Source organism: Agromyces sp. NBRC 114283, assembly GCF_030268405.1.
Taxonomy (GTDB): domain Bacteria; phylum Actinomycetota; class Actinomycetes; order Actinomycetales; family Microbacteriaceae; genus Agromyces; species Agromyces mediolanus.
In genome coordinates, this window is the sequence record NZ_BSQP01000001.1 from 3,630,827 (window position 1) to 3,687,777 (window position 56,951).

The 56,951-nt window shown below is 73.5% G+C and carries 45 protein-coding genes and 2 tRNA genes (2 of these 47 running past the window's edge); 18 read left to right on the top strand and 29 right to left on the bottom strand.

Annotated features, from left to right (window positions below):
* From QSJ60_RS17395 to QSJ60_RS17420, 6 genes are all read right to left on the bottom strand, one after another.
* On the bottom strand, positions 1 to 159 hold the 5' end (the start) of the coding sequence (locus tag QSJ60_RS17395) for a hypothetical protein (protein WP_230768147.1). The gene continues 987 nt to the left of window position 1, outside the view; only the first 159 of its 1,146 coding nucleotides appear in the window; the start codon lies at positions 157 to 159; its stop codon lies off the left edge, out of view.
* 143 nt (positions 160 to 302) lie between these two features.
* Positions 303 to 1,457 (bottom strand): ABC transporter ATP-binding protein, encoded by a 1,155-nt coding sequence (locus tag QSJ60_RS17400; RefSeq protein WP_285464836.1) that lies wholly within the window; start codon positions 1,455 to 1,457, stop codon positions 303 to 305.
* Positions 1,458 to 1,464: 7 nt separating this feature from the next.
* On the bottom strand, positions 1,465 to 2,316 hold the full coding sequence (locus QSJ60_RS17405) for a DUF427 domain-containing protein (protein WP_285464838.1): 852 nt from the start codon (positions 2,314 to 2,316) through the stop codon (positions 1,465 to 1,467).
* Positions 2,313 to 2,843: an ester cyclase gene (locus QSJ60_RS17410; RefSeq protein ID WP_230768153.1), complete on the bottom strand. Its 531-nt coding sequence runs from the start codon at positions 2,841 to 2,843 to the stop codon at positions 2,313 to 2,315. Before QSJ60_RS17410 ends, QSJ60_RS17405 begins: the two co-directional genes overlap by 4 nt.
* A gap of 99 nt (positions 2,844 to 2,942) precedes the next feature.
* Positions 2,943 to 4,550, bottom strand: coding sequence for an LVIVD repeat-containing protein (locus tag QSJ60_RS17415; RefSeq protein WP_285464841.1), 1,608 nt, complete (start codon positions 4,548 to 4,550; stop codon positions 2,943 to 2,945).
* A gap of 120 nt (positions 4,551 to 4,670) precedes the next feature.
* The gene (locus QSJ60_RS17420) at positions 4,671 to 5,636 is read right to left on the bottom strand and encodes a LysR substrate-binding domain-containing protein (RefSeq protein WP_189085592.1); all 966 of its coding nucleotides are present in this window, start codon (positions 5,634 to 5,636) and stop codon (positions 4,671 to 4,673) included.
* Positions 5,637 to 5,718: 82 nt separating this feature from the next.
* Between QSJ60_RS17420 and QSJ60_RS17425 the strand changes: the two genes are divergently transcribed.
* From QSJ60_RS17425 to QSJ60_RS17470, 10 genes are all read left to right on the top strand, one after another.
* Positions 5,719 to 7,230 (top strand): 2-hydroxymuconic semialdehyde dehydrogenase, encoded by a 1,512-nt coding sequence (locus tag QSJ60_RS17425; protein WP_285464843.1) that lies wholly within the window; start codon positions 5,719 to 5,721, stop codon positions 7,228 to 7,230.
* Positions 7,227 to 8,039 (top strand): 2-keto-4-pentenoate hydratase, encoded by an 813-nt coding sequence (locus QSJ60_RS17430; RefSeq protein WP_285464844.1) that lies wholly within the window; start codon positions 7,227 to 7,229, stop codon positions 8,037 to 8,039. Before QSJ60_RS17425 ends, QSJ60_RS17430 begins: the two co-directional genes overlap by 4 nt.
* Positions 8,036 to 9,028: an acetaldehyde dehydrogenase (acetylating) gene (locus tag QSJ60_RS17435; protein WP_230768165.1), complete on the top strand. Its 993-nt coding sequence runs from the start codon at positions 8,036 to 8,038 to the stop codon at positions 9,026 to 9,028. The genes QSJ60_RS17430 and QSJ60_RS17435 overlap by 4 nt, the downstream gene beginning before the upstream one ends.
* Positions 9,025 to 10,074, top strand: coding sequence for a 4-hydroxy-2-oxovalerate aldolase (dmpG, locus tag QSJ60_RS17440; protein ID WP_230768167.1), 1,050 nt, complete (start codon positions 9,025 to 9,027; stop codon positions 10,072 to 10,074). Before QSJ60_RS17435 ends, dmpG begins: the two co-directional genes overlap by 4 nt.
* Positions 10,071 to 10,874, top strand: a complete 804-nt coding sequence (locus QSJ60_RS17445) for a 2-keto-4-pentenoate hydratase (protein ID WP_285464847.1) — start codon at positions 10,071 to 10,073, stop codon at positions 10,872 to 10,874. The genes dmpG and QSJ60_RS17445 overlap by 4 nt, the downstream gene beginning before the upstream one ends.
* The gene (locus tag QSJ60_RS17450) at positions 10,871 to 11,332 is read left to right on the top strand and encodes a RidA family protein (protein WP_285464849.1); all 462 of its coding nucleotides are present in this window, start codon (positions 10,871 to 10,873) and stop codon (positions 11,330 to 11,332) included. Before QSJ60_RS17445 ends, QSJ60_RS17450 begins: the two co-directional genes overlap by 4 nt.
* A complete protein-coding gene (locus QSJ60_RS17455; protein ID WP_189085585.1) occupies positions 11,329 to 11,853 on the top strand; it encodes a 3-hydroxyanthranilate 3,4-dioxygenase in 525 nt (174 codons plus the stop codon). Before QSJ60_RS17450 ends, QSJ60_RS17455 begins: the two co-directional genes overlap by 4 nt.
* A gap of 5 nt (positions 11,854 to 11,858) precedes the next feature.
* Positions 11,859 to 12,851: an amidohydrolase family protein gene (locus QSJ60_RS17460; RefSeq protein ID WP_285464851.1), complete on the top strand. Its 993-nt coding sequence runs from the start codon at positions 11,859 to 11,861 to the stop codon at positions 12,849 to 12,851.
* A 51-nt stretch (positions 12,852 to 12,902) separates the two neighbouring features.
* Complete coding sequence (gene kynU, locus QSJ60_RS17465) at positions 12,903 to 14,183, top strand: kynureninase (RefSeq protein WP_285464853.1); 1,281 nt, start codon at positions 12,903 to 12,905, stop codon at positions 14,181 to 14,183.
* A 109-nt stretch (positions 14,184 to 14,292) separates the two neighbouring features.
* Positions 14,293 to 15,855, top strand: coding sequence for a PucR family transcriptional regulator (locus QSJ60_RS17470; protein WP_285464855.1), 1,563 nt, complete (start codon positions 14,293 to 14,295; stop codon positions 15,853 to 15,855).
* 19 nt (positions 15,856 to 15,874) lie between these two features.
* Here QSJ60_RS17470 and QSJ60_RS17475 read toward each other — a convergent pair whose 3' ends face one another.
* Together QSJ60_RS17475 and QSJ60_RS17480 are read right to left on the bottom strand one after the other, a co-directional pair.
* Positions 15,875 to 17,242, bottom strand: a complete 1,368-nt coding sequence (locus tag QSJ60_RS17475) for a GH1 family beta-glucosidase (RefSeq protein ID WP_285464857.1) — start codon at positions 17,240 to 17,242, stop codon at positions 15,875 to 15,877.
* Positions 17,243 to 17,440: 198 nt separating this feature from the next.
* Complete coding sequence (locus tag QSJ60_RS17480; protein ID WP_285464859.1) at positions 17,441 to 24,448, bottom strand: DUF5979 domain-containing protein; 7,008 nt, start codon at positions 24,446 to 24,448, stop codon at positions 17,441 to 17,443.
* 114 nt (positions 24,449 to 24,562) lie between these two features.
* Between QSJ60_RS17480 and QSJ60_RS17485 the strand changes: the two genes are divergently transcribed.
* Positions 24,563 to 25,324 carry an SGNH/GDSL hydrolase family protein gene (locus tag QSJ60_RS17485; protein WP_189085581.1) on the top strand — a complete coding sequence of 254 codons (762 nt, stop codon included), beginning with the start codon at positions 24,563 to 24,565 and terminating at the stop codon, positions 25,322 to 25,324.
* 15 nt (positions 25,325 to 25,339) lie between these two features.
* On the opposite strand, the gene QSJ60_RS17490 is transcribed toward QSJ60_RS17485, so the two are convergent.
* The 5 genes from QSJ60_RS17490 to QSJ60_RS17510 form a co-directional block, all read right to left on the bottom strand.
* The gene (locus QSJ60_RS17490) at positions 25,340 to 26,248 is read right to left on the bottom strand and encodes a hypothetical protein (RefSeq protein ID WP_285464863.1); all 909 of its coding nucleotides are present in this window, start codon (positions 26,246 to 26,248) and stop codon (positions 25,340 to 25,342) included.
* Positions 26,249 to 26,327: 79 nt separating this feature from the next.
* Positions 26,328 to 26,819 carry an FBP domain-containing protein gene (locus tag QSJ60_RS17495; protein ID WP_189085580.1) on the bottom strand — a complete coding sequence of 164 codons (492 nt, stop codon included), beginning with the start codon at positions 26,817 to 26,819 and terminating at the stop codon, positions 26,328 to 26,330.
* Positions 26,820 to 26,886: 67 nt separating this feature from the next.
* Entirely contained in the window at positions 26,887 to 28,215 is a 1,329-nt protein-coding gene (locus tag QSJ60_RS17500) for an aminotransferase class V-fold PLP-dependent enzyme (RefSeq protein ID WP_285464865.1), read from the bottom strand.
* 101 nt (positions 28,216 to 28,316) lie between these two features.
* On the bottom strand, positions 28,317 to 29,708 hold the full coding sequence (locus tag QSJ60_RS17505) for an NtaA/DmoA family FMN-dependent monooxygenase (RefSeq protein ID WP_285464866.1): 1,392 nt from the start codon (positions 29,706 to 29,708) through the stop codon (positions 28,317 to 28,319).
* A 403-nt stretch (positions 29,709 to 30,111) separates the two neighbouring features.
* Positions 30,112 to 32,064: a DEAD/DEAH box helicase gene (locus QSJ60_RS17510; protein WP_285464867.1), complete on the bottom strand. Its 1,953-nt coding sequence runs from the start codon at positions 32,062 to 32,064 to the stop codon at positions 30,112 to 30,114.
* A gap of 89 nt (positions 32,065 to 32,153) precedes the next feature.
* Here QSJ60_RS17510 and QSJ60_RS17515 point away from each other — a divergent pair, with 89 nt between their 5' ends.
* A complete protein-coding gene (locus QSJ60_RS17515; protein WP_285464869.1) occupies positions 32,154 to 33,143 on the top strand; it encodes an endonuclease/exonuclease/phosphatase family protein in 990 nt (329 codons plus the stop codon).
* Positions 33,144 to 33,210: 67 nt separating this feature from the next.
* Complete coding sequence (locus QSJ60_RS17520; protein ID WP_285464871.1) at positions 33,211 to 34,758, top strand: glycosyltransferase; 1,548 nt, start codon at positions 33,211 to 33,213, stop codon at positions 34,756 to 34,758.
* A 29-nt stretch (positions 34,759 to 34,787) separates the two neighbouring features.
* On the opposite strand, the gene QSJ60_RS17525 is transcribed toward QSJ60_RS17520, so the two are convergent.
* Entirely contained in the window at positions 34,788 to 34,964 is a 177-nt protein-coding gene (locus tag QSJ60_RS17525; RefSeq protein WP_285464873.1) for a hypothetical protein, read from the bottom strand.
* 17 nt (positions 34,965 to 34,981) lie between these two features.
* Positions 34,982 to 35,743, bottom strand: coding sequence for a hypothetical protein (locus tag QSJ60_RS17530; RefSeq protein WP_285464875.1), 762 nt, complete (start codon positions 35,741 to 35,743; stop codon positions 34,982 to 34,984).
* 387 nt (positions 35,744 to 36,130) lie between these two features.
* On the opposite strand from QSJ60_RS17530, the gene QSJ60_RS17535 reads away from it, so the two are divergent.
* On the top strand, positions 36,131 to 36,694 hold the full coding sequence (locus QSJ60_RS17535; RefSeq protein WP_285464877.1) for a GIY-YIG nuclease family protein: 564 nt from the start codon (positions 36,131 to 36,133) through the stop codon (positions 36,692 to 36,694).
* 23 nt (positions 36,695 to 36,717) lie between these two features.
* Here QSJ60_RS17535 and QSJ60_RS17540 read toward each other — a convergent pair whose 3' ends face one another.
* Positions 36,718 to 36,864, bottom strand: coding sequence for a hypothetical protein (locus tag QSJ60_RS17540; RefSeq protein ID WP_285464879.1), 147 nt, complete (start codon positions 36,862 to 36,864; stop codon positions 36,718 to 36,720).
* Positions 36,865 to 37,215: 351 nt separating this feature from the next.
* On the opposite strand from QSJ60_RS17540, the gene QSJ60_RS17545 reads away from it, so the two are divergent.
* Positions 37,216 to 38,043: a hypothetical protein gene (locus QSJ60_RS17545; protein WP_285464881.1), complete on the top strand. Its 828-nt coding sequence runs from the start codon at positions 37,216 to 37,218 to the stop codon at positions 38,041 to 38,043.
* Positions 38,044 to 38,117: 74 nt separating this feature from the next.
* Here QSJ60_RS17545 and QSJ60_RS17550 read toward each other — a convergent pair.
* Positions 38,118 to 38,191: transfer RNA gene (locus QSJ60_RS17550), tRNA-Met, on the bottom strand.
* A 30-nt stretch (positions 38,192 to 38,221) separates the two neighbouring features.
* Positions 38,222 to 38,293: transfer RNA gene (locus QSJ60_RS17555), tRNA-Thr, on the bottom strand.
* A gap of 111 nt (positions 38,294 to 38,404) precedes the next feature.
* Between QSJ60_RS17555 and QSJ60_RS17560 the strand changes: the two genes are divergently transcribed.
* Complete coding sequence (locus QSJ60_RS17560) at positions 38,405 to 40,165, top strand: glycoside hydrolase family 13 protein (protein ID WP_285464883.1); 1,761 nt, start codon at positions 38,405 to 38,407, stop codon at positions 40,163 to 40,165.
* A 101-nt stretch (positions 40,166 to 40,266) separates the two neighbouring features.
* Here QSJ60_RS17560 and QSJ60_RS17565 read toward each other — a convergent pair whose 3' ends face one another.
* The 11 genes from QSJ60_RS17565 to QSJ60_RS17615 form a co-directional block, all read right to left on the bottom strand.
* Positions 40,267 to 41,439 carry a M23 family metallopeptidase gene (locus QSJ60_RS17565; protein ID WP_285464884.1) on the bottom strand — a complete coding sequence of 391 codons (1,173 nt, stop codon included), beginning with the start codon at positions 41,437 to 41,439 and terminating at the stop codon, positions 40,267 to 40,269.
* Between the two features lie 233 nt (positions 41,440 to 41,672).
* Complete coding sequence (locus QSJ60_RS17570) at positions 41,673 to 42,497, bottom strand: inositol monophosphatase family protein (RefSeq protein WP_285464885.1); 825 nt, start codon at positions 42,495 to 42,497, stop codon at positions 41,673 to 41,675.
* A gap of 23 nt (positions 42,498 to 42,520) precedes the next feature.
* Positions 42,521 to 43,543 carry a LacI family DNA-binding transcriptional regulator gene (locus QSJ60_RS17575; protein WP_285464886.1) on the bottom strand — a complete coding sequence of 341 codons (1,023 nt, stop codon included), beginning with the start codon at positions 43,541 to 43,543 and terminating at the stop codon, positions 42,521 to 42,523.
* Positions 43,544 to 43,562: 19 nt separating this feature from the next.
* Positions 43,563 to 44,636: a C45 family autoproteolytic acyltransferase/hydrolase gene (locus QSJ60_RS17580; RefSeq protein ID WP_230768785.1), complete on the bottom strand. Its 1,074-nt coding sequence runs from the start codon at positions 44,634 to 44,636 to the stop codon at positions 43,563 to 43,565.
* Positions 44,637 to 44,694: 58 nt separating this feature from the next.
* The gene (locus QSJ60_RS17585; protein ID WP_285464888.1) at positions 44,695 to 45,834 is read right to left on the bottom strand and encodes a P1 family peptidase; all 1,140 of its coding nucleotides are present in this window, start codon (positions 45,832 to 45,834) and stop codon (positions 44,695 to 44,697) included.
* Positions 45,831 to 46,871: a P1 family peptidase gene (locus QSJ60_RS17590; protein WP_230768783.1), complete on the bottom strand. Its 1,041-nt coding sequence runs from the start codon at positions 46,869 to 46,871 to the stop codon at positions 45,831 to 45,833. The genes QSJ60_RS17585 and QSJ60_RS17590 overlap by 4 nt, the downstream gene beginning before the upstream one ends.
* A complete protein-coding gene (locus QSJ60_RS17595) occupies positions 46,868 to 47,632 on the bottom strand; it encodes an ATP-binding cassette domain-containing protein (RefSeq protein ID WP_285464891.1) in 765 nt (254 codons plus the stop codon). Before QSJ60_RS17595 ends, QSJ60_RS17590 begins: the two co-directional genes overlap by 4 nt.
* Positions 47,629 to 48,489, bottom strand: coding sequence for an ABC transporter ATP-binding protein (locus QSJ60_RS17600; protein WP_285464893.1), 861 nt, complete (start codon positions 48,487 to 48,489; stop codon positions 47,629 to 47,631). Before QSJ60_RS17600 ends, QSJ60_RS17595 begins: the two co-directional genes overlap by 4 nt.
* Positions 48,486 to 49,370, bottom strand: coding sequence for an ABC transporter permease (locus tag QSJ60_RS17605; protein ID WP_285464895.1), 885 nt, complete (start codon positions 49,368 to 49,370; stop codon positions 48,486 to 48,488). Before QSJ60_RS17605 ends, QSJ60_RS17600 begins: the two co-directional genes overlap by 4 nt.
* The gene (locus QSJ60_RS17610) at positions 49,367 to 50,338 is read right to left on the bottom strand and encodes an ABC transporter permease (protein ID WP_189085559.1); all 972 of its coding nucleotides are present in this window, start codon (positions 50,336 to 50,338) and stop codon (positions 49,367 to 49,369) included. Before QSJ60_RS17610 ends, QSJ60_RS17605 begins: the two co-directional genes overlap by 4 nt.
* 7 nt (positions 50,339 to 50,345) lie before the next feature.
* Positions 50,346 to 51,974, bottom strand: coding sequence for an ABC transporter substrate-binding protein (locus QSJ60_RS17615; RefSeq protein WP_285464898.1), 1,629 nt, complete (start codon positions 51,972 to 51,974; stop codon positions 50,346 to 50,348).
* Between the two features lie 303 nt (positions 51,975 to 52,277).
* Here QSJ60_RS17615 and QSJ60_RS17620 point away from each other — a divergent pair, with 303 nt between their 5' ends.
* Both QSJ60_RS17620 and QSJ60_RS17625 read left to right on the top strand, forming a co-directional pair.
* Positions 52,278 to 54,119, top strand: coding sequence for an MOSC domain-containing protein (locus tag QSJ60_RS17620; protein ID WP_285464899.1), 1,842 nt, complete (start codon positions 52,278 to 52,280; stop codon positions 54,117 to 54,119).
* A gap of 61 nt (positions 54,120 to 54,180) precedes the next feature.
* On the top strand, positions 54,181 to 56,951 hold the 5' portion of the coding sequence (locus QSJ60_RS17625; RefSeq protein WP_285464901.1) for an aminotransferase. The gene runs 217 nt beyond the window's last position; 2,771 of the gene's 2,988 nt are visible here — the first part of the coding sequence; its start codon is at positions 54,181 to 54,183; its stop codon lies off the right edge, out of view.

Here is a 56,951-nt window from a genome sequence, read left to right on the forward strand (position 1 = left end):
GAAGTTCTCGCAGCGCGTGATCGCGCCGAGCTCGACGGCCTCGCAGGGCGCGATGTCCGCGCCCTCGCCGGCTGCCGCGGTCGGCGCGGCCTCGCCGCTGCTGGTGGCGCAGGAGCTCAGCAGCAGCATGCCTGCTGCCGCGACTGCGACGTATCCCATCCGTGTGCGCATGATCCTCATGTCCTCTCTGACCTGGATCGGGGGTTCTGGTTCAGTGGTGCTGGTCGTGCGGTCGTGCAGGTGGTGCCTTGGTCGTGCGGTGGTGCGTTCTGGGGGCCGGGGCCGGGCGGATGCCGCGCCGCTCAGCCGACGGGATCGTCGACGAGCACGCGGCAGGCGTGCGGGGCGAGCTCGAGGAAGACCTCGGCGCCCTCCCGGGGCGACGCCATGGGGGCGCCGCGCGCGGTGAGCCGGCCGACCGTGGTGCCGCCCTGCAGGACCTCGGCCTCGTACTCGACGATCTCGCCGAGGAACTCGACGCGGACGACCCGGGCCGGCAGCACGTTCGGCCGGTCCGCCGGCGCGGTCTCGTGCCAGCGGATGCTCTCGGGCCGGAAGGTGATCGTGACCTCCTCGCCGCGGACGACGCCGCCCGGGCAGGGCGTCATCATCCGCGTGCCGAAGGCCTCGACCACGGCGTCGCCGTGCTCGTCGCGGTCGCGGACGACCGCGGGGATCATGTTCACCCGGCCGACGAAGTCCGCCACGAAGCGGTCGGCCGGGCGGTCGTAGAGCTCGCGCGGCGAGGCCTCCTGCACGATCCGCCCGCCGTTCATGACGGCGACGCGATCGGACATCGAGAGCGCCTCGGACTGGTCGTGCGTGACGTAGAGGGCGCTGATGCCGAGGCTGCGCTGCAGGCTCCGCAGCTCGGTGCGCATCGTGTCGCGCAGCTTCGCGTCGAGGTTCGACAGCGGCTCGTCGAGGAGCAGCAGGCGGGGCCGGTGCGCGAGCGCACGGGCGAGCGCGAGCCGCTGCTGCTGGCCGCCGGACAGGGCCGTCGCCGGCCGCTCGGCGAGGTGGTCGAGCTGCACGAGCTCGAGCGCCTCCATCGCGCGCTTCCTGGCCTGCGCCTTGGGCAGCCGGCCGCCCGAGACCTGGAGCGGGAAGACCGCGTTCTGGAACACGGTCATGTGCGGCCAGATCGCGTAGTTCTGGAAGACCATGCCGACGTCGCGCTTGTTCGGCGGCACGTGGCGGTCGCCCGTCGACAGCACGTCGCCGTCGAGGCGGATGCTGCCGCCGTTGCTGGTCTCGAGGCCGGCGACGCAGCGGAGCGTGGTCGTCTTGCCGCAGCCGGAGGGGCCGAGCAGGGAGTAGAAGGTGCCGGGCTCGATCGTGAAGTCGACGCCCTTCACGACGGGCACCTCGGCGCCGTCGAGCTCGTAGTGCTTCTGCAGGTTCTCGACGACGAGGAGTCCCCCGCCGTTCTGCGCGTCCGTGGTCTGGGTGGTCATCCGGGTCTCAGCTCTCCGTGGGGGCGACGGTGCGCACGGCCCTGGCCTTCGACCAGGCGGTGCGCGGCCGCTCCTGCTCGACGCCGTCGACGATGACGGCGTCCACCTGCTCGTCGTAGAAGCAGACGAGGTTCTCGATCTTCGGGCACTCGGCGATGGGGTGGCGGTACGACCAGGCGAGGTCCTTCACGAGCTGGTCGCCGATCTGCACCGACCAGTACTCGGCGTCGCCCTTGTACGGGCAGGTCGAGCGGGTCGTGGACGGCACGAGCAGCTCGGAGCGCACATCGGCCCAGGGCAGGTAGTACCGGGTGGGCAGGCGCGTCTCGAAGAGCAGCCTCGGGCGGCGCGACTCGGCGACGACCTCGCCGAGCAGGACGATCTGCACGTGGCGGGAGGAGTTCAGCACGTCGACCCGGTGGTACGGGTCGCGCGGGTGCTTGTAGACCTCGTCGTCCTCCTCGAACCAGCGGTCCATCTTCGCCCAGTAGAACGCGACCATGCCGCGCAGCGGCTCGGCCGCGGGCGAGGTCGGCGCCTCGTGGATCCACGCGCCGTCGGCGACCCGCTTCGTGCCGGTGTCGACGTCGAGGTAGCGGGCGACGCCCTTGATCGGCGTGTCCTTCGTGCGGCCGGACGGGCTCAGCAGGTCCATCCGCACGTCCTCGACCGGGAAGTAGTAGACGGGCATGTGCTTCGACTCGTGCAGCAGCGCGACCCGCCGGCTGCGCGCGACGACCACGCCGCCGAGCACGACGGTCACCTGCCGGCCCGTCGGCTCGACGGAGAACTCGTGGTAGCTCGGGTCGAGCTCGCGCTCGATGAGCTTGTCCTCGATCTGGAAGTCGGAGACGGTCATCTCCCGGCCTCCACCGGTGCGGCGTCCTCGCGCTCGGCGTCGTACTTGTCGGTGTCGACGAAGCGCAGGATGCCGCCGTCCTGATCGAGCGGGACGACCTGGCGGTACATCTCGTAGTCGTCGCGCACGACGAAGTGCTCGCTGATCTTGAAGTCGCGGAAGCGCAGGATGTGCACCTGCGGCTGGCTCACCTCGACACCCGTCGCCGGGACGCCGTAGAGCGTGAGGCCCGTGTGCTTCGCGGTGAACACGCCCTCGAGGAAGACGAGGTCGCCGTCGGCCGCGACCTTGTCGATCACGAAGTTCGGGTCGGTGAACAGCTCGAGGAACGCCTTGCGCACGTAGTACGCGTTCTGGAAGCCGCGGTCCTTGCCGGGCTGCGAGGCGTGGTTCCAGTAGTCCTCGGTGTAGTACCGCTCGAAGTGCTCGCGGAACGAGGGGTCGTCGGGCGAGGTCTTGTGCGAGTCGAGGTCGTTGCCCCAGACCTCGAGGGCGATCTCCTTGTTGCGGGCTGCGACGTCGTCCATGACGCCCCTCCTTCGGATTTTGTATTCTGGATCCGATTTGCGATCGGAATGCTGGACAGCGAACCACCTCCGGGCCGAGCGGCCGCGGCGGCGCGCCGCTCAGGCGGGCGGCAGCCCCACCACCGGCTCGCCGAGCAGCGGCGTCGACACCGCGTAGATGCCGTGGTTCGCGAACAGCCAGATGAGGTTGCGGTCCCACTCGACGAACACGCCGTGCACGGGCGCCGCGAGGTCGTCGTCGTCCTTCAGGCCCATCGGCGGCACGAAGTAGGCGCCGACCTTCGGGTCCTCCGGGTCGCGCACGTCGAAGATCTGCAGGCCCGCGGCGTAGAAGGCGTAGGGGATCACGCCGCCGTGCGGCGTGCCCGTGTTCGTGAAGTAGCCCGAGCGCTTCGGCCCGAAGGAGCCGCGACGCTGCGCCCAGTCGGTGAACTTCGCCTCGGCGGGCGGCACCGGGCGGGGCAGGGTGCGCACGAGCCGCGGGTTCGTCGGGTCGCTGACGTCGATCTGGTAGATCTCCTTGGCCGGCTCGTAGCAGTCGGTGTTCATCGGGTAGCCCGAGACGTAGACGTAGCCGGTCTCCTCGACCTGCGTGGTGTCGACGTTGTCGCCCTCGGTGCCGGCGACGCTCGACGGGAGCTCGCACCAGCCGACGTGGTGGATGTTCGCCGGGTCGGAGACGTCGAGCACGAAGAAGCCCTGGCCGCCCTGCGCGGCGTAGCCGTACTTCCAGCCCGACTCGACCGAGCGGGGCAGGAAGATGCCCATGCGCGAGCCGAACCACGAGGTCTTGTTGTTCCAGCGCTCGTTGTTCGCGAGGTACTCGGAGTCGTCCTCCTCGCCGGCGCGCGTGCCCGGCACCCACCACGTGGAGAGCAACTCGGGCTGCGTCGGGTCGCTCACATCGTAGGCGGCGTGACCGGCGGCCCAGAGCGTGGTCTTGTAGGGCTGGTTGGTGAAGGTGTTGTCGGGCGCGGTCGCCACGAAGAGGTACTTCTCGCCGTAGTAGACCGGCAGGTCGAGGACGCCGTTGCCCTCCTGGATCTCGTCGGGCCCGTGGTTCGGGTCGGTCGAGGTCTCGTTGATGATGGTCCAGTCGCGCGGGCTCGGCCCGTGCATCTCGAAGGTGCGGAAGCCGCGCAGGCCCTCCCACTCCTTCAGCTGGCCCTCGACGGTGTCGTCGATCCACTTGTTGGCGACGCGGCCCTTGAGGAAGTAGCGGGGCGTCTCGCTCGCCTGGATCGCCAGGTACTTGCCGAGCCGCTGATTCCACTGCACGGTGGTCGCGCCGAACTGCGGGCGGGGGTCGCCCCAGCCCCACTGCTCCTCGTCGACGATCTTCAGGTTGCGCGGGTCGGTGATGTCGTAGAGCTTCCAGTGGTTGCCGCCGCCGTAGTGCAGCATGTAGCGGACGCCGTCCCAGTCGTAGATGCACTGCCAGGAGTGGCTCGTGTTCACGACGATCGGGTAGAACGCCTCCGCGGTGGCGTTGAGCGCGTAGGTCTCGGGGTCGCGGTAGTCGAGCTGGCCGGGCCAGTCGACGAACACGTCGCGCGGCACCGAGGGCGTGTGCGCCGGCGGCAGGAAGGTGCCGTCGGGCTGCATGCCCCAGCTGGCGGGGTCGGGATCGGCCGGTTCGCCCGGGACGCGCTGGAAATCCTCCGGGCGGTACTTCTTCGCGTCGGGAACGTAGGGAGAGCCGGCCATGTCGCCTCCAGAATCGGCTGGGAACTGCGGCGCCTCGATGCGCCGTCCCCTTCAGCGTCGCCAGCCCGAGCGATGCTGTCCAATATCCTTTCGGCTTCGAGCTATGACCGGGAGGGCATATCAGCCGCGCGGCCCGGCCTCGCCCCGCGCGAACGCCTCCTCGAGCTCGGCGAGCTTCGCGCCCTCCTCGCGGAGGTGCCCGAGCAGCGCGGCCGCGGCCGGCGACGGGGCGCGGTCCTTCGGCAGCGTGACGCCCACCGAGCGCCGAATGGAGCTCAGCGCCGTCGGCAGGATGCGCAGCTCCCGGTCGTCGACCGCGATGAACATCGGCAGCGCGGCGATGACGTCGGTCGAGACGAGGAGGTTGCGCAGCGTCAGCATAGAGGTGCACTCCACGCGGTCGGCCGGCAGCGGCAGCCCCTCCTGGAAGAACACCGCCTCTAGCTCGGCCCGGAGCGCGGTCTGCGCGACGGGGAAGATCCACGGGTAGGCGAGCAGCTCGGCGAGCGCGGTGCCGCGGCCGCCGTGCACCGGATGGCCCGCCCGCGCCACGAGCCGGATGGGCTCCTGGTGCAGCCGCTCCTGCTCGAGCCGCACGGGCACCGTCGGTGAGAGCCGGCCCACGGTGAGGTCGAGGTCGCCCGCGAGCAGCCACTGCTGCAGCGCGTCGGGCGTGCCCTCCCGCACGACGACGGTGAGCTTCGGGTGCTCGGCCTTGAGCCCGGCGATCGCGCGCGGCAGCAGCAGGTTCGAGCCGGCGAGGTGGGTGCCGACCGTCACGGTGCCGAGCTGGCCTGCGCGCAGCAGGCGCACCTCCTCGCCCGCGGCGCGGAGCTCGGCGAGCACCGAGCGCGCCCGTTCGATGAAGGCCTGCCCGTAGGGCGTCGGGGTGACGCCGCGCGGCAGCCGCTCGAACAGCGGGGCGGCGAGCACCTCCTCGACCTCGCGGAGGCCGCGGGTGACGACGGGCTGGGTGATGTGCAGCGACTCGGCCGCGCGGACGAGCGTGCCCTCGTCGGCGATGGCGGTGACGAGCACGAGATGCCGGATCTTCAGCCGGCCGTCCAGGAGTCGATCGGTGACCATGCGGGGAACTATAGCCGGATGGGCATGGCAGTGCAGCAAGAGAGTATTTGTCGGCATCCCTGGTCCTTCCTAGCCTGAGGCCATGCCAGCTCAGACGACGTCGCTGCCGACCGCCGCGACCCCCGAGGCGGGGCCCGCGCCGCGCACGATCCGCAACTTCATCGGCGGCGTGCCGGTCGACGGCGTGGCGGGCTTCGACAAGTTCGACCCGGTGGACGGCAGCCGCATCGCGCTCGTGCACGAGGCCGGCGCCGAGCAGGTCGACCGCGCGGTCGCCGCGGCGCGCGCCGCGCTCGACGGCCCCTGGGGGCGGATCTCGGTCGCCGAGCGCGCCCGCATCCTCCGCCGCGTCGCCGACGTCATCGACCGCCGCGCCGAGGAGCTCGTCGCGGCCGAGGTGGGCGACACCGGCAAGCCGGAGACCCTCGCCCGCGAGCTCGACGTCGCCCGGGCCGCCGCGAACTTCCGCTCCTTCGCCGACACCGTCTCGGCCGCGGGCCTCGACTCGTACCTCACCGAGCTGCCCGACGGCCGCAGCGCCCTGAACTACGCGGTGCGCAAGCCCCTCGGCGTCGTCGCCGTGATCGTGCCGTGGAACCTGCCGCTGCTGCTGCTCACCTGGAAGCTCGCCCCCGCCCTGGCGACCGGCAACGCCGTCGTCGTGAAGCCCTCGGAGGAGACGCCGTCCTCGGCCACGCTCCTCGCCGAGATCCTCGTCGAGGCGGGCGTCCCCGCGGGCGTCGTGAACGTCGTGCACGGCTTCGGCGCCGGCTCAGCGGGCGAGGCGCTGACGCGGCATCCCGGCATCGACGGCGTGACCTTCACCGGCGAGTCCTCGACGGGCTCGGCGATCATGCGGGCCGTCGCCCCGCGCGTGCGCCCGGTCTCCTTCGAGCTCGGCGGCAAGAACGCGGCGGTCGTCTTCGCCGACGCCGATCTCGACCACGCGATCGCGGGCCTCGCCCGCTCCACGTACCTGAACACCGGCCAGGTCTGCCTCTGCACCGAGCGCATCTACGTCGAGCGCTCCGTGTTCGACGAGGTGGCCGCGGGCCTCGCCGAGCAGTCCCGGCGACTGCGCCTGGGCCGCCCGGAGGACCCGGCGACGACGACCGGTCCGCTCATCTCGCAGGCGCACCGCGAGAAGGTGCGCTCCTACTTCGAGCTCGCCCTCGAGGAGGGCGCGACGGTGCTCGCCGGCGGCGGCGTCCCGTCGCTCGGCGCGGAGCTCGACGGCGGCGCGTGGATCGAGCCGACCCTCTGGACCGGGCTCGACAACTCGCACCGCACGGTGCGCGAGGAGATCTTCGGACCGGCGGCGGCGCTCATCCCCTTCGACACCGAGGAGCAGGCGATCGCGCTCGCGAACGACACCGACTACGGGCTCGCCGCCGTCACCTGGACGAGCGACCTCGCCCGCGGCCACCGGGTGGCGCAGCGCATGCGGGTCGGCATGTCCTGGGTGAACACCTGGTACCTGCGCGACCTCCGCAGCCCCTTCGGCGGCGTCGGCCTCTCCGGCATCGGCCGCGAGGGCGGCCACCACTCGCTCGAGTTCTACACCGAGCCGACGAACGTGTGCGTGCAGCTGTGAGCGCGACGGACGAGGCGATCCGCGCGGCCGACGCGCGGCTGCGCGAGGCGGCCGTGTCGCGCACGGCGTGCGCGCCCGTGCGCGAGCTCATCGGCGCGGAGGACCAGGATGCCGCGTACGCCGTGCAGTCCCTCGGCATCGAGCGGCGGATCGCGGAGGGGCGGCGCCTCGTCGGCCGCAAGATCGGCCTGACCTCGCCGGCCGTGCAGGCCCAGTTCGGCGTGCATGCCCCCGACTACGGCGTGCTGCTCGACGACATGGTCGTCGCCGACCGCGAGCCGATGCCGCTCGACCGCTTCCTGCAGCCGCGGGTCGAGGCCGAGGTCGCCTTCGTGCTCGGCCGCGACCTCGACTCCCCCACGACGCACGTCGGCGACGTGCTGCGGGCCACCGAGTTCGTGCTGCCCGCGATCGAGGTCGTCGACTCGCGCATCGCCGAGTGGAGCATCCGCATCGCCGACACCATCGCGGACAACGCCTCGAGCGGGGCGGTCGTGCTCGGCACGGTGCCGCGCAAGCTCGACGGGCTCGATCTCGCGGCGATGGGCATGCGGCTCGACACCGACGGCGACCCCGTCTCGACCGGCGCGGGCAGCGCCTGCCTTGGCAGCCCGGTGATCGCGGTGGCCTGGCTCGCGCGGGCGGTCGCCCGCCACGGCCGGCCGCTGCGCGCCGGCGAGATCGTGCTGTCCGGTGCGCTCGGCCCCATGGTCGCCGCGACGGCCGGTGTCTTCCACGCCCGCATCGACGGGCTCGGCGAGGTGCGCGCCGACTTCCTCGCACCCCTCGACGAGACGGAGGCGGCATGAGCGCAGACGGCAACGGGACCGACGGCGGGGCCGGCGGCACCGTCGGCATCGCCATCATCGGCTCCGGCAACATCGGCACCGATCTGATGATCAAGGTGAAGCGCCTGTCCGCCGAGCTGCACGTCGCGGCGATGGCGGGCATCGATCCCGACTCCGACGGCCTGGCCAGGGCGCGCCGCCTCGGCGTCGCGACCACCCACGAGGGCGTCGACGGGCTCGTGGCCCTGCCCGAGTTCGCCGACGTCGCGCTCGTCTTCGACGCGACCTCCGCCGGGGCGCACGTGCGCAACGACGAGGTGGTCCGCGCGCACGGGCGACTGATGGTCGATCTCACCCCCGCCGCGATCGGCCCGTACGTCGTGCCGGTCGTGAACCTCGAGCAGCAGCTCGCGGCGACGAACGTGAACCTCGTGACGTGCGGCGGCCAGGCCACCGTGCCGATGGTGGCCGCCGTCTCGCGGGTCGCGCCCGTCGCCTACGCCGAGATCGTGGCCTCGATCGCCTCGAAGTCGGCGGGCCCGGGCACCCGCGCGAACATCGACGAGTTCACGCAGACCACGGCCCGCGCGATCGAGCAGATCGGCGGCGCCGAACGCGGCAAGGCGATCATCGTGCTGAACCCGGCCGAGCCGCCCCTGATGATGCGGGACACGGTCTACTGCCTCGTCGACGGGGCCGACGGCCCGCTCGACGAGGACGCCGTGCGCCGCTCGGTCGAGGACATGGTCGCGGCCGTCTCCGGCTACGTCGGCGGCTACCGGTTGAAGCAGCGGGTGCAGTTCGACGCCGTCGACGAGGCCTACGTGCCCGCGCTCGACCGGCCCTTCCGCGGCACCCGGGTGACGATCCTCCTCGAGGTCGCCGGCGCCGGGCACTACCTGCCCGAGTACGCGGGCAACCTCGACATCATGACCTCGGCCGCCCTGCGCACCGCCGAGCGGCTCGTCGCCGAACGACGCAAGACCCAGCTGACGGAGGTGCCGGCATGACCGCGGACGCGCCCCGGGTCTACGTGCAGGACGTGACCCTCCGCGACGGCATGCACGCCGTCGCACACCGCTACACCGTCGAGGAGGTGCGCACGATCGCCGCGGCGCTCGAGGCCGCCGGCGTCGACGCCATCGAGGTCGCCCACGGCGACGGCCTCGGCGGCTCGAGCGTCGCCTACGGGCAGGGCGCGCACACCGACTGGGACTGGATCGAGGCGGCCGCCTCGGTGCTCGAGCGGGCGCGCCTGACGACGCTGATCCTGCCGGGCATCGGCACGATCGACGACCTCGCCCGGGCCCGCGACCTCGGCGTGCAGAGCGTGCGCGTCGCGACGCACTGCACCGAGGCCGACGTCGCGGCCCAGCACATCGGCTGGGCGCGCGAGCACGGCATGGACGTCTCGGGCTTCCTCATGATGAGCCACCTGAACGACCCGGCCGGCCTCGCCCGGCAGGCGAAGCTCATGGAGTCGTACGGGGCGCACTGCGTCTACGTCACCGACTCGGGCGGGCGGCTCACGATGGGCGACGTGGCCGAGCGGATCGACGCCTACCGCGAGGTGCTCGACCCCGCCACGGGCATCGGCATCCACGCGCACGAGAACCTCTCGCTGAGCGTCGCGAACAGCGTGACCGCCGTCGAGCACGGAGCCACCCGCGTCGACGCCTCCCTCGCGGGCATGGGCGCGGGCGCCGGCAACACGCCGATCGAGGCGTTCGTCGCGGTCGCCGACCTGCTCGGCTGGCAGCACGGCTGCGAGCTGTTCGCCCTGCAGGACGCCGCCGAGGAGCTCGTGCGGCCGCTGCAGCGCCGACCCGTCCGCGTCGACCGGGAGACCCTCGCCCTCGGCTACGCCGGCGTGTACTCGAGCTTCCTGCTGCACGCCGAACGCGCCGCCGAGCGGCACGGCCTCGACCCCCGCGACATCCTCGTCGAGCTCGGCCGCCGGCGCATGGTGGGCGGCCAGGAGGACATGATCGTCGACGTCGCCCTCGACCTCGCCGCCGCGCGCGACGCCGCTGCCGTGGCCGGAGGCGCGGCATGACCGCCGCGTCCGCCTTCGCCGCAGCGCTCGACCAGGCGCAGCGCACCGTCTCGCCGATCTCGCAGCTCGCCGGCGACGCGCCCATCGGCCTCGACCGCGCCTACGCCACCCAGCACGCCCTCATCGCCCGCCGGCTCGGCCGCGGCGAGCGTCCCGTCGGCGTGAAGCTCGGCTTCACGAGCCGCGCGAAGGCCGTGCAGATGGGCGTCGACGACGTCATCATCGGCACCCTGACCGATGCGATGCGGATCGAGGACGGCGGGGTCTTCGACCCGAGCCGCGCGATCCACGCCAGGGTCGAGCCGGAGCTCGCGTTCCTGCTCGGCGCCGAATTGGATGCCTCGGCCGACGGCGACCCGATGGCCGCCGTCGCGGGGCTCGCCCCGGCGCTCGAGCTCATCGACTCCCGCTTCCGCGACTTCCGCTTCAGCCTCGACGACGTCGTCGCCGACAACGCCTCGGCCGCCGGCTTCGTCACCGGGCCCTGGACCTCGCCCGAGGCGCTCGGCACGGGGCTCGACAACCGGGCGGTCGCGCTCGAGTTCGACGGCCGGCAGGTCGCGATCGGCTCCACCGGGGCCATCCTCGGCGATCCCCGGCGGGCGCTCGTCGCGGCGGCGAGACTCGCCGCCGCGCACGGCTTCGCGCTCCGCGCGGGCACCGTGCTGCTCGCCGGCGCCGCGACCGCGGCCGTGCCAGTGCCCGCTCGGGGACTCGTCGAGGCATCCGTCACCGGGCTCGGCCGGGTCTCGGTGCGCATCGGTACGACGACCCCCGCAGCGAAGGAGGAGACCGCATGACCGACGACGACCGGGGCATCCTGGCCGAGGGGCGCGCGGTGCCGCGCGGCCGCTTCCCGCACGCGCGGGTCGCCGGCGACTACGTGTTCGTCTCGGGCACCTCGAGCCGCCGCCCGGACAACACCATCGCGGGCGCCGACGCCGACGAGTTCGGGGCGACGCGCCTCGACATCGCGGTGCAGACCCGCGCCGTGATCGAGAATCTCCGTGCGGTGCTCGCGGCAGCCGGCTGCGAGCTCTCCGACCTCGTGCAGGCGACGAGCTACCTCGTCGACATGAACGACTTCGCCGCGTACAACGCGGTGTGGGCCGAGCACTTCGACGAGCAGGGGCCCGCGCGCACCACCGTCGCGGTGCACGCCCTGCCGCACCCGCACCTGCGCCTCGAGATCCAGGGGATCGCGTTGCGCCCGACCACCGACCGAAGCACGACCGCCACTCTCGAGGAGGAGAAATGAGCACCATCCCACCCGTCATCGATTTCGCCGCGTGGATCAAGGAGCACGAGCACCTGCTCCAGCCGCCGGTGAACAACAAGCAGGCCTGGGAGCCCATGGGGGACTTCATCGTCCAGGTCGTCGGCGGCCCGAACCAGCGCACCGACTTCCACTTCGACCCCTACGAGGAGTGGTTCTACCAGTACCGCGGCAACATGCACGTGAACATCCAGACGGAGGACGGCCCCAAGCGGATCGACATCCGCGAGGGCGAGATGTGGCTGCTGCCCGGCAACGTCTTCCACTCGCCGCAGCGCCCCGAGCCCGGCTCGATCGGCATCGTCATCGAGCGCATCCGCGAGGAGGGCACGCTCGAGAAGTTCGCGTGGTTCTGCCCGAACTGCAACACGAAGGTGCACGAGGTGGAGCTGCAGGTGCGCGACATCGTCGAGGACCTGCCGCCCGTCTTTCGCGAGTTCTACGAGAGCGAGGAGGGGCGCACCTGCCCGCAGTGCGGCACGGTCCACCCGGGCAAGGGCTGAGCCCCTTGGGAACCATCGACGTCCACACGCACTCCGTGCCGAGCGCCTGGCCCGACCTGCGGACGCAGGCCGGGCCGGGGGTCTGGCCGTCGCTGCGGGTCGACTCGGAGCGCGAGGCGATGATCCTGCTCGGGGACGTCGAGTTCCGTCGCGTGGGCGCCGAGGCCTGGGATGCCGAGACGAGGCTCGCGGACATGGACGCCGACGGCGTCGAGCTGCAGGTCGTCTCGCCGACGCCGGTCTTCTTCTCCTACGACAAGTCCGGTGACCAGGCCGCGAAGGTCGCCCGCATCTTCAACGAGCTGACGCTGGAGATCTGCGCGCCGGGCGGGGGACGGCTGATCCCGTTCGCCCAGGTGCCGCTGCAGGATCCGGATGCCGCGTGCGCCGAGGCCGACCGGGCGATCGCCTCGGGCCACGCGGGCGTCGAGATCGGCAACCACGTCGGCGACCGCGATCTCGACGACGCGGGCACCGTCACCTTCCTGCAGCACTGCGCCGAGCGGGGCATCCCCGTCTTCGTGCACCCGTGGGACATGCCGAGCTCGCCGCGCCTCGAGCGCTGGATGGCCCGCTGGCTCACCGGTATGCCCGCCGAGACGCACCTGTCGATCATCGCGATGATCCTCGGCGGCGTGTTCGACCGGGTGCCGCCGTCGCTGCGGATCGCGTTCGCCCACGGCGGCGGCTCCTTCGCCTTCTGGCTCGGCCGCTTCGAGAACGCCTGGCGGCAGCGCCCCGACCTCGTGGGAGTGAGCGAGCGGCCGCCCTCGGCCTACCTCGACCGCTTCAGCGTCGACTCCGTCGTGTTCGACCCGGCCGCGCTGCGGCTGCTCGTCGACACGCTCGGCGCCGAGCAGGTGATGGTCGGCAGCGACTACCCCTACCCGCTCGGCGAGCGGCCGGTCGGGGCGGTCGTCGACCGCGCCGACTTCCTCGATGAGGCGCAGAAGGCCGCCATCCGGCACGGCAACGCGCGCCGCTTCCTCGGCCGCTGATCCATCCATCCACCGACCCCGCACGTCCCACCGAGAGCTCCGGAGCAGCGCATGACCCTCGACACCCAGGCCCGTCAGCCGATCGACCGCAGCACCTGCTCGGCCCTCGACGCCGCCGACCCGCTCGCGCACTTCCGCGAGCGCTTCGTCCTGCCGGACGGGGTCGTCTACCTCGACGGCAACTCCCTCGGTGCGCTCCCCCGGGCGACGGCGTCCCACGTCGCCCGGGTGGTCACCGAGGAGTGGGGGCAGGGGCTCATCCGCAGCTGGAACGACGCGGGATGGTTCGAGAAGCCGCTCGTGCTCGGCGACCGGATCGCGCCGCTCATCGGCGGGGCGCCCGGCGAGGTGACGCTCGGCGACTCGACGTCGGCGAGCCTGTTCCAGGCCGTGGTCGCCGCGGCGCGGCTGCGACCGGGGCGACGGGCGATCGTCGCGGAGCGGGGCAACTTCCCGACCGATCTCTACGTGCTCGAGTCGGTGCAGGAGCTCCTCGGGGGCGACACGCCGCTCGAGCGCCGGCTGATCGCCGACGACGGTCCGACCCTCGCCGAGGTGCTCGACGAGGAGGTCGCGGTCGTCGTGCTCACGCACGTCGACTACCGCACGGGCCGGATGCACGACCTCGCCGAGGTGACCCGGCAGGTGCACGAGGCCGGCGCGATCGTCGTCTGGGACCTCTGCCACTCGGTCGGCGCGGTGCCCGTCGAGCTGAACGCCGCCGGTGCGGACTTCGCGGTCGGCTGCACCTACAAGTACCTGAACGGCGGGCCCGGCTCGCCCTCCTTCATCTGGGTCGCCGCACGGCACCAGGCCGAGGCGCGGCCCGCGCTGACCGGCTGGCACGGCCACGCCCGGCCGTTCGCCTTCGAGCTCGGCTACGCCCCGGCCGAGGGCATCGGCCGCTTCCGCGTCGGCACGCCGCAGCTGCTCGCGCTCGCGGGCCTCGAGGCGAGCCTCGACCTCTGGGCCGAGGTCGACCTCGAGGCGCTGCGGGAGAAGAGCCTGCGGCTCTCCGAGCTCTTCATCTCGCTCGTCGACGCCCGGCTCGGCGCCTGGGACGTCGAGGTCGTGACGCCCAGGCAGTCGGCCCGCCGCGGCAGCCAGGTGTCGCTGCGGATCGGGGCCGCCGACGGCTACGCCGTGATGCAGGCGCTCATCGACGGCGGCGTGATCGGCGACTTCCGCGCGCCCGACCTCGTCCGCTTCGGCTTCGCGCCGCTCTACGTCTCGCACGCCGACGTCTGCGACGCGGTCGACGCCCTCGAGGACGTGCTCACGAGCGAGCGCTGGCGGGAGTCGCGCTTCGCCCGGCGGGGCCTCGTCACGTAGGCCGGGAGCGCAGGGCCCGGCTGTACACTCGGGGCTGATCCGTTCGACACGGCGTACACCGCCGGACTCCCCCGGTCCCGTCGACGGACGAGCCCACCGAGGAGCCGCCGTGAAGCCCACCGTGCAGACCCTGCTCGACCGCCCCGAGCTGACGCTCCGCCTGCTCACCCCGGCGGACTCGCTGCCCGAGGGCGCGCTCGCCGCCCCGGTGACCTGGGCGCACAGCTCCGACCTCGTCGACCCCACCCCGTTCCTCGACGCGGGGCAGGTGCTGCTCACCACCGGCACCTGGCTCGGCGAGGAGGGCGAACCGCGGCCCGGCGGCGCCGCCGATGTCGGCGCGTACGTGACCCGGCTCCGCGAGACCGGCATCGCCGCGCTCGGCTTCGGCACGGAGGTCACCCGCGCGGGCACGCCCGCCGCTCTCGTGGAGGCGTGCCTGGCCTCCGGGCTGCCGCTCTTCGAGGTGCCCTACCGCACCCCGTTCATCGCGATCGCACGCACCGTCGCCGACCTCATCGCCGAGGACGCCTACGCCCGGCAGGCCTGGGCCCTGCAGGCGCAGCGCGCCATCTCGCTCGCCGCGCTCCGCCCCGACGGGCTCTCGGCGACGCTCGCCGAACTCTCCAAGCGGCTCGGCGCCTGGGTGGGCCTCATCGACTCGACGGGCGGCCTCGACCGCGAGTTTCCGCTCGGCGGACTCGGCCAGCCGGCGCTCGGCGAGGTCGTCGGCGAGGCGCGCACCATGCTCCGCCGCGGGCAGCGGGCGAGCCGGGCCGTCGAGGCCGGCGGCACGGTGGGCCGGCCGCAGCGGATGACGCTGCAGACCCTCGGCTCCGGCGGCGCCCTGCGCGGCGTGCTCGCGATCGGCGACTCCCCCGAGCTCGACCAGGCCGGCCGCGAGGTCGTCACCTCGGTGATCGCGCTCGCCGGGCTCGCGCTCGAGCAGAACCGCGACCTCGACCGCGCCCGCGGGCACCTGCGCTCCGGCCTGCTGCGCTCGCTGCTCGCGGGCGACGTCGGCCTCGCGGCCGACGTCGCGGGCGAGATGTGGGGGCCGCTGCCCGAGGCGCCGCTCCGGGTGCTCGTGACGAACGCGCCGGAGGACGGCATCGACCGCCTCGTCGAGCTCCTCGAGCTGCGGGTGGACGAGCGCGGCGGCCGGCTCTTCTTCGGCCGCGAGGCGGAGCACGTCGTCGTGCTCGCCGAGGAGCCCGACGCCGCCGAGCTCGCCGAGGAACTCGCCGCCGAGTTCGAGCTCGCCGTGGGCGTCAGCGATCCGAGTTCGCTCGCGCAGCTCGCCGACGCGCAGGAGGAGGCCGTGCGCGGCTACGAGCGCGCCCGCGAGGCGGGCTCGGGCGTCGCGTGGTTCGACGACATCAGCCGGCAGGGGGTGCTCGCGTTCCTCGCCCGCACCGACGCCCGCGCGGTCGCCCGCGCGACGCTCGCCCCGCTCACCGAGTACGACCGGGAGAACGGCACGACGCTCGTCGCGACGACGCGGACCTGGCTGGAGAACGGCGGCCAGTTCGACGCCACCGCGCAGGCGCTCGGCGTGCACCGGCACACCGTGCGCAGCCGGGTCGGGCTCGCCGAACGGCTGCTCGGTCGGGACCTGTCCGGCTTCCATGCGCGCGCCGACCTCTGGGCGGCGCTCCTCGCGGTCGAATAGGGGCGGCGGCGCTGCCGCGTCAGCCCGCGCGCTGCTCGGCGATCAGCCGGCGGTACCAGTCGAAGGAGTCCTTGCGGGTGCGCTCGCCGGTGTCGAGGTCGAGGTGCACGAGCCCGAAGCGCTGCGTGTAGCCGTCGGCCCACTCGAAGTTGTCGATGAGCGACCAGACGTCGTAGCCGCGCACGTCCACCCCGGCCTCGATCGCCCGGTGCACCGCGCGGAGGTGCCCGTCGAGGTAGGCGATGCGCTCGGCATCCGCGACCCGGCCGTCGACCACCTCGTCGGGGTAGGACGCCCCGTTCTCGGTGATCGCGAGCGGCGGCAGCGCGTCGCCGTAGGCGTCGCGCAGGCCGAGGAGGAGCCGTTCGAGCGCCTCCGGCACCACGGGCCAGCCGAAGCCGGTGACGGGGACGCCCGCGATCTCGACGGGCTCGAACGGCAGCCCGGCCTCGGCGAAGGGCGAGTCGGGCGCGGCCGCCGCCACCTGGGTGGGGTTGTAGAAGTTCACGCCGTAGAAGTCGAGCGGGGCCGACACGAGCTCGAGGTCGCCCTCCTCGACGCCGGGGAAGGCCTCGAGCCCGAGCGGCGCGAGATCGGGATAGCGGCCGAGCAACACGGGCTCGGCGAAGATGCGGTTGTAGATCGCGTCGAAGGCGCCGGCCGCGGCGAGGTCGCCTTCAGCTTCGGAGGCGGGTTCGACGAGGGTGTGGTTGTTCGTGATGCCGAGCTCGGCGCCGGGGCGCGCGGCGCGGATCGCCTGCACGGCGAGGCCGTGGCCGAGCAGCTGGTGGTGCACCGTGGGCAGCGCGCCGAGCATGAGCGTGCGGCCCGGCGCGAGCTCGCCGAGGGCGTAGCCCTGCAGGGTGGTCATGGCCGGTTCGTTCAGGGTGATCCAGCGGCCGACCCGGTCGCCGAGCGCGTCGACGACGAGCGCCGCGTACTCGGCGAAGCGCGCCGCGGTGTCGCGGGCGAGCCATCCGCCCCCGTCCTCGAGCGCCTGCGGCAGGTCCCAGTGGTAGAGCGTGACGAGCGGGCTGATGCCGGCTTCGGCGAGCGCGTCGACGACGCGCGCGTAGTGGTCGAGGCCGGCGGGGTTCGCGGGGCCGCGGCCGTCGGCCTGGATGCGGGGCCAGGAGGTCGAGAAGCGGTACTCGTCGACGCCGAGCTCGGCGAGGAGGGCGACGTCGTCGCGGAAGCGGCGGTAGCTGTCGGCGCTCGTGCTCGCGTCGCTGCCGTCGAGGATGCGGCCGGGTTCGGCGGCGAAGACGTCCCAGATGGAGGTGCCCCGGCCGTCGGCGTGCGGGGAGCCCTCAATCTGGAATGCGGCGGTCGCCGCGCCCCAGCGGAATCCGGCCGGGAACGCCGGCATCCTCGTCGTCTCGGCCATCGGCATCCTCGCCCTCCGGGTCATCGGGGCCTCATCGCCCCGAACTGGGTCATCTGACCCACTCCGTCCACCCTACGCATCCCCACCCCGAGTTGCCCGACTTTCATGAAAGTCGGGCAACTCCGGTACTGACCCAGGGTTGCCCGACTTTCATGAAAGTCGGGCAACCCTGGGTGAATGGGCGGAGCTGCGCGGCGGTCAGCGCTGGCGACGGCGGCGGATCAGCACGATCGCGAGCACCGCACCGCCGGCGAGCAGGATGCCTCCCGCGACGAGCGCGATCGGCAGCGGGTCGACGCCGGTGCGAGCCATCGGCGGCGCCGCGTCGAACTCGTTCACGACGTCGATCCGCACCACGTCGCCCGAGCCGACGATCACCGAGGCCGTGCGCGGGTCGTCCACGTGGGGGGTGAGCGTCGTGCGCGCCGCACCCGCGGCATCCGTCTCGACGAGCTCGCAGGCCGCGCCCGTCGGCAGCTCCTCGTACACCGTCGTGAGCGAGCTCGCCTTCGAGAGCGTGCGGGTCGCCCCGCCCGGGATCTCGATCTGCACGCCCTCGCCGCCGTCGTCGCGGACGCACGTCAGCTGCACGGTGAAGCTGCGGTCGGCGGCCGCGGCCGCCCCCGAGCCGGTGACGGTCTTCACGACCTCGATCAAGCCGAGCTCGAAGACGTTCGTCACGGTGAAGCTGCGCTCGACGCCGGGCTCGACGACGAAGGTCCCGCCGGGCTCGCCCTCCTCGTCGGTGATCCGCACCTCGTTCGCGCCGCCGGTGCCCGTCTCGCTGAGCTCGCACTCGGCGCGGGCGGGCAGCGGCTCGTAGTCCGCCTCGTAGCCGTTCGCCGCGTTCAGCACCCGCTCGGCACCGCCCGGGATATCGACCGGCACCAGCCCGCCCTCGAGCGGGAGCGTGCAGGCGAGCGAGACCGTGAACGGCCCCGCCCCGTAGCGCTCGGCCCCGTCACCTGTGCGCTCCTTCACGACGTGCAGCGAACCGGCGAGGAAGGTGTTCGTCACCGTCACCTCGACGGGCTCCTCGCCGCCCACCGTGAACGGGCCGTCGGGCGAGATCGCGACCTCGTCGGCGAGGCCCGGGTCGGGCTCGGTGACGGTGCAGGACGCGCCGGCGGCGATCCCGTCGACCTCGGTCGTCCACTCGCCCTCGGGCGTCGGCAGCACGAGGTCGCCGTCCCAGACGGTGCGGACGCCGGACTCGTCGGACAGCACGCACTCGAGGTGCAGCGTGAACGGCCCCTGCCCGAAGTCCTCGGCGCCGGGGCCGACGCTCGCCTTCTCGATGACGACGCCCGCCGTGTCGAAGACGTTGTCCGTCACGACCTGCACGGTCGGCACGCCCTCGTCGAGCGGGGTGAGACTGACGTCGACCCGTGGGCCCGGCCCGGTCTCGGGTGCGCCGTCGCCCACCGTCACCGTGAGCGTCGTGCTCGCGGCCCCCTTGTCGTCGGTCTCCTCGACGGCGCACTGCGCCCCCGCGGGGAGCCCGGTGAGCTCGATCCGCTCTCCGTCGGCCAGCTCGACCGCCATCGGCTGTCCCGCCGGGTAGCCCTCGGCGACGACCTCCTCGCCGAGGTAGCTGCAGCTCACCTCGAAGGCGAAGGGCCCGTAGGCGACCGGGTCGCCGTTCTGGTCCACGGCGTTCGAGTCGACCTGCTTCTCGAGGGCGAGGCCGGCGAGCTCGTAGACGTTCTCGAGCTCGACGAGGCCGACGGGGTCCGTGTCGCGGCCCACGACGGCCGTGGTCGAGGAGGAGCTCGTCTCGCCGTTCGCACCCGGCACCTCGCTGAGCTCGCACTCCGCACCCCACGGCAGGTCCTCGACGGTCTGCACCTCGTCGGCGACGAGGGTCAGCTCGATCGGCGGCAGCACCGTCTCGACGGGCGTGCCGATCGCCGAGGTGCACGTGAGCTGCACCTGGAACTCGTCCGGCGCGAACGCCGCACCGTCGCCGCTCACCCGCTTCACGACCTCCAGCGGCCCGGTCGCGAGGGAGACGCCCACCCGGCGGCCCTCGCTCGGCAGCACGCTCGCCGCACCCGAGCTGCCGCCGACCGCCGCGGTGTTCCAGGCGATCGTGTCGGGGCCGGTGGTCGGCGAGACCGCGGGGCTGCGGGTCTGGAAGGTGAAGTCGACCTCCTCGCCCGGCTGCAGCTGCGCGCTCGTGAACAGGAACTCGACCTTGATGCTCGTCACCGTCGCCGGCTCGAGCGAGTCGATCGGCACCCACGCGCCCGGCGGGCACGTCGCACCCGGCGAGCTCAGCTCGACGGTGCACGGGTCGGCGTCGGCCGTGCCGTAGACCGTGAACGAGTCGGGCAGACGCGATCCGCCGACCGACTGCGGCGTGACGTTCCCGACCCAGAGCGGCGTCCACTCCGAACCGCGGGGCAGCGTGGCGTACGCCCCCGTGTCGCCCGGGGTCGGCAGGCGGTCGATCGAGATGACCCGGTCGGCCGGGATGGTGCCGGTGTTCTGCCCCGCGACGAGCCAGGTCTCGGTCGTACCGGGCTTGGTCACCGGCACGCACGGCGCACGGTAGAAGTCGGCGACGGCCGGCGCGCAGGCGGCGCTCGCGGAGGGGTCGTCGACGTTCTGCACGCCCAGCCCGTCGTCGGCCTTCACGAACTTCGCCGCGCGCAGCGCCCCGACGTTCGCGGGGTACACGACGGTGGTGTCGGAGCAGTCCTCGTGCGGACCGGGCGTGCCCTCGCAGAAGTCGAAGGGCCGCTCGGCGGTCACGTCGACGGCGTTCGTGATCTCCTGGCCGGCGGCGACACCGGGCCGGAACATCAGCATTACGGTGATCGTGTACGTCTGGCCGGGCTCGAGCACGGTGCCGTCGGGGAAGCGGAACTCGATCGTGCTGCCGTCGGCCGCGACCGTCGTGGTGACGTCGTCGGGGTCGGTCGGCATCGGCGAGCCGTTCGCCGGGTCCGGGGCGTCGCCGGCCAGCGTGTACGCGTAGGGCGAGCCGGAGAGCTCCGGGTCGAAGACGAGCAGCGGCTGACCGTCCTGCATCGGGATGCGGTCAACGATCACCGGGTTCGAGATCGCCCCGGTGCCGCTGTTCAGCACCTCGAGCGTGAACGGGATCGCCGCGCCCGGATCCTGCACGCCGCGCGGGCCCTTGGTCACGACGACGGACGTCTCGTAGTGCAGGTAGCGGGCCTGCGCCTCGGCGTCGTCGCTCTTCGTGTAGAGCGGGTCGCCCGAGCCGTTCTCGAGGAAGGAGTTCGCGGTCGCCTCCACCCGGTTCGTGAAGGTGCCGAGCTCGGTCTCCCCCGGCGCCGGCGTGTTGCCGTCGATCACGAGGTCGGTGCGCACGTCGCCGCCGCTGCGGAACTCGAGCCGCCGCTGCACGAACAGCGGCATCTGCTGGAGGGGGTTCGCCGGGTTCTCCCACTGCGCACCGTCGGCGCGGCTGAAGGTGAAGCGGAGGCCCTGCACGTCCTCGGGCTGCACGGTGGCGGGCAGCTGCGGGGTGGTGCCGGGGCTGCCCGTCACCCAGCTGCCGCCCGTGCGGGTGAGCGAGCCGTCGGGCTCCGCCGTGAAGGTCGCTCCCGTGAAGGCATCCACCTGCACCCGCGTGATCGGCGAGGTGAGGGTGAACATGGGGCCGAAGTCGACGAAGTCGAAGGCGTTCCAGAAGGTCGCCTCGTCGTCGGTGACGATGAGCTCGGACGCGCGGGCGGAGCCCGTCGGCCGGGCCGTGAGGTTCATCATGATCGGGTCGCGATCCGCTTCGACCTGCGCCTGCGGCGAGAAGCTCTTGCCGGCGATGACGCCGATCTCGAGCGCGACGAGCCGCATCTGCGCGTCGTCGTCGTCGGTCACGCGGTGCTGGTCGTTCACGCCGCCGAGGTCCTCGACGGCGCTCTGCGCGACGTTGTGCACGGGCGAATCGGCCGCGGTGACCGGGGCGCCGCCGTCGCGGTGCGCGGCGCGGAGCCGCAGGTCCATGACCAGCCGGGTGTCGGCGCCCGAGGCGATGCGGCCCTCGTGCACGACGGCGATCCCGACCACGTCGGCGAGCTCGGTCGCGGACATGCCGGTCGCGGTCGCGATGCTGACCTCGTCGACGGCCCCGCCCGCCCGCGTCAGCTGCACGGTCGCGGTGACCGTGCCGCCGGGCACCGAGATGCTGACGATCCGACGCAGGTCGAAGGTGTCGAACGCGCTCGGCCCGGTCTGCGCGGGCGAGGGGTCGCTCACGCTCAGGGTGTCCACCTGGGCGACGGTCGCGTTCGTGCCGATGATCGTGACCCGCCCGCTCGGGTAGTCCTCGGCCGCGGTGCCGGCCGGCGGGATACCGATGGGCCCGCCCGACCAGCCCTTCGTGACCGTGGTGTTCAGCGGCCGGTCGATGATCGAGATGACGTCGGCCGCGGTGTCGCGGATGACCTGCTGCTCGTCGACGTAGCCGGTCGCCGAGGCGGTGTTGTTCACGTCGCCCGCGGTGTCGGTGTTGTAGAAGCGGGTGCCGAGCACCGGGTCGGGGTCGCTCGACGGCACGCGGGCGAGGTCGCGCAGCTCGAAGACGAGGTCGAGGGCGCGGTCGTTGCCGCTCGATCGGGCGACGCCGGTGCCGGGCAGCGGGGCGTCGATGGGGGCGTCGGATGCCTCGCGCGCCTCCGGGTACTCCTCGAACACGAGCCGGACCCCGGTGGTCGAGGCGCGCTCGGCGTCGCTCAGCCGGTAGCCCGGGAAGACGCCGGCGCAGGCGTCGCCGACGCACGGGTTCGTCTCGGTCGGCACCCAGGCAGAGCCGTTCCAGAGCTGCACGGCGGCCACCCGGTCGTAGCGCAGCCAGGGGTCGGCCGTGATCTCGGGGATCTCGACGAGGTCGAAGGCCTGGAACACGGAGGCCGCGACCGAGGCGTCGTCGGACGGCGGGTCGGCGGTGTCGGCGACGATCACCTGGTCGAGGTTGGAGTAGCCGCCGGTCGACCAGTGCAGCCGGGCGGTCGCCCGCTCGCCGCTGCGGGCGATCACGACGGGCGGGACCGGGTCGACCCACTCCTTGTCGATGAGGTCGCCCTCGCCCGGCCTCGTCGGGATGAGATCGATCGCGGGGCAGGGCTCGGGCGTCGTCGCCTCGGCGGGGTCGACGCCGGGCGCGGTCGCGCCGGCCGAGGCGCAGTTCGGCACCGGCTGGTCGCTGCCCGCCGCGGGCCCCGAGCCGTCGCGCAGCTGATCGCGCAGGGCGCTCGTGAAGTTCGGCTGCACCGTCGTGCCCGGCGGGAAGCCGTTCGGGTCGTCGAACTGGAACCGCAGGCCGCCGATGTCGTCGCGGAGCTCGGGCGGCACGGTCATCGAGAACGGGTTCGGCGTCGTCACGTGGTCGGCGCCGTCGAACACGATCCAGCGCTGCTCGGACACGCTCCAGTAGCTCACGGTGAGCGTCGCGCCCGGCGGGATGTCGGTCTTGGTGATGGCGACGACGTCGAAGCTGTTCCACCAGCCGGGGTCGGGGATGGTCTCGGGGTCCTGCACGACGATCTGGGTCGCCGAGGTCGTCGACTCGGGCTTCAGCAACTGCGTCGGCAGCTGCACGGTCGCGAGCTCGCCGGCGACCGAGGGAATGCTGCCGGGGTTGACCTTCTTCGTCGTCTCGAGCGCGAGGATCTTCTCGAGGATCGTGAGCTCGGCGGTGTCCTCGTCGGTGGCGGTGGCGCCGCCGGACTCGCCCTCCACGCCCACGGTGTTCGGGATCGTCATCGGCCCGACGAGCGCGGGGTCGGTCGCGACGCCGAAGCGGATGCCGGCTTCGGCGCCCTCCGTGATGGTGCCGGTGTACTCCACGGTGAAGCCGGCGACGGTCTTCGCGGGGTCGGGTGTGGGCGGGTCGACGCCCTCCTCGAGGTCGTACACGGGGCTCGTGGTGCCGTCGTCGTAGCGGTAGACGAGGGTCGCGGCATCCGCGCCGGCCGGCCAGCCGATGGGCGCCGTGAAGCCGTCGAAGGCGGCGTCGCTCGTGAAGTCGCCCGTGGCCGGTTCGGTCACCGTCATCCGGTCGAGCTCGGTCTCGCCGCTGTTCTTCGCGACGATGCCGACCTCGCTGGGCTCGCCCGGCAGCACCTCGGCCGGATCGAAGGCCTTCTCGACGTCGACGACGACGGGGTCGAGCACGATGCGGTAGTCGTCGCTCGCCGTGCCGCGCTCGGCGTCGTCGCCGCGGCCGACCTCGCTGGCGGCGGTGTTCTGCACCGTGGTCGGCTCGGTGAGCCCGTCGACGGCCTCGCCCTGCACGAAGGTCGCGGTGACGCCCGCCTGCGCGCCGGGCGGGATGGTGGCCTCGCCCGAGGAGTTCGTGAACTCGACGCGGAAGCCGCCGGCGTCGGCCGCCGCGGGGGCGGGCGGCGGGTTGGGCAGCGCGGGCGCGGTCGCGGGCGGGCCGGGCACCCAGCTCGAGGTGGCGGGGTCCCAGTAGGAGAGCACGGCCGTGTCCGCGCCGTCCGGGTAGGTGACCGCATCGACCGACTGCAGCTCGAGGAGGTCGAAGGCGCCCGGCTGGCTGGGATCCACCGGGTCGCTGATGACGAGCCGGTCGACGGAGCCGTTCGAGGTGTTGGTGCCGCCGAGCACGGCGGTGAGCTCGGTGCCCGGAGCCGCGACGGCCGAGGGCGGCTCGATGGTCTTGGTGGCCTCGGTGGCGAGCTCGAGGTCCACGACGGGGGTGACGGCGATGCTGCCCTGCGCCTGGTCGGCGTTCGTGGCGCTCGCCGTCGCGGTGTTCGTGATCGGCACCCCGTTGAGGTCGTAGGGCATGGGGTCGGGCGCCTGCACGGTGATCGTGACGGTCGCGGTGGTGTTGTCGAGGAGGCCGAGCCGGCCGTCGCCGAGGTCCTGCGCGAACACGACCTCGACGTCGCTGCCGTCGATCGTCGGGGTCTGGGCCGTCGCGCCGCTCACGGCGGCGGAGACCGGCACGAAGGGGGCCGGCACGGCGTCGCTCAGGGTCGCACCCTCGCAGCCCGTGTCGGTGATCGAGGAGCACGAGACCTGCACCGTGTAGCTGAAGGTGTCGCCCGGCCGCACCTCGGTGACGGAGGCCTGCTTGCGCACCTCGAGCACGCTCGTGGGCGCGGCCTGCGCGGGCATGGCCCCGAGCGGGACGGCGAGCGCGGCGCCCACCGCGATGGCGATCCCGCCAGACAGGATCCTCCGGATGCGTCGCGACACGGCCATGATTCCCCCTTCACGCCGAGGCAGCCGGCCGGTCTTCGCCGGCCAGCGGCGCCCTCGCTCATTCAACCGGAGCAGTGGGTCCGCTGTCGAGGGTTCGGCGAGTACCGTGGAGGCATGTACACGAGCTACGCCGCCATCGGCGACAGCTTCACCGAGGGCGTCGGCGACGAGCTCCCCGACGGCTCGGTGCGCGGCTGGGCCGACTTCGTCGCCCTCGGGCTCGCCGCCCACGCGCGCGAACCCGTCCGCTACGCGAACCTCGCCATCCGCGGCCGCAAGCTCGGCCCGATCATCGAGGAGCAGGTGGAGGCGGCCATCCGGCTCCGGCCCGAGTTGATCAGCTTCAACGGCGGCGGCAACGACATCATGCGCCCGCGGATGGACGAGGCGGCCGTCGCCGAGCGCTTCCGCGAGGCCGTGCTGCGCATCCGCGCCGCGGGCGTGCACGTGCTCATGCTGAGCGGCGCGAACCCCAGTGACCACCTGCCGATGGGTCGCATGATGGACTCGCGGGGCGCCCGGCTCACCCGCGCGCTCGCCGACGTGGGCGAACTCGACGGAGTCACCTTCGTCGACAACTTCTCCGACCGGGGTCTCCGGGACATCCGGTACTGGTCGCCCGACAAGCTGCACCTGAACTCGCTCGGCCACGCCCGCGTCGCGAGCAACGTGCTCACCGCGATCGGCGTGCCCGTGCCCGCCGAGTGGGGCGTCGAGGAGGTCGCGGCGGCGCCGGCCGGCCCGCGCAGCCGCAACACCGCGGCGTACTACCGCGAGTTCGTGCTGCCGTGGATCGGCCGGCGCCTCACCGGGCGCAGCTCCGGCGACGGCCGGACGGCGAAGCGGCCCGTGCTCGAACCGTTCTCGCTGCCCTGACCGCCGCGGACCGGATCAGCGGACGGCCCGCCGCCACCCGCGCGCCGTCGTGACGAGCTCGCGGAAGCCGAGCCCGGTGAGCCGCTCCAGCGACTCGGCATCGTCGGCGTCCTCGGCGACGAGGAGCCGGCGCACCTCGCTGAGCTCGAGCCAGGCGCGGGCCTGCGCGAGCAGCCAGGGCAGCACCGAGGCATCCGCCTCGTCGTCGACGTCCCAGTCGGACAGCTCGGCGATCCCGACGCCGGCGGCGTGCCGTTCGGCGCGCCCGGCACCGAGGTCCAGCTCGAGGGAGCCGAGCTCCGAGCCGTCGCGCTCCGCGGCGAAGCGCACCCCCGCCGGGCCGAGCGTCCGTCGCACGGCGAGGCCGTCCGAGGCGAGCAGCGCGGGGTCGGGGAGCGAGGCGGTCGTCGCGAGCAGCACCGTCTCGGCCGGGCCGTCCCAGACGAAGCCGCCGCGCTCGAGGGCGGCCCGCACGTGCGGCCACGACTCGGGCACGCCGAAGACGCCGGGGAACGGCAGCTGCCCGTCGGCGTAGGCGATCCGGACGTCCCAGGCCGCCAGCTGGGCGAGGCAGGCGCGCAGCAGGGCGTCGGCCGCGGCATCCTCCTCGGGGATCACGAGGAACCACTGCACGAGCCCGGCGCCCCGGTAGTCCTCGCTCACGGCGGGCCGCTCGGCGAAACGCTGCAGGTGGGCGGCGGCGACGACGCGGTCGAGCTGTTCCACCACGATCGTGACGCGCTCGACGACCCACGGGTCGACGACGTATTCGTCGGGCTGGCGCTCGAGGCTCGCGAGCACGGTGTTCACCGAGACCCGGGCGCCCGGGATCACGGCGGAGAGGTGCGCGTTCACGAGCTCGGCAAGCTGCTCGCGGTCATCGCGTCGAGCGAGACGTGCGCGGGGGACGATCTGCATGGTCATGCCTCCAGAAGGAACGAAGAATGGGAGGCCGCCACGCGATGCGGTACGCCAACACCGTAGCAGAGCTCGGGCGGATGCCTCAGCCGCGCACGTTCGCCACGAATGCGCGGGTGCGCCGGGCCAGGCCCTCGATGCGGCGCAGCGCCTGCCAGCCGTCGCGCACCTCCGCCGGGGCGAGCGGCGCGTGCAGGCGCACGTTCTCCTGGCAGGAGAGGTCGGCGCAGAGGTAGCTGCCGAGCGAGTCGCCCTTCGCCCCCGCCGGCCCCGCCCGCCGCGCCGAGAACAGCGTCACCTGATCGGCGGGCTGCTGGGTGTGGCAGAGATTGCAGATCGCCGCGCGGTGCCGGGACATCGTCGTCTCGGCCGCGCGCAGCACGATCCCCACCGGCTCCTCGTCGAGGAGCGTCACGAGGTAGCCGAGCCGCCGGTTGGAGCGATCCCGCCAGGCGAGCGCGTCGAGCCGCTCCCACTCGGCGACGAGCACCTCGATCGGCAGCTCGAACTGCTCGAGCTCGGCCGGCGTCGCGTTCACGAACGACTCGCGGATCTCCGCCTCGCTGAGCGCCCGCATGCCTCTCCCTCCGACCCAGCCACCCTACGCCCGGAGCGGCGGCGCAGGCGCAGGCCCCGGCGCCGGCTCAACGGGCGCGGTGCAGGAGCGCGGGCCGCGGCCGGTCGTCGGAGACCGGCTTCCAGCCGTCGGGGGTCCGGCGGTACTTCGCCCGCGGCCCTTCGACGACGAGCTGCTCGAGGGCGGCGAGGAAGCGGTCGATCTCGGCCTCGCCCGTGCCGAGCCCGACGCTCGCGCGCAGCCCGTTCGACCGGCTCGCGACGCGGTCGAAGAGCGGGTGGGCGCAGAAGCGGCCGGCCCGCACCGAGACGCCGTGCTCGGCCGAGAGGGCGGCGGCGAGGAGGCCGACGGAACCGTGCTCGAGCTCCAGGGTGACGATGCCGAGCGGCTCGGGGGCGTCGTCGAACGCCCGGATGCGGCGCACCCCGGCGATGCGCTCGATCCCGGCGCCCAGCCGCTCTGCGAGCGCCGCCTCGTGCGCCGCGCGCGCCGGCTCGCCCAGCCGTTCGAACTCGGCGAGCGCCGCGGCGATCGCGGCCGCGCCGAGCACGTTCGGCGTCCCGGCCTCGTGCCGTTCGGCGCCGGTCCGCCAGGCCACCGCGTCGAGCGCGACGTCGGCGACCGCGCCGCCGCCCGCGAGGTAGGGGGCCGCCGCGTCGAGCCAGTCGGCCCGGCCGACGAGCGCCCCGGCGCCGTACGGGGCGTACGCCTTGTGGCCGGAGAAGGCGAGGTAGTCGGCGCCGGACTCGGCGAGGGAGACGCGGCGGTGCGGCAGGAGCTGCGCGGTGTCCACCGCGAGCCGGGCGCCGTGCGCGTGCGCGAGCTCGGCGAGCCGGGCGATGGGGAGCAGCTCCCCCGTCACGTTCGAGGCGCCGGTGACGGCGAGGAGGGCGGCGGGACATCGGGCGAGCTCGGCCCCGAGGGCGAGAAGCGTCGCCTCGATGCTCGGCTGCGCGACGACGACGCGGCGGCTCCGCCAGGGCAGCAGGTTCGCGTGGTGCTCGAGGTCGAGCACGACCACATCGCCTGGCACGGCGCTCGCGAGCAGGTTCAGCGAGTCGGTCGTGTTGCGGGTGAAGACGACGAGGTCGTCGTCGCGGGCCCCGACGTGGCGGGCGACGGCCGCCCGGGAGCCCTCGACGAGCTCCGTCGCGAGCTCCGAGGCGTAGCCGGTGCCGCGGTGCACGCTCGAGTACCAGGGCGTGATCTCGGCGACGTGCTGCGCGACCGCGACGAGCGGCGGCGCGGAGGCGGCGAGGTCGAGGTTCGTGTGCGGCACCCGGTCGCCGCCGAGCACGGGGACGACGAGCCCGCGGTCGGCGAGCTCGGCGAGCGGCATCAGCGGGGACTCCGTCGCCCGCGCCTTCCGTTCCGCCACCGTGCTCGCTCCAGTCATGCGGCGACGCTACGACCGCCCGGCGGCGCCCGCCAGCGGCCGGGTCACACACCGGAACGCGGCGTCACACGACGTCATGCGTACCGGCGTCCGCCGCCGGCTCAGCCCTGCAGCGCCCCGAGCGCGGCGTGCACGCTGTCGGGGCGGGCGAGGCCGAGGTGCTCGCGCAAGGTCGTCCCCTCGTAGGCCCGCGGCAGCAGCCCGCGGCGCTGCAGCTCGGGTGCCACGAGCGAGGTGAACGCCTCGAACTGCGACGGCTGCACCGCGGACAGCACGTTGAAGCCGTCGACCGCGCCCGCGTCGCCCCAGGCCTCGAACTCGGTCGCGACGTCCTCGGCGGTGCCGACGATGATCGGCGCCGTCACGGCCGCGGCGACCACGAGGTGGCGCAGCGTCGGCGGGCGGAATCCCGCCGGCGTGCGGCCGGTGCGCTCCGCGACGATCTCGACGAGCTGCTGCCCCGCCTGGCCGAACTGCGCAGCGACCGCCGGCGTCACCGCGAGGTCCGGGGAGACGCCCTGCAGGTCCACCCCCACGAGCGGCGAGAGGCTCGCGAGGGAGCGCTCGGCGGGGAACCCGGGCGGCGGCCCGTCCGGCCAGTCGTCGACGAGCCGGACGAGCTCCGAGAGCTCGTCGGCGATGGCCTGCGCGCCCGCCCGCGTCTCGGCGACGATGGGCAGCACCGGGGCGATGACCTTCAGCGTCCGGTCGTCCCGGCCGGACTCGAAGGCGAGCGCCCGCAGCTCCTCGCGGACGGTGACCGCGTGGGCGAGGTCGTCCGCCGCGACGAGGGCGAGGTCGGCGCTGCGGGCGGCGATGAGCCGCGAGGCCGGCGAGGCGCCCGAGCGGACGATGGGCGGATGCCCCTGCACCGGTCGCACGGCGTTCAACGCGCCGTCGACCCGCAGGTGCGTGCCGCGGAAGCGCGCCTCGTGCAGGCTCGCCGGGTCGAGGAAGTCGCCGGTCGAGGCATCCGCGACGATCGCGTCGTCGTCGAAGGAGTCCCAGAGCCGCTTCAGCACCGTCTCGAACTCGACGGCCCGCTCGTAGCGGCTCGGGTGCACCCGCTCGGCGTCGAGCCCGTGGTTGCCGGCCGCCCTCGCGTCGGCGGTCGTGACGAGGTTCAGGCCGACGCGTCCGCCGGAGAGCAGCTCGATCGACGCCGTCGCCCGGGCGACCGAGTACGGGTCGGCGTAGCTCGAGTCGACCGTCGCGATGAGCCCGATGCGCTCGGTGACGGCCGCGAGGTGCGCCACCGCCGAGAGCGGGTCGATGCGGGCGAGCAGGTACGGGTCCCGGTGGGCGAGCTCGGGCCCGGTCGAGAGCCAGTCGCCGAAGAACAGGTGGTCGAGGCGGGCGCGCTCGGCGAGCCGCGCGGTCAGCCGGAGCACGCCGGCGTCGCCCCGCGGGTCGCGGTGCGCGCCCGGGTAGCGCCAGCCGGAGGGATAGGCGCCGAGCGCCCGCACCATGGCGCCGATGATGAGTCTCGTCATGCTGCGCCTCCCCCGTCGCCTGCCCGGTCGAAGGCGGCGTCCCGGCCCGGATCGGGGCCGTCCCGACGACGGTAGGGGTGGGCGGCGGCGCTCGCGAGCCCCCGCCGACGCACGGGGTAAGACGGCGCAACACGCGGCCACACAGCCGGCCCGGGCGCTCAGGGGATTCGCAGGAAGCGCCGCGTCATGTTCCTCGCGGCGGGCCGTCTCTCAGTCGAGGCGGGTGCGCAGCGGATCCCCCGATCCTGTGCCCCCGTTCGCCGCGAGAGCCTGCTCCGGCGGCGACCCCCGGGCCCCGAGCCCGGGGGCTCCCAGCCTCGGCGCCAGCCGGCCCAGCACCCCCAACCTCGAGTTGCCCGACTTTCATGAAAGTCGGGCAACTCGGGGTTCTGCAGCCGGCGGCTCAGTCCTCGCGGCGGCGCGCGCTGTGGCGCGGCTTGCGCGGCGGCGGGCCGTTCCGCTCCTCGTCGCGCCGCGGACCGCGGTCGTCGTCGCGCCGGCGGCCGCGGTCCGCGTCGCGGTCGAAGCGCTGGGGGCCACCGCGGTCGGGGCGCAGCTCGATCAGCCGGCCGGAGATGCGGGTGCCCTCGAGCCGGTCGAGCACGTCGCGCGGCAGCTCGGCGGGCAGCTCCACGAGCGAGAAGTCGCCGCGGATCTGGATGCGCCCGAAGTCCTCGCGGCGCAGACCGCCCTCGTTCGCGAGCGCGCCGACGATCTGCCGCGGCTCGACGCGGTGCCGGCGGCCGACCGCGATGCGGTAGCTCTGCAGCTCCCCGGCGTCGCCGCGGCGACGGCGCTCGGGCCGCTCCCGGCCGCCGTCCCGATCGTCGCGGTCGCGGCGCTCGCGTCCGCGGTCGTCGCCGTCGCGCTGGCGTCCGCGCCGCTCCTCGTCGCGCCGGCCGCGCTCGAAGCGGGGCTCGGGGTCGGGCTCGAGCAGCAGCGGCGACTCGCCCTGGCCGACCACGGCGAGCGCGGCGGCCACGTCGACCTCGGGCACGTCGTGGTGGCGCACGTAGTGGGCGATGATGTCGCGGAACGCCTCGATCCGGCTCGTCTCGTCGAGGGCCGCGGTGATGCGGTCGTCGAATCGGGCGAGCCGGGTCTCGTTCACCTCGTCGACGCTCGGCAGCGGCATCTGCGCGATCGGCTGCCGCGTCGCCTTCTCGATGCGGGCCAGGAGGCCGCGCTCGCGCGGCGTGACGAAGCTGATCGCGTCGCCCGTGCGGCCGGCGCGGCCGGTGCGGCCGATGCGGTGCACGTACGGCTCCGAGTCAGTCGGGATGTCGTAGTTCACGACGTGGCTGATGCGGTCGACGTCGAGGCCGCGGGCCGCGACATCCGTCGCCACGAGGATGTCGAGCGCGCCCGACTTCAGCTGCTCGACCGTGCGTTCCCGCTGCGCCTGGGCGAGGTCGCCGTTGATCGCGGCGGCGGAGAAGCCGCGGGCGCGCAGCTTCTCGGCGAGCTCCTCGGTGGCGTTCTTCGTGCGGACGAAGACGATCATGCCCTCGAAGTTCTCGACCTCGAGGATGCGGGTGAGGGCGTCAAGCTTCTGCATGTGCGAGACGACGAGGTGGCGCTGGGTGATGTTCGCCGAGGTCTGCGTCTTGCCCGCGACGCGCACCTCCTCGGGGTCGTGCAGGTACTGCTGCGACATCCGCCGGATCATCGCCGGCATCGTGGCCGAGAACAGGGCGACCTGCTTGTCGTCTGGGGTGTCGGCGAGGATCGACTCGACATCCTCGGCGAAGCCCATGCGCAGCATCTCGTCGGCCTCGTCGAGCACGAGGTAGCGGATGCCGGAGAGGTCGAGCGTGCCCCGGTCGAGGTGGTCCATGATGCGGCCGGGTGTGCCGACGACGACGTGCACGCCGCGGCGGAGGGCGGAGAGCTGCACGCCGTAGCCCTGCCCGCCGTACACCGGCAGGATGTGCACGCCGGGCAGGTGCGCGGCGTAGCGCTCGAAGGCCTCGCAGACCTGCAGCGCGAGCTCGCGCGTCGGGGCGAGCACGAGCGCCTGCGGCTCGCGCACGTCGAGGTCGAGGCGGGCGAGGATGGGCAGCGCGAACGCCGCCGTCTTGCCGGTGCCGGTCTGGGCGAGTCCGACGACGTCGCGGCCTTCGAGGAGCAGCGGGATCGTCGCGGCCTGGATGGCGGAGGGGGTCTCGTAGCCCACGTCGTCGAGCGCGGCGAGCACGGGGCCGTCGAGGCCGAGCGCGGCGAAGCCGGAGGGCGAGGCGGGGGCGTCGGACGGAACGTCCGCGGAAGCGTCGACGGCGGACTCCTCGGCCTCGGCAGTACCGGCGGTGGGTGCTGCGTCGGCCGGGTCGGGCGTCGGGAAGTCGTCAGAGGTCACGCTCCAGGGTAGTCCTCGCAGGATGTCCAGCGCCTGTGCAGCTCGAGGCGGTACGGTCGGAGCCAGGTCCCCCACGGCCGTTCCCCACTATGACGCGCACGCTTCCCCAGCCCCCAGCCACGTCGGCCGCCGCGCCTGCCCGCGCCCCCGATGCGCGGCGCGGGCTGGGCCGCCGCCGGGCGGTCGCGGTCCTGGCGCTCGCGTTCACGGCGGTGGTGCTGCTCGGCCTCGTGCCCGGCTTCGTCGGCTCGGCGGTGTCGACCGCGCTGCCCTGGCTCGGGCTGCTGCTCGTGCCGCTGCTCGTCGCCGCGCTCGCGGTGCGCGGCCGCACCTGGCTCGTCGCCCTCGTGCCCGCCATCGCCTGGGCGTTCGCCGTCGGTCCCTCCTTCGCCTGGCTGCCCGCCTCGGACGGCGTCGGCGCGGCGGACGCCGCGGAGGCCCCGGCCGAGCTCGTCTTCGCGAGCCAGAACGTCGAGGCCCTCTCGGGCACGGCGGCCGACTCCGCGACGACGCTCGCCGCCGCGGGTGCCGACGTCGTCGCGCTCACCGAGCTCGAGGGCGACGCCAGGGCGCAGGCGGATGCCGCGCTCGAGGCGAGCCATCCGTACTCCTACGCGGTGGGCACCGTCGGCATCTGGAGCACCTCGCCGATCTCGAACGCCCGTCCGCTCGAGCTCGGCCTCGGCTGGAACCGGGCGCTCACGGTCGACATCTCGGCGCCGGCGGGGCTCGTCAGCGTCTACGTCGTGCACGCCGCCTCGCTGCGGCCGGGCGCCCAGTCCGACCGGGACACGATGCTCGACGAGCTCTCCGCCGTCATCGACCGCGACGAGAACGAACGGGTGGTCGCGCTCGGCGACTTCAACGCGGCGTCGACCGATCCCGCGCTCGCGGGCATCCGGCGCACACTGAGCGAACCGGGCCAGTCGGAGCCGTCGTTCGGCTTCACCTGGCCGGCGGCGTTCCCCGTCGCCCGCATCGACCACCTCTTCCAGCGCGGGCTGACGCCGGTCGAGAACACTGTGATCCCCGCCGGCGCGAGCGACCACCTGGCGGTGCTCACGACGCTGCGCTACTGAGCGCGACGGGCCGCCGCGCACAGGGGCCGTCCAGCCGGCGCCAAGGCTCCGCCGCTACCGTCGTCGCATGAGCGATCGGGGGGTGGCGGCGCAGACTGCGCCGCAGGTGCGGATGCCACGGGGGCGGCAGTTCGCGGTGACGTGGGCGATTCCGAGCGACTACGGCGGCATGACGCAGGCGATGCTCGCGCGCTGCGCCTCCTTCGCGCGGCTCGCGGGCACCCCGGTCGACGTGCTGACCTTCGACGCCCACCCCGACGTGCCGGGACTCGAGGCGGGGCTCCGCGCTCGCGGCGCCCTCGCCGACGGCGTGCGGCTGCGGAACCTGTACGAGTGGCTGCGGGAGCATCCGCTGCCCGGCGGCTCGCTCCGCCTCGACCGCGACGCCTTCACCCCGCTCGGCGAGGCCGAGGTCGACGAGCTGCTGCGCCGCGGCGACCGCGTGATGGCGCGGCTCCGGCACGACACCGACGGCCGGCTCCTGCAGATCGACCACCTGCGCGCCGACGGCACGCTCCTGCTGAGCGACCGCCGCGACACGAAGGAGCGCGGCGCCCTCGGCGGCCGCTCGGTCGTGCTCTGCGACGCGCACGGCGAGCCGGTGCGCTCGTGGGCGCGCATCTGGCACCTCTACACGGCCTGGCTCGACGCGCTCACGGCCGGCGAGCGCAGCTTCATGATCGTCGACAGCAAGACGATCGCCCCGTTCATGCTCGGCTACCGGCGCAAGCACGTCGTCACCGCGCACGTCGTGCACGCTTCGCACCGCTCGGGCGGCGGCGAGACGCATCCGGTCCGAGCCTCCCGGCGGGAGGTCTTCGACCGCATCGACGAGTTCGACCTCGTCGCGCTGCTGTCCAGGCGCCAGGCGCAGGAGGTCGCCGAGCTCGTCGGCGCCCGCCCCAATGTGGTCGTCATCCCCAATGCGCGCCCCGCCCGCGCCGACGCCGCACCGACGATCGTGCGCCCGCGCGCGGGCGGCGTGGTGCTCGCCGCGCTCACCCGCCGCAAGCGGGTGCAGCACGCGGTGCGCGCGATGGCCATCGCCAACGAGGGGCGGGCGACGCCCGTGCGGCTCGACGTGTACGGCGACGGCGAGTGCCGCGCCGAGATCGAGGCGCTCGCCGCCGAAGCGCCGGGCGTGGTGCTGCACGGCTACGACCCGTCGGCCAGGCAGCACCTCGACGGCGCCTCGTTCATGCTGCTGACGTCCCGTTCGGAGGGCTTCCCGCTCGTCCTCGTCGAGAGCATGGCCGCGGGCTGCCTGCCGATCGCCTACGACATCCGCTACGGCCCCGCCGACCTGATCCGCGATGGGCGGAACGGCTTCCTCGTCCCGGAGGGCGACGTCGCCGGGCTCGCCCGCGCCGTGCAGCGGCTGGAGGCGATGCCCGCCGCCCGCGTGTCGGCGATGCGCCGGCGGGCGATGCAGGCCGCGCGCGACTTCGACGAGGACCGGGTGGTCGCGAAGTGGGCGCTCGAGTTCGAGCGCGCCCTCGAGCGGCGCCGCCCGACGCCGCAGTCCCGGCTGCAGCGGCTCCGCCGCGCGGTGTCGCGTTCGCCGCTCGGCCCGGTGCTGCGCACGGTGCTCCGACCCGTCCGCGCGCGGCGCTGAGCCGGGGCATCCGCCTCAGCCAGGTCGCCCTACCTGAACAGCACGACGGCGACGAACACTCCGACCGCCGCGACGATGACCAGCACCGGGTGCCACCACCGAATCCGCATCGGTCTCGACGCGGGACCGCTGCGGAAGGACGGATTGAGCGGGGCGTCGTTCATTCCGGGCATCTGGCCGAGGTCGTGCCGGTGCTGATCGTCCATGACGGCCACCTTTCGCACTACTCGCCCGGCCCCGTGACCAACACAATAGCCGTAGGGGCTGGGCCAGCGGATCGAGTCGTTGGCTCGCCGATCAGGACGACTTCCCCGCTGATCGGCTCACCGGAGTTGATTGCGATCGCGTCGGTGAGGCGGACAAGGCCTGCTGCCGCCGCAGCTTGCTCAGTGATTCCGCCGGCAGGAGCGAGTGCGACTTGAAGAGACTCGTTGGGGCCCTGCATGTGCGTGCTGAGACCGTACGCTGCGAAGGTCGCGGCATCCGCACAACTTGAACCGACATAGTCGCCGCCCTGCAGAATGAAGATGCAGGTCTCACCGTTGCTTGCCACACCGGTCCAAAGCTCGCCGCCAGCAGTTGCCCCATACGACGTCAACGCAAATCCCTCGGCTTGCCCGCTGCGCAGGTCGGCGGCAACGACGTCCACGCTCGCCGGCGGTTCGATATCATCCTCGCCGTCGCTCACGTCCAGTGCCTGTGGTGCAGAACGCCCCAGAACAGCGCCTAGGAGCCAGGCCTTGACCTCGATCCGGTCGTTCGCCCCGGTGCCTGGCAGGAATGTGAACTGGGCTTTCGTCTCTCCGTAGCCGCGTGGGCCATTCTGAGTCGCCATGCCCTGACCGGTGTTCGAGTAGCCGTTGTACCAGGCGACGGTCTTCCATGTGTATCCGTCCGCGCCTTGGATCTTCGCAGAGACACCAGTGCGCGAGAAACTCGTCGCGCCGGTGCTCCGATCCGAGTACCAGGATCCGTTCGGGTTCACCGACTTCGACAGCCATGTGTACTCTGCCGACGAGGCCGGGCTAGAAGCCCCGCCGACGACAGCTGCCAATGCAAGGCCGAACGCAGCAGCTCCAAGACTCGCCCGCCGCTTTCGAGATCCGCACCGACCACGCCCACTTCTGTCCACAATCACTCCCGTCGTTCACAAGCACTCGCTTGAGCAAGTTCGGAGACGGTATCGAAACACGGCGGACGATTGGTTTTGTTGTCCACAGCCCAGCCGGCCGAAGCACAGAGACCACCGAGGCCGTGCCCCGGACACTGAGCAAGAGCACCACCGGAGACGTGCAGTCCGTCCCGTCCGCGCGCGGCGCTGAGCCGGGGCATCCGCGGCGTCGATGTCGCCGGTGCGGCGTACGGTGCAGGCGTGGACGACCGCTGCGCGCTGACGGATGCCTCGGGCGCCCCCTGCCCGAAGCCGACAGCGCCCGGTGCGCCGCTCGCACTCTGCGCGGCCCACCTCGCCGTCGCGCTCGACTGGGCCGAGGGCGAGTTCGGCGCACGGGGCCTGCTGCTCTCGCCCTGCCTCGCCTGCGGCGGCCGGGTGGGCGTGCGCTACCCCGGCGGCACCCTGTGCGAGCGCTGCGGCTGGCGCGCCGGCGACGTGCCCGACCGCGAGTTCGGCGCGCCGATCGTCGAGGTCGTGTACTACCTGCGCTTCGACGACCGCATCAAGATCGGTACGAGCGGGCGGCTGCGCGCCCGGGTCGCCGCGCTCCCCCACGACGAGCTGCTCGCGCTCGAGCCCGGCGGCCGGGCGAGCGAGCGGCGCAGGCACGAGCAGTTCGCGGCCTCTCGCATCCCCGGCACCGAGTGGTTCGAGCGCTCGGCCGAGCTCGACGCTCACGTCGCCGCGCTCGCGCTCGGCGTCGACGATCCGTGGGCGCAGTACGACGAGTGGTTGGCGGCGCGCGCCGCCGCGTTCGCCTGAGCGCCGGCCCACGCGCCCCGGACTCACACCCGGCGGATGCTGACGGCCTTCCACCCCTCGGGGATCTGCGCCTTCGCCGCGGCCGTCGCGGTCTCCTCGTCGGCGCCGTCGGCCTCGACGACGACCGCCTCGCCCGATGACGGGTTCGTCGCGATGATCGTGACCTTCATGCCTTCGACCGTACGTCGCGCCTCCGACGAACGCACCCCTCCATGACCATCGCCGACACGGAAGGCCGCACGCTCCGCGGCACGGAACAGGCCCGGCCCGCGGTCCGAGACCGCGCACCGGGCCACCCCATTCCGTGCATTGATCGCTCCCTAGTGCGACGGATTCATCCCACACCCGGAGGGCGTCGCAGGAAAGGGGTTGACAGCGCAGCTTCGAGCGGCCTCGCCCCGCGCGACGCCGGCTGGGCGCACGGCGAGTCCGGGGCGGTAAGCGTCGGCCCCGGACGGCTTCGGAGAATCCGCTCCGATCCGTCAGGATGGGAGGCAGCAAGCGAGACGATCCGGGGAGACATGACACAGCACGCAGCGAAGACCCGTGTTCGATGGTGGCTGGCGATCGCCGGCGCCGGCACAGTGCTCGCCGTCGCGGCAGGCCTGATGACGGCGGGCGTCGGCATGCCGCGGATCCCCGCCGGCGGCGTCCGGATCGACGCACCGGACGCCCTCGTCGTCCGCGACGCGTCCGGCGCGACGACCGAGCTCCGTCTGATCAACGGCCTGCCAGCGCTGGTCGACCCGCAGGTGTTCGGGATCGAAGCCGTCGACACGACGTCCTACGTCGACGCCGAGGTTCCGGTGGACGCCGACATCGGCTTCCTCATGCCCGGCGAGGAGCCCCCCGCTTCGCGCCAGGTGCGCGGCCAGGGCATCGACGACGCCGGCGAGCTCCGCGACATGTACGACGCCCTCGGCGGGTACGTCGTGATCGACGACGGCGAGAGCGGGGCCCTGCCGGAGGACCTCGACAGTTCCGGCGATCGCACGGCCGGGAAGGGCAGCTCGGACCTCGTCGTCCAGGTGGACGACGAGGCGGTGTCCCGCCTCTTCCCCGCCTACAACGTGACGCTTCGCGACGCCTCGGGCGCCGAGGCGGAGGCCCCGGCATGGGACGTGCAGTTCGACCTCGCGGCCGCGCACGAACAGGGCCGCACGAACCTGCCCCTGCCCCTCGCCTGGTACGCCTCGCCGTTCGCGCACGCGCTCGACGCCGCGGCGCCGTGGCTGCTCTGGGGCTTCGTGCTGGTGACGCTGCTCGCCCTCGCCCTCGCCAGGTGGGACCACGTGCGGGCCCGGCGCGCCGACGCGGCTGCGGAAGCCGTGCCCGCCGAGGAACGGTAGCGGCGCGAAAGCCCGGAACAAGAAGCCCGGAGACGAGAGAAGCCCGGAACTCCTGGAGTTCCGGGCTTTTCCGGTAGCGAGGGCGGGACTCGAACCCGCGACACCACGATTATGAGCCGTGTGCTCTAACCACCTGAGCTACCCCGCCGCAAGGCCTCCGGCCGAAGCCGGGAACCAGAGCCCCGAGTCAGGATTGAACTGACGACCCCTTCCTTACCATGGAAGTGCTCTACCACTGAGCTATCGGGGCGCGTCGCCGCGTTCGGCAACCGTTCGAGGATAGCACCTCGGCGGCGCACCGCCGAATCGAGGCCGGCTCCCGGAAACAGCCCCGTCGGACCCGTCGCGTACAGTGAGCGCTATGACGAGCGAGTGGTGGCGGACGGCCGTGATCTACCAGATCTACCCGCGCAGTTTCGCGGACGCGAACGGCGACGGCATGGGCGATCTGGCGGGCATCACCGCCCGGCTCGGCGCGCTCGCCGAGCTCGGCGTCGACGCCATCTGGCTCTCGCCGTTCTACACCTCCCCGCAGCACGACGCCGGCTACGACGTCGCCGACTACCGCGACGTCGACCCGCTGTTCGGCACCCTCGCCGACTTCGACACGATGCTCGCCGAGGCGCACGCCCGAGGCATCCGCGTCATCGTCGACCTCGTGCCGAACCACTCCTCGAACGAGCACGCCTGGTTCCAAGCCGCCCTGGCCGCCGGCCCCGGCAGCACCGAACGCGCCCGGTACCTGTTCCGCGACGGCCGCGGCGAGGCCGGCGAGCTGCCGCCGAACAACTGGGACTCCGTCTTCGGCGGCCCGGCGTGGACCCGGGTGACCGAGGCCGACGGGCAGCCGGGCCAGTGGTACCTGCACCTCTTCGACTCCTCGCAGCCCGACTTCGACTGGACGAACGACGAGGTCCGCGAGGAGTTCCGCGACATCCTCCGGTTCTGGCTCGACCGCGGCGTCGACGGCTTCCGCGTCGACGTCGCCCACGGCCTCATCAAGGCCGAGGGCCTGCCCGACTGGACCCCGCCCGCCGAGGGCGGCAGCATGGGCGGCGCCGGCGGCCTCGCCGACGACGCGCCCGACGCCGAACGCCCCGTGCCGAGCGCCGAGCCGGGCGTCGCGCTCGAGCCCGGCATCTCCTCCGAGCCCGGCGACGCCCCGCCGTTCTGGGCACAAGACGGCGTGCACGAGATCTACCGCGACTGGCGCGCCCTGCTCGACGACTACCCGGGCGAGCGCATCCTCGCCGCTGAGGCCTGGGTCGACCCCCTCGCCCGCGTCGCCCAGTGGGTCCGCCCCGACGAGATGCACCAGTCCTTCAACTTCGCCTACCTCGAAACACCCTGGCGGGCCGCCGCCCTGCGCCGTGTCGTCGACGAGTCCCTCGCCGCGTTCGGCGCCGTCGGCGCCCCCTCCACCTGGGTGCTCTCGAACCACGACGTCGTGCGCCACCCCACCCGCCTCGCCCTCACCGTCGGCAATCTCCAGGGCCACGGCGTCGGCCCCCGCACCCCGGGCATCGGCGACCCCGCCACCGGGCTCCGCCGCGCCCGCGCCGCGACCGCGCTCATGCTCGCCCTCCCCGGCTCCGCGTACCTCTACCAGGGCGAGGAGCTCGGACTCCCCGAGGCCATCGACCTCCCCGACGACGCCCGGCAGGACCCGACCTGGTTCCGCACGAACGGCGAACGCTACGGCCGCGACGGCTGCCGCGTCCCCATCCCCTGGGAGGCCGGCTCGCCCTCCTTCGGCTTCGGCCCGACGGATGCCTCCTGGCTGCCCCAGCCCGCCGAGTGGGCCGACTACGCCCGCGACCGCCAGCAGGGCGTCCCCGGCTCGACCCTCTCGATGTACCGGGCCGCCCTCCGGCTGCGCCGCGAGCACGCCCTCGCGAGCGGCACCCTCGAGTGGATCGAGACGCCCGACGCCCCCGACGTCGTCGCCTTCACGAACGGCGCACTGCTCGTCGTCGCGAACACCGGCGACACCACCATCTCGCTCGCGGAGGTGCTGCCCGACGAGCACACCGCCGCTGCGGCCGCGCAGCCGCTGCTCGCCTCGGGCGACCTGGCCCGCGGCATCCTGCCCGCCGACACCACGGTCTGGCTCACCCGCTGAGCCGTGCTGCGCCGGCCCCAGGGTCGGCGCGGCGGCCCGGTCAGCCGATCAGTCGGCGTCGACGCGTCGGCCCAGCCTGTGTCGGCCCAGTCCGTGTCGGCTCAGTTCGTGTTGGCGTACAGCCACTCGAGCGGGTCGACCCAGGTGCCGTTGATGCCGCCGATGCGGATCTCGAAGTGCAGGTGGGGGCCCGTCGACATACCGGTGTTGCCCGTCTCGCCGATGACCTGACCGACGTGCACGGTGTCGCCGATCTGGACCGTGCGCGAGCCCTCGATCATGTGGGCGTACACGCTCGTGACGGTCTGGCCGTCGATGACGTGATCGATCATGATCACGGTGCCGAGCGAGCCGCCGTTGTCGGTCGACTGCGAGACGACGCCGTCGGCGATGGCCTGGATGTCGGCGCCGAGGCCCGGGTTGAAGTCCTGACCGTGGTGGTCGCTCGAGCAGCCGGCGCAGTCGCGGTAGCCGAAGCGGTCGCCGATGTGCACGCCGACCGCGAAGGGCCACTGGATCGTGCCGTTCGGGTTGTTCGTGAAGGTCGCCTCGGCGCGGATGCCGGCCGCCGCGGCGTACTCGGCGATCGACTGCGATTTGTACGACTCGAGGCCGAGCTGCGGGGTCGCGGCGATGGCATCGCCGCTGGTGTCGAGCGTCTGGCCCGCTTCGCGGCCGGAGTCGGTGCCGGTGAGGGCCATCGCCTGCACGTCGTCGGAGCTCAGCAGCGACAGCGAGGGCACGGAGGTGGCGACGGCGAGCATCGCGGCGAAGCCCATCGCGACGAGGCTCGTGAGCTTGGCGCCGCTGCGGCGCGCCCGGGCGGGCGCGGGGGCGGCGAAGGCGGCGTTCGCCGCACGCGGCGGGCGGGCGGCCGCGACGGGGGCCTGCACCGGAGCAGGATCCTTCGCGAGGCGCCGCGAGCGCGCCTTGGGCGCCTCGTCGCGCAGCCGCGCGCGGCGGCTGAACTGGGCCTCGGGGGCCGGCGCGCTGATCTCGGGCACCGCGACGGCGAGCTCCGCCTCGGCCGGCGCTGGAAGCGGCTCGGCGATGCGGGCGGCGGGGTGCTCCTCGACCCGGGCGGGCGCGGCCTCGGCGGCGGCCGCGACGGCCTCGGCGGGCACGGGCTCGCCCGAGATGATGGCGTCGAACAGCTTGACCCCGCTGGGCTCCTCGACGACGGCCGGAACGGGCGCGGCGGGGGTCGCAGCCAGCTCGGCGGCGCGCTCGCGTTCGCGAAGCTCTCGACGGGTCAGGGGTCGTTCAGACCGCAACGGGGTCTGAGTGCCTGGCGTGGAACCGTCGGGCACGAGGGGGGACTCGAGCACGTAGGGGCTTTCGGCGTTGGGGGCGGACGTAGGGGCCGTCATTCCGAGCGGTGCTCGGGTAACAGATTGGTAAAGGCTACCCCGGGCACGCCGATCGCGCCACCCGTCGGGCATCCGCTCCGGCCGGCATCCCCGCCGTTCCAGGCGACGCGCCGTGAGAGCGGTCCCGGGCCCTCCGCTCAGGCGGGCAGTCCGGCCGCCGCGAGCGCCGCGCGCAGCTCCGGCGCGAGCCCCGGCCCGGCCGCGACGAGCAGCTCGCTCGACTCGCGCCCGCCGCCGGGCCCGGTGACGAGCGCGCCCGCCTCGCGGGCGATGAGCGCCCCGGCGGCGTGGTCCCAGGGGTTCAGCCCGGTCTCGTAGAAGCCGTCGAGCCGGCCGGCCGCGAGCGCGCAGAGGTCGAGGGCGGCCGAGCCGAGGCGACGGAGGTCGCGGATGCCGGGCAGCAGCGCCGCCGCGACGGCGCCCTGAGCCCGGCGCACCTCTGCGGCGTAGCCGAAGCCGGTGCCGATGAGCGCACGCGACAGCGGCACCGGGTCGTTCACGCGCAGCTTGGCGCCGGCGAGGCGCGCGCCGCCGCCGTTGCTCGCCTCGAAGAGCTCGCCCGAGACGGGGTTCACCACGACGCCGGCGAGCGCGGTCCACTCGGCCGGGTCGGCCCCGCCCGAGACGACGGCGATGCTGATCGCCCAGTTCGGGATGCCGTAGAGGAAGTTGACCGTGCCGTCGATGGGGTCGACGATCCACTCGAGCCCGCTCGTGCCGATGCGCGCCGCATCCTCCTCGCCGAACACGCCGTCGTCGGGGCGCTCCTCGGCGATGAGCGCCCGGATGAGCGCTTCGGTGTCGCGATCGACCGCGGTCACGATGTCGAGCGGGGTCGACTTCGTCGCGGCGACGCTCACCCCCTCCCGCCGGGCGGCGAGCGCCTGCTCGCCGGCGCGGACCGCGATGTCGCGGGCGAGGCCGAGGAGCTCGGCCGGGGACGGAACGGCTGCGGAGGTCATGCCCCCACGCTACGCGGCGGCTCTCAGCCCTGCGAGCGCCCCTGGGTGGACTCGCGCACGTGTAGTTCGAGCGGCAGCTCGATCGAGGCGCCCCGCTCGGTCTCGCCGCTCAGCAGGCGGAACAGCAGCCGCGCGCACTCCGCGCCCGCCTCGCCGCCCTTCGTGTCGATCGCCGTGACGGAGGGGTGCATGGCGCGCAGCGCGCTGTTGTCCACGCAGGAGGCGAGCAGCAGGTCCTCGCCGATGGTCCGCCCGGCCGCCGTGACGACGGGTGCGACGGCCGCGGCAAAGCCGTCGCTCGCACCGATGAGCGCGTCGATGTCGGGTTCGCGTTCGAGGAGCGCGGCCGCCTCGGCCTGCGCCTGGGAGGCGTCCGTGCCGAAGGTCGCGACCGCGACCGCGGGCTCGACGCCGTGGTCGCGGCACCAGGCGAGGTACGACTCCTGGATGCCGATCGACCAGTCCGAGACCGTGGCCGAGGCGAGCAGGGCCGGACGGTGCGCGCCGCGCTCGGCGAGGTGGTCGAGCAGCACCCTCGTGTACGCGCCGTGATCCGACCAGACCACGCCGGTCGGCTGCTGGCCGCTCGGGAAGCGCTCGGAGGAGACGACGGGCAGCCCCATGGCGAGCAGCCGCTCGACCATGGCATCGCCCTCGGCGGGGTCGATCATGACGAGGCCGTCGACGTGCGGGGCGTAGTTCGGCCGCGCCTCCTCGCCGGCCACGATCACGGTGACGTCGTAGTCGAAGCCGGCCGCGACGTCGACGACGCCGTACACGAAGGAGAGGTAGTGCTCGCTGCGGAAGACCACCTGCGGGATGTACAGGCCGATCGCCCCGGTCGTCGCGGTGCGCAGCGAGCGGGCGGAGCGGTTGATGGCGTAGCCGAGCTCGGATGCCGCGCGCAGCACGGCCTCGCGGGTCGCGTCGGAGACGCGTCCGTGCCCGCGCAGGGCGTCGGACGCGGTGGTCTTCGACACTCCCGCGGCTCGCGCCACGTCCACGATCGTCGCCGGCGTCACGTGCCCTCCCCGAGTCCCCGCCATTGTGTCAGACCCTCCCTGCTCAGAACACCTGCCAGCTCGCCCGCTCGACGCGGCAGGGGCCGCCCTCGTGGAACTGCAGCCGACCGGCCTCGAGGTCGAGCGAGATGGTCAGCAGGGTCTGCCAGCGGTGCTCGAAGGCGAGCTCGGGGTCGGGGTGGCAGCACACCGGCGCCCCGTCGGCGTCGTGCACGAGCATCCCGACCGCCCGCTCGACCGGGTCCTCGGAGCGGAACAGCGCCTCGCGGGCGAGCAGGTGCTCGAGGCGGGGGTAGCTGCTCGCGGTGGCCGGCGAGAGCTCGCCGCCCGAGAGCGCCTCGTCGAGGAAGTGGTTCGTGTGCACGAGCAGCCCGTCGTCGTTGGGCCGCACGACGGCCGCGCCGCCGGGGCTCAGCTCGACGCAGACCGCGTCGGCGACGCCGCCGGCGTAGGAGACGATCGTGAGCACCGTCGAGGCGCTGACCGCGGCGGAGGACGCGATCGACACGGCCTCCTCCAGGGTTCGGGCCCGGTCGAGCACGGCGCGGGCGACGACGTGCACGGGGACGCCGATGCCGTCCCCGTCGCCCGCGTGGTTCAGGATGTTGAAGTGCACGCCGATGCCGGCGCTGTTCAGGCCGATCTTGCCGAGGATGCCGAACTCCGTGAAGTACCGCACCTCGTGGTCGGGGCGCACCCGGGCGCGGACGACGAGCGTGTGGTCGTTCGAGACGTCGTGCCAGTCCCAGGTCTGCACGGTGCGCGGCGCGGCATCCGCCGGCAGGGTGACGACCGTGGAGCACTCGCCCTCGCCGATCGCGCCGACCGTCGCGAGGATCTCGGTGCGCGCGTTGAGCACGCCGAGCTGCCAGTGCTCGAGGCCGGCGCCGTCGGCGAGGCCGCGGAGCTCGGCGGCGAGCTCGGGCGCCCACTCCTCGGTGCGCTCGATCGCCTGCCGGCCGATTCCGGGCAGGTCGTCGGCGACGACGCCCACGACCTCGAAGAGCTCGGCGTAGCCGCGCGCGTTCCACGCGATCTCCTCGGCGCCGAAGCGGCCGAGGGCGAGCCCGCGCTGGTAGGGGTCGAGCTCGTCGGTCTCGAAGCGGCGGACGGTCATCTGGTCGGTCCTTCCTCGCGGCGGGCCGCGAACGGGGTGGTGCTGGTCGTCGCTCGGGTCATCGGCCGGCCTCGAGCACGGCGTCCCAGGCGAGTTCGGAGGCCACGGCGGCGAGCGCGATCGAGTTGACCGCCTGCTCGCCGAGCCGGGTGCTGCCGGCGGGCGGCAGCGTGATCTCGTCGGTCGTGAGCGCGAAGAGCGTGTCGCCGTCGTGGTTGGTGTGGAACGGCTGGATGGCCCGGTGCATCGAGCTGTGCACCTGGCGGCCGAAGAGCCGGAGCTCCTTGTCGTCGAGCTTGACGTTCGTGACGACCGCCGTGATCGTGGTGTTGCCGGCCGCCGTCACGGGCTGCTCGCCCGCGAGCAGGGCCGCCTCGTAGTCCACGACGGGCAGGCGCCGCTCGCCCGTCTCCGGGTCGTAGTTGCCGCGGACGATCCGGCCGTCGCGGTCGACGATGACGCCGACCGGGTTCACGATGGTGACGACGAGGATGCGGATGTCGCCGATCTGCCGGAAGGCGGCGCCCTGCCCGGTGAACTCGCAGCGGGAGAGGTCGATCTTGCCCGCCGAGGCCGCGATGCCCGCGCCGACCCGGCCGACCGGGATCACGTCGGGGCGGGCGGCCTCGAGCGCGGCCCGGCCGAGCGCCGCGTCGGGCACGATGCCCGTGTCGCGCGCGCCCAGGTCGTAGATGACGGCGCCGGAGGCGGAGCGCAGGTCCTGCCAGCCGACCCGCCCCTGCTCGCGCACGAGCAGCTCCTCGTCGACACCGGTGGCGGCGGCGAGCCCGTAGGAGGAGCCGCCGGCGAAGCAGATCGCGTGGTTGAACTCCTCGTAGCGGCCGATGATGCCGATCGCACCTCCCCGGGCGTCGACCGAGGTCCGCGCGCCGTTCGCAATCGTGATGACCGTCGCACCGGTCGGCCCGTTCGCGTACTCGGCTGTGCCGACGGCGACGCCGGGGAAGTCGAAGGGCACCAGCCCGCGGCCGACGCCATGGCTCGGCACGAGCTCGACGTCGTCGTTGCCGACGCGGTCGCCCCAGTAGGGCGGGGGCGTGAGCCGGTGCGGAGCGGCGCGGCCGGCGTCGCTCGCGGCGGGGTCGATGAACGGCACGTCGGATCCTTCCGTGGCGGTGGCGGTGGCGGTGCGGGTGGCGGGAGTCTCGCCGGTGGGCGCGGGCGCTGCGGCGCTCATCGGGCCGCCTCGAGCACGGCGTCCCAGGCGAGCTCGGAGGCGAGCGCGCCGATCGCGATCGAGTTGACCGGGGCGTCGTCGTCCTCGGCGGGGACGCTCGGGTTGAGGTCGACCTCGTCGGTCGTGAGCGCGAACAGGGTGTCACCGTCGAGTGCGGTGTGGAAGGGCTGGATGGCCCGGTTCATCGAGGAGTGCACCTGCCGCCCGAAGTGGATGAGCTCGCGGTCGCTCAGCCGCACGTTCGTGATCACCGCGGTGATCGTCGTGTTGCCGCGCTCCGCGCGCGGCTGCTGCGCCCGCTCGATCGCCGCGAGGTAGTCGCCCTCGAGGCGGCGGCGCTCGCCGCGTTCGGCGTCGTAGTTGCCGCGCACGACCTCGCCGTCGCGGTCGACGATGACGCCGACCGGGTTCGGCACGGTGACGACGAGCACGCGCACCTCGCCCGCGCGGGCGAAGGCGGCGCCCTGGCCGGTGAGCTCGGTGCGGGCGTAGTCGATCTTGCCCGCGGAGGCGGTGGCCCCGGCGCCGACCCGGCCCACCGGGACGCGGCCGTGCTCGGCGGCGCGGATCGCGGCGCGTCCCAGCGCGGCATCCGGGTGGATCGCCGTCTCGCGCGCCGAGTAGTCGTAGATGACCGCGGTCGAGACGAGCTGCAGATCGTCGACGCCGCCGCGGTTGCCGCCGCGGGCGCGGAGCTCGTCGGCGACGCCCGAGCCGGCGGAGAGGCCGTAGACCGAGCCGCCGGTGAGGCAGATCGCGTGGGCGAAGTACTCGAAACCGTTGCTCATGCCGATCGCACCGCCGCGGGCGTCGATCGCGAGCCGGGCGCCGGCCGGGACGTGCAGCACGGTGCAGCCGGTCGGGCCGTTCTCGTACGTGGCGACGCCGACCTCGACGCCGGGGAAGTCGTACGTGACGACGTCGCCCGACCAGTCGGTGCTCGGCACGAGCTCGACGTCGCGGTTCGTGGGCCGGGGGCCCCAACTGGGCAGTCCGGCGAGCCGCGGCGGGATCGCGGTGGCTGAGGGGTCGGTCACAGTGCCTCCAGGAGTTGGCGGGAGTATTCGTGTTCGGGGGTCTCGTAGAAGCGGGCGGTGTCGGCGAGCTCGACGATCTCGCCGAGCCGCATCACCGCGATCCGGTGGGCGAGGTAGCGCACGGCCGCGAGGTCGTGCGAGATGAAGAGGGCGCCGAAGCCGTGCTGCGCCTGCAGGTCGATGATGAGGTTCAGGATCTGCGCTTGCACCGAGACGTCGAGCGCGCTCACCGCCTCGTCGAAGACGATGAAGCGCGGGTTCGTCACGAGCGCCCGGGCGATCGCGATGCGCTGCCGCTGCCCGCCCGAGAGCTCGTGCGGGTAGCGCGCCGCGAGGGCGGGGTCGAGCCGCACCTGGCGGAGCAGCTCGGTCACCCGCTCGGCGTGCGCGGTGAGGCGCGAGCCGTCGAGCGCGGCGAGCGGCTCCGCGACCGAGAGGCCGACGGGCATCCGCGGGTCGAGCGACCAGTGCGGGTTCTGCGGCACGGTCTGGATGAGGCCGCGGCGGGCCCGCCGCTGCTTCGGCCCGCCGATGGGCTCGCCGAGGAAGCGCACCGTGCCGCTCGTCGGCTCGCGCAGCCCGAGGGCGACGCTCGCCGTGGTGCTCTTGCCGGATCCGGACTCGCCGACGAGGCCGAGCGTCTCGCCCGCCTGCACGTCGAGGCTGACCTCGCGCATGGCGACGAGCTCGCTGCGGCCGCGCCCCCACCCGGTGCGGAACACCGTCGTGACGCGGTCGAGTTCGAGGATCGTCTCGCTCATCGGGCCACCACCTCCTCCTCGTCGCGGAAGCTCGCCGCGAGCGCGGCGACGTCGACCGAGCTCGTCTCGATCCGCTCGCCCGGCTGCACGCCCGCCGGGTCCGCCGCGGCGAGCGCGACGGTGTACGGATGCGTCGGCGAGCCGAGCACCTGCTCGGCGGGGCCGTCCTCGACGACGCGGCCGGCGTACATCACGGCGACCCGCTCGCACCAGCGGCCCACGCTGCGCAGATCGTGGCTGAGCCACAGCACCGTGGTTCCGGCGTCGCGGGCGAGGCCGAAGACGAGCTTCGTCACCTCGCTGCGCACGTTCGAGTCGAGCGCCGCGGTCGGCTCGTCGGCGATCAGGATGCGCGGCGAGCGCGCCATCGTCATCGCGATCACGATGCGCTGGGCCATCCCGCCGGAGATCTCGTGCGGGAAGAGCCGCAGCACCCGCTCCGGCTCGCGCATCCGCACCCGCTCGAGGTGCCTGACGAGCGCGGCCCGGTCGTTCGGCAGCCCGCGCAGCGCGAGCTCGAGCTGGCGGCCGATCCGCATGGTCGGGTCGAGCGCCGAGATCGGGTCCTGCGGGATGAAGCCGAGCTGCTCGCGGCGGAGGGTGCGCAGCTCCTTCACGCCGAGCTGCAACACGTCGTGCCCGTCGACGAGCACCCGGCCCTCCGGGTAGCGGGCGTTGCCTGGCAGCAGCCGGCCGACGAGGGAGCCGAGCGTCGACTTGCCCGAGCCGGACTCGCCGACGAGGCCCACGGTCTCGCCCGCGCGGACCGCGAGGCTCGCGCCGTCGAGGGCGCGCACGATGGTGCCGCCGGTCGAGTACTCGACCGTGACGTCTTGGATGTCGAGGATGGCGCTCATTCGAGGGACCTCGCCTCTCTCGGTTCGAATCGGTCGCGCAGGCTGTCGCCGATGAGGTTGATGGCGAGGATGGCGAGCACGAGGATGAGTCCCGGCAGCAGGATCAGCCACGGCGCCTTCACCATGTAGAGGGTGCCCTCCTGCACGAGGAGGCCGAGGCTCGAGCCCGGCAGCTGCACGCCGTAGCCGAGGAAGCTCAGGCCGCCCTCGACGAGGATCGCGACCGACAGCGCGTAGGTGCCCTGCACGGCGATCGTGCCCGAGATGTTCCGCAGCACGTGCCTGGTCATGATGACGGGCGTCGACACCCCGCTGATGACGGCGGAGGTGATGAAGTCGCGCTGCGCGACGAGCCTCGTCGCCTGCCCGACCATCCGCGTCATCAGCGGCACCGTGACGAGCACGATGCTGCAGAGCGCGGCGATGTAGCCGGGCCCGACGACCGCGGCGACGAGGATCGCGAGCACGATCGCGGGGAAGGCGTAGAGGATGTCGCCGACGCGCATGATCAGCCCGCCGGTGCGGCCGCCGCGGTAGCCGGCGATGATGCCGCAGAGCGTCGCGATGACGGCGGTCAGCAGCACCGCCACCGCGGAGAGCAGCAGCGTCGTCATGACGCCCTCGAGGAGCCGCGGCAGCAGCGAGCGGCCGAGGCTGTCGGTGCCCGCGGGGTAGGCGAGCGACGGCGGGGCGAGCCGCGGTCCGACGATCGCGGTCGGGCTGCCGCCGAGGCCGAAGAGGCGGCCGAGGAGCGCCGCGGTGAACAGCACGGCGAGCGTCCACATCGCGGTCTTCGCGAGCCCGTCGAAGGAGGCGAGGTAGTCCCAGGCGCGGCGGAGCAGGCCGCGCCGTCGCCCCTCGACCCGGATGACGGCGGTCATGCGCCCCGTCCCTTCTTCGCGACGCTCACCCGCGGGTCGACGAGGCCGGTGAGCACGTCGATCAACAGGCTCGCGATCACGAACACGGCGGTCGCGAGGAGCACGCCCGCCTGGATCACGGTGTAGTCGCGCCGGTCGAGCGCGAGCACGAGGTAGGAGCCGATGCCCGGCACGTTGAACACCCGCTCGACGATGACGGCTCCGCCGAGGAGGTAGGCCGTGATCGTCGCGGTGAGGGTGAGCACGGGGATCAGCGCGTTCCGCAGCACGTGGTGCCGGATGATGAAGCCCTTCGGCTCGCCGCGCGCCACCGAGGCGGCGATGTGCGGCTCGACGAGCACCCCGATCACCGCGTCCCGGGTGGTGCGCGCGGTGGCCGCGACGCAGAACACCGAGAGCACGAGGGCCGGCAGCAGCAGCGAGACCACGCCGCGGCCGAAGTCCGTCGTCGGCGAGGTGAACGCGCCGACCGAGAGCCCCAGGTCGAAGCGGGAGAAGAGGAACACGACGAGGCAGCCGAGCACGAACTCTGGGAAGCTGATGCCGATCGTCGAGACGATCCTGGCCGCCGCGCTGCCGCGGCCGGTCGAGGCGTGCGTGCCCGCGTAGACGCCGAGCGGGATGCCGATCGCGATCGTGACGAGCATCGCCATCCCGGCCAGCAGCGCGGTGACCGGCAGCCGGGAGGCGAGCTCGTCGAGCACCGGCTGCTGGCTCGCGAGCGAGAGCCCGAAGTCGCCGCGCGCCGCGTTGCCGAGCCAGAGCAGGTACTGCTCGGGCAGCGAGCGGTCGAAGCCGAAGCTCTGCCGCAGCTGCTCGCGCTGCTCCTCGTTCGAGAGCGGGCCGAGCACGATCTGGGCGAAGTCGCCGGGGAGGCTCCTGACCGCGGCGAAGATCAGGATGGATGCCCCGAGCAGCACGATGATCGCGCTGAGGAGCCTCCCCGGGAGCCAGTGGAGCAGGCGCATGGTGCCGTTAGCCCTCGCTCTTCAGACGGAAGTCCGTGACGTAGCGGAAGATGTCGCCGTAGCCCTCGTTGGAGTTGATGGTCGGGCTGATCAGGTCGTCGCGGTAGGCGATGACGCCGGGGCGGGTCATCAGCGGCACCTGCTCGGCGCCCTCGTCGACGGCGGCGCAGAGCTTCGTGAGCGTCGCGTCGCGTCCCTCGCCGGCGGGCTCCTCGCTGGCGTCGACCACGAGCTGGTTGAGCTCGGGCGAGCCCTGCATGAAGCGAGCGGTGAAGCCGGCCTGGTCGGTGTTCCACCAGCGCGAGACCATCGCGGCGTCGCCGTAGCCGGCGTACCAGCTGACGCCGATGTCGGCGCCGGCGGTCTCGTCGGAGCCGTAGAAGGTGGCGCCGTAGGTGGCGTCGTCGACGATCTCGATGTCGACGGTGACGCCGAAGGGCTCGAGCTGCTGCTGGATGACCTGGGCGATCTTGCCGGGGGCGCTCTCGGAGTTCCAGGTCTGCAGCGAGAGCGTGATGTTCTCGGCGCCGGCGTCGGCGAGGAGCTTCGTGATCTCCTCGTCGCTCAGCTGCTGGCTCGGCAGCTCCTCGGGGTCGCAGGCGCCGGGCAGCGACACGGGCGAGACGCCGGTGGCGAGGCCGTGGCCGGCGAGCGTGAGGTCGGAGAGCTGGGCGCGGTCGATCGCGGCGTTCACCGCGAAGCGCACCCGCTCGTCGGCGAGCGGCGAGTCCGGGTTCGTGGAATTCAGGATGACGTAGTAGAAGTCGGTGTTCTGCTGGTTCACGACCTTGGCCTCTGGGGTCCCGGCGAGGAGGTCGAGGGCGTCGGCGTTGTTGAAGAACACGTACTGAGCACTGCCGTCGCGGATGGCGGCGAGGCGGTTGGCCTCGTCGGGCACGATCTCGAGCTCGACGGCGTCGATGCCGAGCTCGTCGAGGCCGTGGTAGTGCGGGTTCTGCTCGAAGCTCCAGGACTCGTCCTGCACGTGCGCGGTGGGCACGAAGGGACCGGTGCCGACCATCTCGGTCTTCAGGTCGACGGTGCCGTCGCGCACCTCCTGCACGGGGAGGATCGCGGCGGGCGTGTTCGCGAGGGCGCCGAGGAGGGCGGTGTACGGGGCGGAGAGCTTCACCGTGACCTCGAGGTCGCCGGTGACCTCGACGGATTCGATCGGTCCGAGCTGCAGCGACCACGCGGAGCCGGTCTCGAGCAGGAGCTCGATGCTGCCCTTCACGTCATCGGCGGTCATCGGCCGGCCGTTCGAGAAGACCGCGTCGTCGCGCAAGTGGAAGACGTACTCGGTGGGGCTGACCTCGTCCCAGGACTCGGCGAGGCCGGGGGTGAATTCGAAGTTCTCGTCGATGTTCACGAGCGTCTCGTAGGCGAGGCCCATGATCGTCCAGGAGCGGGCGGTATCGGCCGTGCGGGGGTCGAGGCCGTTGGGCTCGACGGTGTCGTAGTCGAGGTAGGCCCGGAAGGTGCCGCTCGAGGCGATCGACTCGTCGGCGACCGCGAGGAAGCCGGGGGCGACCTCGGCCGCGGCGTCGTCGCCGTTGCCGGCTGGTTCGCCGGTACAGCCGGTGAGGAGCAGGGTGGCGGCGGCGAGGCCGCCGATGAGGGGGAACGCGTGTCGCATCGTTGTCGACTCCCTTGGGTTCGTGGGCGGGGGCCCGTGATCGGAGGGGTGGAGCAAGGGGTTCCTGGTGTGGCCACGGATGCCGGATCGTTCCGGCGTGTTGGAAAGCTAGCCCCGATCGGATGCCCCGTCAAGACCCCGGCGGAAGGTTTCCCGGAATCGAGACATCCCCGTGATCTCAAGCTCCGGATCGTTCCGGCAGCGTTGACGGCGTGCGCGCCTCCCGCTAGTCTCGCTGCGAGTGCCGGATCGATCCGGCATCCTCGTTCGCCCGACGAACGCGATCGCGCTGAAGGAGGCGCCATGGCACCCGCTCACCTGGAGCGCATCGTGCGCTACCCCGTGAAGGGCCTGCCCGGCGTGCCCGAGACCGACGGGGCCGAGCTCCGCCCCGGCCGCGGCCTGCGCTGGGACCGCAGGCACGCCGTCGAGAACGGCACCGTCGTGCCAGCCGATCGCGCGGCCTGGCAGCCCCGCGAGACCTACTTCCATCTCGCGAAGTACGAATCGATCGCCCGCATCGGCACCGCCCTCGACGGCGCCGACGGCGACGACCCGGTGCTCACGCTCAGCGCGGCCGACGCCGTCGCCCGGGTGCGCCTCGCCGGTCCCTCCCTCGACGCGGCCGACGCCGACGCGCTCCTCCGGGCGACGCTGCCCGCCGGCCCGCTCGGCTCGCCGACGCTCGTCCGCACTGCGGCGGCCGGGCTCTGGGATTGGCCCGCCGCCCACCTCTCGATCATCAATCTGGCCACGCTCGAGGCGCTCGCCGAGGCGGCCGGCGAGCCCGTCGACCCGCGGCGCTTCCGCGGCAACCTGTACCTCGGCGGCCTCCCCGCCTGGGGCGAGCTCGCGCTCCTCGGCCGCCGGGTGCGGCTCGGCGGGGCGGTGCTCGAAGTCTTCCAGCCGACCGACCGCTGCCGCGCCACCACTATCAACCCGCTCGACGCGGTCTCCGATCTGAACGTGCCGGCCCTCCTCGCGAGCCGCTTCGGCCACATGTTCTGCGGCGTCTACGCCCGGGTCGTCGAACCCGGCCGCATCTCGCCCGGCGACCGGATCGAGCCCCTCGACGAGCGCACGCCGCTCCCGGGGGCCGAGCACGGCTGGCCGCGCACCGGACGCGTCGTCGAGCGCCGCCGGGAGTCCGAGGCGGTCACGAGCTTCTGGTTCGACGACCCGCTCGGCCTCCTACCTCGCGCCCGGCCCGGCCAACACGTGCGCATCCACGCGCCCGGCGCCGCGGCGCCGAACTGGCGCTGCTACACGATCTCCGCGACCGACGACGGCGCGAGCGAGTCGGGCACGTCGGGCCGGTTCCGGATCAGCGTCAAGCGCGACGGCCGCATCTCCACGGCGCTGCACGAGCAGCTGGAGTCCGGCGGCGAGCTCGTCGTCACCGGCCCCTTCGGCGACGTCGTGCTCGAAGAGGACGCCTCCCGCGACCTTCTGCTCGTCAGCGCGGGCGCCGGCATCACCCCGACCGCCGCGATGCTGCGCGCCCGGCTCGCCGCGCCCGGCACCGGCCGGGTGCGCGTCGTGCACAGCGAGCGCGACGCGGCATCCGTCGCCCTCTGGGACGAGGTGCGGGACGCCGTCGCCGCCCTGCCCGACGCCGAGGCCTCCCTGCACCTCACCCGCGACCCCGCGGGGGCCGAACGCCTCGGAGCCGCGAGCGTGCGGCCGGACGCGGCGACGTTCGGTGCGATCCTCGCCCAGCTCGACCTCGACCGGCTCGACGTCTACGCCTGCGGCCCCGGCACCTTCACCGCCGACGTCCGCGCGCAGCTCGCGGCGCTCGGCGTCGACCCGGAGCGGGTGCGGGCCGAGGTCTTCTTCTCCCCCAGCTCCGCCGAGCTCGCCGAGCCGCGCGAGCCCTCGACGAGCGGCCCGCACCGCATCACCGTCGGCGAGGACGAGCTCGACTGGCGCCCCGAGTCCGGCTCAGTGCTCGACGCCGTCGAGGGCATCGGCATCGACTGGACGAGCGGCTGCCGCGTCGGCGTCTGCGGCACCTGCGTGCGGAAGCTCACGAGCGGCACCGTCGAGTACCTGAGCGAGCCACTCACCCCGCCGCCCGCGGGCAGCGTGCTCGTGTGCTGCTCCGCCCCGACGAGCGATCTGGTGTTCGACCCCGGGGACTGAGCCGTCCGCCGCTCGCTCCGCACCGACCCATCCGCCGCCCGCGCACCCCGAAGGACCGATCATGCCCACGCTCCCCCTGCCCTCTGAGCTCGAACTCGTGCAGCCCACCCCGCCCGAACTCTCCCCCGCCGACGCCGAGCGCATCGCCCGCGACGCGTTCGGCCTGCGCGCCACCGCCCGGGCGCTCGGCAGCCACCAGGACCGCAACTTCCTCCTCGACCGCGGCGAGGAGGCCCCCGTACTGCTGAAGATCGCGAACCCCGGCACCACGAGCGCCGAGCTCGAGGCGCAGTCGGCCGCCGCCGCCCGCATCGCCGAGCGCGCCCCCGGCCTGCGCACCCCGCGCAGCCTGCCCGTCACCGCGGGCGGGGCGGATGCCGCGGATGCCCCGACGGTTCGCGAGATCGAGGAGGACGGCCAGCGGCTCGGCGCCCGCGTGCTCGAATTCCTCGACGGTGGCACGCTCTCGGGCGGCGGCCACCTCTCCCCCGCCGTCGTACGCGGCATCGGCGAGCTCGCCGCCCGCGTCGACCTCGCCCTCGCCGACTTCGACGCGCCCGGCGTCGAGCGACCGCACCAGTGGGACCTGCGCCGCGCACCGGCCGTGCTCGACGCGCTGCTGCCCTACGTCGGCGACGCGGAGCTGCGCGCGCGCCTCGCCGGCGCCGCCCGCGAGGCCTGGGCCGTCGTCGAGCGGCTCGCCCCCGAACTGCCGGTGCAGGCCGTGCACGGCGACCTCACCGACGACAACGTCGTCTGGAGCGACCCGCGCACCCGGCTCCCCGACGGCATCATCGACCTCGGCGACCTGAACCGCGGCTGGACCGTCGGCGAGCTCGCCATCACGCTCTCCTCCCTGCTGCACCACGACGGCGTCGACCGCCGCGCCGCCCTCCGCGCGGCCACCGCGTACCACGGACTGCGCCCGCTCTCCCGCGCCGAGGCCGAGGCGCTCTGGCCGCTCGTCGTGCTGCGCGCCGCCGTGCTCGTCGCGAGCGGGCACCACGTCGTCGCGACCGATCCGGGCAACGGCTACGCCGCCGAGAACCTCGGCCACGAGCTCGCGATCCTCGAGGCGGCCACCGCCGTCCCGCTCGCCGTGCAGACGGCGCTCGTGCTCGCGGCGACCGGGCACGAGCCCGAGACGCTCGCGCTGCCCGCGCACGGCCCGCTGCTCGGCGGGGTCCGCCCCGAGGAGTTCGTCCACGTCGAACTCGGCACGACGAGCCGCGCACTGCACGGCGGGCGTTGGCTCGAGCCGGATGCCGAGGCCGCCGCCTCCCGTGCGGCGCTCGCCGCCGGCGCGGCCGTGGCCGCGACCCGCTTCGGCGAGGCGCGACTCACCCGCTCGACGCCCTTCGCCCAGGAGGCTCCGGCGAACGTCGCGCTCGGCGTGGAGCTCGCCCTCGCACACCCGGTCGAGCTGCTGGCGCCCTGGCCCGGGATCGTGACCGCCGGGGACGACGGGCTCGAGCTGCGCGGCGACGGGCTCGTGCTGCGCCTCGACGGGGCCGAGGCATCCGCGCTGGAGCGCACCGCGCCGGGCGCCGGCGTCCACGTCGCCCGCGGCGCCGCGATCGGCCGAGCCGAGACGCAGCTCGCCGTGCGCGTGCACCGCGACGGCGACGCGACCCCGCCGTGGTTCGCGCCCGCCGCCGAAGCCGCGGGCTGGCTCGCCCTCGTCGCCGACCCGAGCCCGCTCGTTACGGGCGCGGATCACGCGAGCACCTCGACGGGCGACGCGGCCCTGCCCGCCGGAACCCGCGACGCCCGCGAACTCATCGCCCGGCGCGAGGCCGTCTTCGCCGAGGTGCAGGAGTACTACTTCGAGGAGCCGCCCGCGATCGTGCGAGGCTGGCGCGAGCTGCTCGTCGACGCCGACGGCCGGGTCTACCTCGACGCGCTGAACAACGTCACCTCGATCGGGCACGCGCATCCGCGCCTCGTCGAGGCGGTGACCGAGCAGTGGCAGCTGCTGAACACGAACTCGCGGTTCAACTACCCCGCGGTCGTCGAGTACGCCGAGCGGCTCGCCTCGCTCGTGCCGGACCCGCTCGACACGGTGTTCCTCGTGAACAGCGGTTCGGAGGCGGTCGACCTCGCCCTGCGGCTCGCCCGCGCGGCGACCGGGCGGCGCGACATCCTGGCCGTGCGCGAGGCATATCACGGCTGGACCGACCTCTCCGACGCCGTCTCGACCTCCGTCGCCGACAACCCGGGCGCGCTCGCGAGCCGCCCCGACTGGGTGCACACAGTCGACGCGCCGAACCCGTTCCGGGGGCGGCACCGCGGCGCCGAGGCATCGAGGTACGCGGGCGAGGCCGTCGCGGAGGTCGAGCGGCTCGCCGACGCCGGCACCCCGCCGGGCGCGTTCATCGCCGAGACGTACTACGGCAACGCGGGCGGGATCGCCCTGCCCGACGGCTACCTCGCCGCGGTGTACGAGGCGGTGCGGCGGCACGGCGGCGTCGCCGTCGCCGACGAGGTGCAGGTCGGCTACGGCCGGCTCGGCGAGTGGTTCTGGGGCTTCGAGCAGCAGGGCGTCGTGCCCGACGTGGTCGCGGTCGCGAAGGCGATCGGCAACGGGCATCCGCTCGGCGCCGTCATCACGACGAAGGAGATCGCGGCGGCGTACCGCAGCCAGGGCTACTTCTTCTCCTCCGCCGGCGGCAGCCCGGTGTCGAGCGTCGTCGGCTCCACCGTGCTCGACGTGATCCGCGAGGAGGGGCTGCAGGAGAACGCCCGCGAGGTCGGCGGCTACTTCCGCGAGCGGCTCGCGGAGCTCGGCGAGCGGCACCCGCTCGTCGGCGCGGTGCACGGCTCGGGCTTCTA

Bases quoted from the DNA above. Each gene is read 5' to 3' on its own strand.
- QSJ60_RS17400 (WP_285464836.1), bottom strand. From the start codon at position 1,457: ATGACCACCCAGACCACGGACGCGCAGAACGGCGGGGGACTCCTCGTC.
- QSJ60_RS17405 (WP_285464838.1), bottom strand. From the start codon at position 2,316: ATGACCGTCTCCGACTTCCAGATCGAGGACAAGCTCATCGAGCGCGAG.
- QSJ60_RS17410 (WP_230768153.1), bottom strand. From the start codon at position 2,843: ATGGACGACGTCGCAGCCCGCAACAAGGAGATCGCCCTCGAGGTCTGG.
- QSJ60_RS17415 (WP_285464841.1), bottom strand. From the start codon at position 4,550: ATGGCCGGCTCTCCCTACGTTCCCGACGCGAAGAAGTACCGCCCGGAG.
- QSJ60_RS17420 (WP_189085592.1), bottom strand. From the start codon at position 5,636: ATGGTCACCGATCGACTCCTGGACGGCCGGCTGAAGATCCGGCATCTC.
- QSJ60_RS17425 (WP_285464843.1), top strand. From the start codon at position 5,719: ATGCCAGCTCAGACGACGTCGCTGCCGACCGCCGCGACCCCCGAGGCG.
- QSJ60_RS17435 (WP_230768165.1), top strand. From the start codon at position 8,036: ATGAGCGCAGACGGCAACGGGACCGACGGCGGGGCCGGCGGCACCGTC.
- dmpG (WP_230768167.1), top strand. From the start codon at position 9,025: ATGACCGCGGACGCGCCCCGGGTCTACGTGCAGGACGTGACCCTCCGC.
- QSJ60_RS17445 (WP_285464847.1), top strand. From the start codon at position 10,071: ATGACCGCCGCGTCCGCCTTCGCCGCAGCGCTCGACCAGGCGCAGCGC.
- QSJ60_RS17450 (WP_285464849.1), top strand. From the start codon at position 10,871: ATGACCGACGACGACCGGGGCATCCTGGCCGAGGGGCGCGCGGTGCCG.
- QSJ60_RS17455 (WP_189085585.1), top strand. From the start codon at position 11,329: ATGAGCACCATCCCACCCGTCATCGATTTCGCCGCGTGGATCAAGGAG.
- kynU (WP_285464853.1), top strand. From the start codon at position 12,903: ATGACCCTCGACACCCAGGCCCGTCAGCCGATCGACCGCAGCACCTGC.
- QSJ60_RS17475 (WP_285464857.1), bottom strand. From the start codon at position 17,242: ATGGCCGAGACGACGAGGATGCCGGCGTTCCCGGCCGGATTCCGCTGG.
- QSJ60_RS17480 (WP_285464859.1), bottom strand. From the start codon at position 24,448: ATGGCCGTGTCGCGACGCATCCGGAGGATCCTGTCTGGCGGGATCGCC.
- QSJ60_RS17485 (WP_189085581.1), top strand. From the start codon at position 24,563: ATGTACACGAGCTACGCCGCCATCGGCGACAGCTTCACCGAGGGCGTC.
- QSJ60_RS17490 (WP_285464863.1), bottom strand. From the start codon at position 26,248: ATGACCATGCAGATCGTCCCCCGCGCACGTCTCGCTCGACGCGATGAC.
- QSJ60_RS17495 (WP_189085580.1), bottom strand. From the start codon at position 26,819: ATGCGGGCGCTCAGCGAGGCGGAGATCCGCGAGTCGTTCGTGAACGCG.
- QSJ60_RS17500 (WP_285464865.1), bottom strand. From the start codon at position 28,215: ATGACTGGAGCGAGCACGGTGGCGGAACGGAAGGCGCGGGCGACGGAG.
- QSJ60_RS17505 (WP_285464866.1), bottom strand. From the start codon at position 29,708: ATGACGAGACTCATCATCGGCGCCATGGTGCGGGCGCTCGGCGCCTAT.
- QSJ60_RS17515 (WP_285464869.1), top strand. From the start codon at position 32,154: ATGACGCGCACGCTTCCCCAGCCCCCAGCCACGTCGGCCGCCGCGCCT.
- QSJ60_RS17520 (WP_285464871.1), top strand. From the start codon at position 33,211: ATGAGCGATCGGGGGGTGGCGGCGCAGACTGCGCCGCAGGTGCGGATG.
- QSJ60_RS17525 (WP_285464873.1), bottom strand. From the start codon at position 34,964: ATGGACGATCAGCACCGGCACGACCTCGGCCAGATGCCCGGAATGAAC.
- QSJ60_RS17540 (WP_285464879.1), bottom strand. From the start codon at position 36,864: ATGAAGGTCACGATCATCGCGACGAACCCGTCATCGGGCGAGGCGGTC.
- QSJ60_RS17545 (WP_285464881.1), top strand. From the start codon at position 37,216: ATGACACAGCACGCAGCGAAGACCCGTGTTCGATGGTGGCTGGCGATC.
- QSJ60_RS17560 (WP_285464883.1), top strand. From the start codon at position 38,405: ATGACGAGCGAGTGGTGGCGGACGGCCGTGATCTACCAGATCTACCCG.
- QSJ60_RS17570 (WP_285464885.1), bottom strand. From the start codon at position 42,497: ATGACCTCCGCAGCCGTTCCGTCCCCGGCCGAGCTCCTCGGCCTCGCC.
- QSJ60_RS17575 (WP_285464886.1), bottom strand. From the start codon at position 43,543: ATGGCGGGGACTCGGGGAGGGCACGTGACGCCGGCGACGATCGTGGAC.
- QSJ60_RS17580 (WP_230768785.1), bottom strand. From the start codon at position 44,636: ATGACCGTCCGCCGCTTCGAGACCGACGAGCTCGACCCCTACCAGCGC.
- QSJ60_RS17585 (WP_285464888.1), bottom strand. From the start codon at position 45,834: ATGAGCGCCGCAGCGCCCGCGCCCACCGGCGAGACTCCCGCCACCCGC.
- QSJ60_RS17595 (WP_285464891.1), bottom strand. From the start codon at position 47,632: ATGAGCGAGACGATCCTCGAACTCGACCGCGTCACGACGGTGTTCCGC.
- QSJ60_RS17600 (WP_285464893.1), bottom strand. From the start codon at position 48,489: ATGAGCGCCATCCTCGACATCCAAGACGTCACGGTCGAGTACTCGACC.
- QSJ60_RS17605 (WP_285464895.1), bottom strand. From the start codon at position 49,370: ATGACCGCCGTCATCCGGGTCGAGGGGCGACGGCGCGGCCTGCTCCGC.
- QSJ60_RS17610 (WP_189085559.1), bottom strand. From the start codon at position 50,338: ATGCGCCTGCTCCACTGGCTCCCGGGGAGGCTCCTCAGCGCGATCATC.
- QSJ60_RS17615 (WP_285464898.1), bottom strand. From the start codon at position 51,974: ATGCGACACGCGTTCCCCCTCATCGGCGGCCTCGCCGCCGCCACCCTG.
- QSJ60_RS17620 (WP_285464899.1), top strand. From the start codon at position 52,278: ATGGCACCCGCTCACCTGGAGCGCATCGTGCGCTACCCCGTGAAGGGC.